Origin of the sequence: Streptomyces sp. F63 (genome assembly GCF_018070345.1) — a bacterium.
Lineage (GTDB): Bacteria > Actinomycetota > Actinomycetes > Streptomycetales > Streptomycetaceae > Streptomyces.
In genome coordinates this window covers 228,902-286,086 of record NZ_JAGPXX010000006.1, presented here as the reverse complement: position 1 = coordinate 286,086, position 57,185 = coordinate 228,902, and the positions used below count along the sequence as shown (strand labels likewise).

Here is a 57,185-nt window from a genome sequence, read left to right as displayed (position 1 = left end):
GTGCGGGCACGGGGTGCGGGGCTCAGCGCCAGGATCGGGCACAGCCGGGACGCCGGACTCAGCCGGAACGCGGATCGCGGGGTGGAGGCTCAGCCCGGACGCACGCTCAAGCGTTACGCAGGTGCGGGCGCGGTCCAGGAGACCGGACTCAGCCGGAGTGCCGTTCGCGGCGGGCCCGGAGCACGCTCTCCGGGTCGTACGGCTTGAGGTGAAGCGGCGGGCCCGCCGGGGGCCTGCGGAGGGCCTCGCGGATCCGCTCGTTGATCTCCGCCACGATGCGCCGGGCCTCGTCCTCGGAGCGGGCCCCGAGCGCCGCCTCGTGGGCGTCCTCCGCCGCCTTGCGCAGGGCGAGCGCCGGGGGCAGGGCGGAGACGCCCTCGCGGTGCATCTTCCTCTTGATCCACCAGTTCTCGTCGTAGGGGGCGTCGAGACCGGTGAGCGGCCGGCCCGCGCCCGGCAGATCCGCGAACGCGCCGCGCTCCGCGGCTTCCCGGATCTGCCGGTCCACCCAGGACTCGAAGTCGACGCCGGGCGGTTTCCGTTCGGTCATGGCAGGGCCTCCCCTGGGCTCCGCGGTTCTCCGGCCGGCTCGGCGGAACCGGCGGCCCGGGTCCGGTCACGGCCCGGTTCTCCACCGTACCGGGACGGTCCCTGGTGCCCGGGCGGGTCCCGGGCGATGGCGGGTCGTTCTTGGAGGTGTGCTTCCAGAAACGACGTCTCGACAAGAACAAGGAGCCCCATGCCCTCCCGCCCGCCCGGCATCTTCCCAAGCCGGACGACATGTTCGACCGGGACTGGGAGTGGAGTGAGCTGACGGCGTTCGCCACCGGCCGGGGCTCCGGGCCCAGGCTCGGCGTGGTGTCCGGACGGCGGCGGCAGGGCAAGAGCTTCCTCCTGCAGGCACTGGCCGAGGCCACCGGCGGTTTCTACTACGCCGCCGTCGAGGTGTCCGCGACCGAATCGCTCCCGTTGCTCGGCGAGGCGGTGGCGCGCTACACCGGCGCTCCGTTCCCGCCCCGGCCCGCGCACTGGGAGGAGGCCCTGGACCTGCTCTTCTCCCTGGCAGCCGAACGGCCGCTCCCCGTGATCACCGACGAGTTCCCGTACCCGGTGCGGGACGCGCCCGCCCTGCCCCCGCAACTGCAGGCGGCGATCGGGGTGCGGTCCGGCCGTCACCTCCCGGCCCTGCCGGCACCCGGCAGGCCTGCCGCAGACTGGCCCCATGGAACTCCAGATCACCGCGACCTCCGCCGAGCATCCCGCCGTCCTCCTCGATCTGCCGTGGGGCGTGCCGCTGGCGGAGTGGCCGGAGAAGCACCTGGTCGCGCTGCCGCGCGGCATCTCGCGCCATGTGGTGCGGTTCGCCCGCGCGGGCGACGAGGTGGTCGCCGTCAAGGAGGTCGGCGAGTGGGCGGCCGTACGGGAGTACGAGCTGCTGCGGGACCTGGACCGGCTCGCCGTTCCCGCCGTCGACGCGCTCGCGGTGGTCACCGGGCGGAGGGACGGGCGCGGCGAGCCGCTGGAGCCCGTCCTCATCACCCGGCATCTGGACGGCTCGCTGCCGTACCGCTCGATGTTCGAGACGACGATGCGGCCCGGCACCATCAACCGGCTGCTGGACGCGCTCGCCGTCCTCCTCGTCCGGCTCCATCTCAGCGGCTTCGCGTGGGGTGACTGCTCGCTCTCCAACACCCTCTTCCGGCGCGACGCGGGCGCGTACGCCGCCTATCTCGTCGACGCCGAGACGGGGCAGCTCCAGCCCCGCCTGAGCCACGGGCAGCGGGAGTACGACGTGGAGATCGCCCGGGTGAACATCTCCGGCGAGCTGATGGACCTGGAGGCGGGCGGCTCCCTGCACCCCTCGGTGGACCCGGTCGCGTTCGGCACGGCCATCGCCGAGCGGTACGGCGAGCTGTGGCACGAGCTGACCCGCCAGTCGGTGTACCCGCTCGCCAAGCGGCACTACATCGACCGCCGCATCCGCCGCCTCAACGACCTGGGCTTCGACGTGGCGGAGATGCAGATCCAGGCGACCCCCGACGGCGACGCGGTGACGTTCCTCCCGAAGGTCGTCGACGCCGGCCACCACCAGCGGCAGCTGCTCCGGCTGACGGGCATGGACGCCGAGGAGAACCAGGCGCGCAGCCTGCTCCGCGACCTGGAGACCTGGATGGTCTCGCAGCAGGACTACGCGCCCGGCGACCCCCTGGGCGCCCGCCCCGAGGTACTGGCCCACCGCTGGGTGCGGGACGTGTTCCGGCCCGCCGTACGCCTCGTGCCGCGCGAGCTGCGCGGCTCGGCCGACACCGCGCAGATCTACCACGAGCTGCTGGAACACCGCTGGCTGCTGTCCGAACGGGCCCGTCACGACGTGGGCCTGGAGGCCACCGTGGAGGACTACATCCGCACGGTGCTCCGGCCGGGCGGGGGCGGTGAGGGGGCCAAGGCGGCGGCCGGGGCGGGAACGGGGGCGGCGCCCGGGCGGGGGCCGGAAACGGCGGCGGCGCCGGGGGACGACCCGGAGGGGGCAGAGGAGGGCTGAGGAGGGCTACTGCCCCTGGGCCTGCCCGCCTCGCCCCATCGGGCCGGGCCCGGCCGCCGCCGGACCGGGCTGCCGCGATGTCCGCTGCCGCACGCTGCCCGGCGGAGTGCCGTCCGCTTCGGGCACGGACGTGCCCGGCAACACGGCGAGGGCATCGCGGTCCGCCGGACGCCGCGGACCGGCGGACGCCGTGAGGCCGCCGGACGCCGTGAGGCCGGCTGGCGCTGCGGAACGGCGGGCCGGCAGGTACAGCGGGCCGGCGTACCGGCGTACCGGCGGCGGAAGCCTCGGCCGCGAGGGGTGTACGGGCGCGTGAGGCCCACCCGGACGTGATAGTCCTCCGCTCGGTGGGTACCCGGGCCGGGCCCCGAACCGGCGAGAGGATGCGATCGCTGTGTCCCACAAGGCAGCCCACCGAGCGGCACACGACGGCGGCGACATCGGACGGCGCGTCGCCCGCCAGCGCGAACGCCTCGGTCTCAGCCGCGAGCAGCTGGCGACCCGGGCCGGGATGGCCCCCGGCTACCTGGAGTACCTGGAGGAGCACCCCGCCGACCCCAGCGGCCCGGGCCTGCTCAGGCTGGCGGGGGCGCTGGAGACGACGGTCGCGGCGCTGCGCGGCGGCTTCCCCTGCCCCCCGCCGGAGCGGGGCCGGCCCGGTGACTATCCGCAGTTGCGCGACCTCGGCCCCGAGGAGTGCCGGGACCGGCTCGCCTCGCACGGGGTGGGCCGGGTCGCCGTCTCCCGGGCGGAGGGACCGGTGATCATCCCGGTGAACTACCTGGTCCTGGACGACACGATCGCCTTCCGGGCCCGGCCCGGCACCCCGCCCGCGACCGCCCCGGGGCAGGAGGTCGCCTTCGAGGTCGACGACGTGGACGAGATGCTGAGCCAGGGCTGGAGCGTTCTCGTCACGGGCCGTGCCCGGGCCGCCACCGGCCACGAGGCGGCCCTGCTGGACGAGCGGGCGCCCACCGAGCCCTGGGCGGGCGACGGGCACGAGCGCTGGGTGCTCATCAGCCCCGAGCACGTGTCCGGACGGCGCATGCACCTGGGGTGAGCGCGGACGCGCGCGGCCCCGGTGCCCTCCCGCGTCGCCGCGCGACGGCCGGCGCCGTGGGGACGGGCCGCCGGAGACGGGCCCGGTGCCCGGGGCGGCGGCTCGCCGCGATACCTTCGCCACGGCCCGCACCGGGCGCGCGGCGCGGGCGCGGGCCGCGCGGTCCCCGTGCCCGGCCGCCGCGGCCGTGCGGCCCCGCCCGCATCCGTACGGGCCGCCGGTGACGAATCGGGGGCGTCGTGCACTCCGGGGCGGATCGGGGGCACGAGAATGGCGATGCGTTCCGAACGATCTCTCCGAGGGAGACCGATGCCGTCCACACCACGGGCCGCCCGCTGGCTCGTACCCGCTCTGCTGCTCGTCGTCTGGCTGGGGATCGGTGGGGCCCTGGGGCCGTATGCCGGGAAGCTCAGCGAGATCGCGACCAACGACCAGTCGGCCTTCCTCCCGGAGAGCGCCGAGTCGACGAAGGTGATCGACGCTCAGAAGGCGTTCCGGCAGAGCCAGACGCTGCCCGCCATCGTCGTGTGGACCGCCGACGAGGGGAAGATCACCGGCGGTCAGCGGAAGGCGGCCACCGGCGCGCTGGCCTCGCTCTCCGACAGCCCCGGGGTCACCGGACGGGTCTCCCCCGCCCTGCCCTCCGAGGACGGCCTCGCCCTGCAGGGCGTGGTCCAGCTCCGCGACGACCTGGGCGACGAGACGGGCGCCGCCCTGGACCGTATCCGCGAGGCGGCCGAGCGGGTTGACGGGACGTCGGTGCGGATCGCCGGACCCGCCGCCACCCAGAACGATCTCTCCGAGGCGTTCGCCGGTATCGACGGGCTGCTGCTCGGGGTGGCGCTCAGCGTGGTGCTGCTGATCCTGCTGCTGGTCTACCGCAGTGTGCTGCTGCCGCTCGTCATCATCCTCAGCGCGGTCTTCGCGCTCTCGCTGGCCACCGGCATCGTCTACGCGCTGGCGGAGCGCGATGTGGTGCGGGTGGACGGGCAGGTGCAGGGCATCCTCTTCATCCTCGTCATCGGCGCGGCGACCGACTACGCCCTGCTGCTCTCCGCCCGTTTCCGCGAGGAACTGCCGCTGCACGAAGAGCGGTTCGGCGCCATGCGGGCCGCGGTGCGCCGCTCCGCCGGGGCGATCACGGCCAGTGCGGCCACCGTGGCGCTGGGCCTGCTCGCCCTGCTGCTCAGCGATCTGGCGAACAATCAGGCACTGGGCCCGGTCGGCGCCATCGGCATCGTCTGCTCCGTCCTCGCCGCGCTGACGTTCCTGCCCGCCGCCCTGCTGCTGCTCGGCCGGGCCGCGTACTGGCCGGCCCGTCCCAAGCCCGTGGTGGACCCGGAGCACCCGGAGGCCAGGGGCAGCAGCATCTGGGCCCGGGTCGCCGCGTGGGTGGACCGGGCGCCGCGGCGGATCTGGGCCGTGACGCTCGCGGTGCTCGCCCTGTTCGCCGTCTTCGCGCCGCAGCTGAAGTCGCAGGGTGTGCCGCTGAGCGAGATCTTCGTCAACGACGCGCCGTCGGTCGCCGCGCAGCGCGCGCTGAGCGAGCACTTCCCCGGCGGCACGGGCAATCCGGCGGTGATCATCGCCGATGCCGACCGGGTCCGGGAGGTGACGCGGGCGGCGAACGGCACCGACGGCGTCTCCTCGGCGGCGCCCGTGACGGAGTCCGGGCGGCCCGGCGGGGGCGAGCCCCTGGTCGTGGACGGGCGCGTGCGGATCGACGCCGTGCTGGAGGACGACGCCGACAGCGTCGCCGCCCGGGAGACCGTGCAGCGGCTCCGGGACGCGGTGCACGAGGTGTCCGGCGCGGACGCCCTCGTCGGCGGCTACACCGCGCAGCAGTACGACACCCAGACCACCGCCCAGCGCGATCTGAAGGTGATCGTCCCGGTGGTGCTGGCCATCATCCTGGTGATCCTGGTGGCGCTGCTGCGCTCGCTGCTGCTGCCGGTGCTGCTGGTCCTCACCGTCGCCCTCAACTACGGGGCGACGATCGGGGTCGCCGCCCTCGTCTTCGAGTACCTCTTCGGCTTCGGCGGGGTCGATCCGTCCGTGCCGCTGTACGGGTTCGTCTTCCTGGTGGCGCTCGGCGTGGACTACAACATCTTCCTGATGACGCGGGTCCGGGAGGAGGCGCAGGTCCGGGGCACCCGTCTGGGCGTCCTCAAGGGGCTGACGGCGACCGGCGGCGTCATCACCTCCGCGGGGGTGGTGCTGGCGGCGACGTTCGCCGCGCTGGTCGTCATCCCGCTGGCGTTCCTCGTCCAGATCGCCTTCATCGTGGCCTTCGGCGTGCTGATGGACACCCTGGTGGTGCGGTCGCTGCTGGTTCCGGCGCTCACCCGGGACATCGGGCCGGTGGTGTGGTGGCCCAGCGCCCTGCGCCACGACCCGGCGGCCGCCGACCGGAGCCCCGGCGAAGCGGGCGCCCGGTCCGGCGCCGGGGGCTGAGTCCGCCCCGGCTCCCCATGGGGAAGGCCGGCCGGAACTGCTGCCGGGACGTGCCGAACGGTGACACGACACCGCAACCGTTCGGCGCGCCCCGCCGCAGCCGCCGCAACTTCCTTACGAATAAGGTCAGTTCGGGCGCCACCGGGACGTGCTGAACGGTGACACGGCACCGCAACCGTTCAGCAGCGGCCCGTCGTCGTCAGAGATGTGCCGAACATGTTCACGGGACCAACCCGCGTTTGCGGCCCGGTGAACACCCGGCGCTTCCCGTTCCTGTGACGACTTCCGTGGAGGCCCCCTGTGCGTCGCCGTATCCGCCCGTCCCTCGTCGCGCGCTGCGCGGTGGTGGCCGCCCTCGTGACCGCCGCGCCGTCCCTCCTGGCGCTCCCCGCGAGCGCCGGGGAGAGCGCGCCCGCCGCCCGCCCGGCCGGGCTCGCGCCGCAGCCGGACTTCGACGGCGACGGCCATGCCGACGTCGCCTCCTCGGCTCCCGGCGCCACCATCGGCGGCCGGGCGGAGGCCGGGTACGTCGTCGTGGTGTACAGCTCCTCCGGCGGTGCGGAGACCGAGCGGCGGCACGTCATCAGCCAGGCCACGGCCGGGGTCCCCGGCTCACCGGCGGCCGGCGGCCGGTTCGGCCACCGCACGGTCGCCCGCGACCTCGACGGCGACGGCTACACCGACCTCGCCGTGGAGGCCCCGGGAACCTCCTCCGTCACCGTCCTGTGGGGCTCCCGGTTCGGCCTGGACGGGGGCACCGTGCTGCCTGTCTCCGCCGGAACGAGCGGCGACAGCCTGACCGGCGGGGACTTCAACGGTGACGGGCACCCCGACCTGGTGGGCGTCAGCTCGGTCTCCGAGGAGTGGGGCGATCTGCGGATCCTCTACGGCCCGTTCACGCGCGGCGCCGTCCCGGCCGGCACCGCCGACGTGCCCACCGGCCGCGTGTTCGAGCCCCGGGACCTGGTGGCGGGCGACATCACCGGGGACGGCCGGGACGACCTCGTCAGCCTGCACGACTTCGAGGAGATGTCCGAGGCGGCCATCTTCTGGCGGGGCACCGCCACCGGCCTGGCCCGCGGCAGCCGGTCCCCCGGCCACGGCGCCTCCGCGGCGATCGGCGACGTGGACGGCGACGGCTACGGCGACCTGGTGATGCGGACGGTGCCCGGCAACGTCGTCGAGGACCTGCCGTACGACGAGGGGTCGCTCAAGGTCGTGTACGGCACGGCGGACGGGCCGGGCACCCGGAGTACGGTCATCGACCAGGACACGGCGGGCGTGCCGGGCGCCGGTGAGGCGGGCGACCAGTTCGGCGCCGCCCTCGCCGCCGGGGACGTCACCGGCGACGGCCGCGCGGACATCGCCGTCGGCGTGCCGTACGAGGATCTGCCGGCGGGTGCCGACGCCGGTGCCGTCGTCCTGCTCAAGGGCGGCGCTGGCGGGCTCTCCGGCAGCGGAGCCCGCGCCTTCCACCAGGACAAGGCGGGCGTGCCGGGGATCGCCGAGGCCGGGGACCGCTTCGGTTCGGCCCTCGCCCTGCAGGACACCGACGGCGACGGCCGGGACGACCTGGCCGCCGGCGCTCCCCTGGAGGACGGTTCGCTGCGGGACTCGGGCGCGGTGTGGGTCCTGCGCGGCGCCGCCGGCTCGCTGACCACGACCGGGATCGTCTCGTTCGGGCCGTCGGCCTTCGGCGCCCCGGAGGCCGGGGCCCGGCTGGGCCAGGCGCTTCCGCACTGAGGCCGGCCAGCGGTCCCGCCGGACGCGCCGGGTGGCAGCGGCCCCCCATCCCCCTGGAGCCGCTTCGGCGCCCTGAGGCTCAGGGGGCGGCCGTTCGCGGGGGCTCCGGGCGCTTGCCCGGCCTCCCGGCTCGGGGCAGCGGGCCGGCGAGTCGTCCGGGCCGGCCGGCGCGGGTGGCCTCAGTGGTGCCGCGGGCCCTGGCGGGGGCCGGTGCCGGGCATTCTGCGCGGGTGTTCGAGTTCCTCCTCGACCGGGGGCTTGTCGGCGTCGCGCAGATGCCGGGACAGATGCCGCTTGGCGCCCTTGCGCGCCTGCTCCCCCTGCTGGCCGGGGCTGTGGCCCAGGTCGGAGTCGGGGTCCACCCGGACGGAGTGGGCCACCTGTTCGCGGTTCTCGTACCGCTCGGCCGGAATGCCGCGCAGCGCGGCCACGGCCGCCTGGGAGGCGCCGCCCACCTTCGCGGCCCGGATGAGTTCGTCCTTGCCGGCCGGGAAGTCGACGTCCTTGATCGCGTGCAGAACCTGGGGGACGCTCGTGTGCGCCATGGCTCTCTCCTTGCCGCTTCTGGGAATGCGTGCGCCGGGCTTCCGCTGCGGCACGGCGCGCAGAGGGACGGCCGGCCGGGAGGGCGGCCGCTGCCCTGCACTGCCGGGTTCCCGGGCGAAAAGGATGAAACCCCGCATACCGTCACGGCTGCCCGGTGCGCGGGGCGCGGGACCGGGCCGTGGCCCCGGGCGGCCCGGCTCACGGCAGCTCACGGCAGCTCACGGCAGCTCACGGCAGCTCACGGCAGCTCACGGCAGCTCACGGCAAGTGTCAGCAGGCCACGGCCTTGGGGACGTCGGAGCCCTGGTCGGCGAGGTCGCACAGCGTCCGGAACGAGATCTTCCAGTCGCCGTCCTGCCGGACGGACTCGCCCGGCCTCTCCGGCCGGATCGTCGCGTCGCCGCGCCGCAGGGTGTAGCCGACGTCGGCGGCCCGCGCGGAGGTGAAGTCGACGGAGCCGACGCGCACCCGCAAATCGCCCGCCCGCTCGTCCTCCGCGAACCCCTGGATCATCAGCTCGTACTGCACGCCGTCCTCGACGAGGGCGGCCTTCTTCTCCACCGGCAGATCCGGGTCGAAGAAGCCGCGCCAGGCCCTGCGGATCTCGTCCTCCGCCCGGTCCGGGTCGTCCGGGGTGGTCGCCGTGGGGCTCGGTGAGGCGGAGGAGGGCGTCCGCTCGGGCGGTGTGGTGTCCGCCGTTCCGGTGGCGGTCGACGGCGTGGTCGTCTTCTCGTCACCGCCGTCGCCCCCGGAACCGCACCCGGCCGCGAACAGGAGGGCCGCGGCCGTCAGGAGCGCGGCCGGTCCCCGTGCCGCAGGAGTCATGGTCGTCACCTTCCGGTTCCGCTTCTGGAGGGGCCTACCCGTCGCCGGGCGGCTCATCCCCGTTCCGGCCACGGGCAGTTGGGCGCGGAACCGGGCCGGCCGGGCACGACGGAAGAGGCACGCTACCCGCCGCCGCGGGGCCCGGCCCGGAACCGCGCCGATCAGCACACTTTTCTCACCGATCCTGCCTTCCCCGCAGACCGCCCCTCCCCGCGGCCGTTCCCGCCCCCGGCGCCTGCCGCGCCCGTCCGGGCCGCGGCCCGTGCGGAGGCACCCGCCCGCACCGGCCCCCCGGTGACACCGCTCCGCCAACCGAGGCAGAACCGGCCGGGCCACTCCCGGCCGCCGGGGGAAGGGGGTACCAAGGGAACGGCAGGCACAGCAGCGCCTCCCGTGACTCCCTGGAGGAATGGCCATGGCTCCCCTTCCCGGCCCCCGGCCGGACCCCGGCGCGGGCCGAGCGGCGGCCCGCCCGCCCCGCCCGGCGGCCCGCGCGCCCCGGAGCTGAGCGGTGCCCGGGACACCCGCCGGCACCGCCGCCCCGGACGGTGACGGCACGCGCGACGCCCCGGAAGCCGCCGGTCCCGCCCTGGAGGCACTGCCGCCCGAAGAGGTCTACGACGCCCTGGGTTCCTCGCCGCGCGGCCTCTCCCCGGCCGCCGCCGAGGACCGCCGGGCCCGGTACGGAGCCAACGAACTGCCGCGCGCGGCCCGGGCCAGTGTGTGGCGGCAGGCCCTGGCACAGCTCACCGACCTCTTCGCCGTCGTCCTGATCATCGCGTCGGCGATCACCTTCCTGGCCTACTGGCTGAGCGAGCCCCGGGACCTGGGCCGGCTCCAGCTGGCCGTCGCGATCCTGTGCGTGGTGGCGCTCAACGCCGTCATCGGTTTCACCCAGGAGTACTCGGCGGAGCGCACGGCGGAGTCGCTGCAGGCCATGGTCCCGCGCACCTGCGGGGTCCTGCGGGACGGCAGACGGCAGGAGCTGCCGGCGCAGGACCTGGTCCCGGGCGACGTGGTGGTGCTGGAGGCCGGTGACGCGGTGCCCGCCGACTGCCGGCTCGTCGAGGCGCACGAGCTGTCGGTGAACAACGCCTCGCTGACCGGGGAGAGCGACCCGGTGCGCCGCGACGGCGACCCGATGGCGGTCCCCGGTCCGCTGACGGACGCGCGCAACTGCGTCTTCATGGGCACCGACGCGGTGGCGGGCGCGGGGAAGGCCGTCGTGTTCGCCACCGGGGCGGCGACCGAGTTCGGCCGCATCTACCGGCTGACCGCCTCCGCCACCCGGCAGAAGACCCCGCTGCAACTCCAGGTGGCGGCCATGGCACGGCGGGTCGCGGGCACCGCGCTGGCCGTCGGCGCCGTGCTGTTCGCCGTGCGGCTCCCGGGCGGCGACGACACGGTCGAGGCGTTCGTCTTCGCCCTCGGGGTGATGGTGGCCCTCGTCCCGGAGGGGCTGCCGGCGACGCTCTCGGTGTCGCTGGCCATCGGCGTGCGGCGGATGGCCCGCCGCAACGCCCTGGTGAAGCGGCTGCTGGCGGTGGAGGCGCTGGGTTCGACCACGGTGGTGCTCACCGACAAGACCGGAACGCTGACGCAGGCGGAGATGACCGTCACCCGGGTGTGGGCCGGCGGGACGCTGCACGCGGTGACCGGCGTCGGCTACGCCCCGGACGGGGAGGTGGCGGACCCGGTACCGGCGGTGCGGGAGCTGCTGCGCGTCGCCGCCCTGTGCTGCGACGCCAAACTCCTGCCGCCGGGTGGCGGAGGTGACGGAGGTGACGGGGACGGCCGCGGGCGGGGCGGGCGCGACGGGAACTGGCGGGTGCTCGGCGACACGACCGAGGGGGCGCTGCTCGTGGCGGCGGCCAAGGCGGGGATCGATCCGCCCGCCGAGGAGGCCGCCTGCCCCCGGCTCGCGGAGCACCCCTTCGACCCGGGCCGCAAACTCATGAGCACGGTGCACCGCGCACCGGGCGGCGGCTTCCTGGTCCACGTCAAAGGCGCCCCGCAGGAGTTGCTGGCCCGCTGCACGCACATCGACCGGGCGGGCGGGGCCCGGCCGCTGACCGAGGAGGCCCGGGCCGGAGTCGTCGCCGCCAACGACGAACTGGCCGCCCAGGGGCTGCGGGTCCTCGCCGTCGCCGTCCGGCGGGCGGAGGGGCCCGGCGAGGACCGTGACACCGCCGAGTCCGGGCTGACCCTGCTCGGCCTCACCGGCATGCTCGACCCGCCCCGGACCGAGGTCAGCGAGGCCGTGGACGCCTGCCGGCGGGCGGGCATCCGCATCGTCATGGCGACCGGCGACCACCCGCTCACCGCCGAGGCCGTGGCCCGCAGGGTGGGGATCGTCCGCGGGCGCGAGCCGGTCGTCGTCACCGGCAGACGCCTGGACACCCTCGACGACGCGGCCCTGGACGAGCTGATGGCCGGCGCGCCGGAACTGCTGCTGTGCCGGGTCAGCCCCGAGCACAAGACGCGGGCCGTGACCGCCCTGCGGCGGCGTGGCGAGGTCGTGGCCGTCACCGGCGACGGCGCCAACGACGCCCCGGCGCTCAAGCACGCCGACATCGGGGTGGCGATGGGCGCCTCCGGCACCGACGTGGCCCGGGAGGCCGCCGTCATGGTGCTGCTGGACGACTCCTTCGCCTCCATCGCCGCCGCCGTGCGGCTGGGCCGCTCCGTCTACCTGAACATCCGCAGGTTCCTGGTCTACGTCTTCAGCAGCAACATCGGCGAACTGGGCCCCATCGTCGCCGCCACGTTCACCGGCTTCCCGCTCGTGCCGATCAGCGCGGTGCAGATCCTCGCCATCGACCTCGGCTCGGATGTCCTGCCGGCCCTGGCGCTCGGCGCGGAACCGCCGGAGTCCGACGTCATGGACCGGCCGCCGCGCGCCCGCCGGGAACGCCTGTTCTCGCTGGAGGTGATGCGCCGGATCCTCTTCCTCGGCGGCATCCAGGCGCTCGGCGTGACCGCCGTCTTCTTCTGGCACATCCACGCCTCCGGCATCCCGTTCGCCGAGTTCACCGAGGACCACCCGGTGTACCGGGAGGCGGTGACGATGGTGCAGGCGGGCATCGTGCTCAGCCAGTTCTTCGTGGGCCTGGCCGTCCGCACCGACCGGCAGAGCCTGCTGCGGGCGGGCCTGTTCTCCAATCCGTGGCTGCTGGGCGCCGGGGCCGCCGGCATCGCCCTGATGGCCTGCATCAGCTATGTGCCCCTGCTGCAGGGGGTGTTCAACACCGCACCGCTCGCGCCGGCCGACTGGGCGGTGCTGGCGGGTCTCGGGGCGCTTCCGCTGGCCGCCGACGAGCTCCGCAAGGCGCGGCTGCGCCGCCGCCGGCCGGCCACCGCCCGGACTCCCGGAGGAGATGAGGAACCATGAGAGTGATCATCGCGGGCTGCGGCCGGGCGGGCTCCGCGCTCGCCGCCCAGCTCGCCGCCGAGGGCCACGACGTACGGATCATCGATCCGCTCCCGGGCGCCCGGCGGCTGCTGCCGGCCGGCTTCTCCGGGGCCTTCCACACCGGCAGCGGCTTCAGCCGCGCGGCGCTGGAGGCCGCCGGGATCGAGCACGCCGATGCGTTCGTCGCCCTGACCTCGGGTGACAACCGGAACCTCGTCGCCGCGCGCACGGCCAAGGAGACCTACCGGGTTCCCATGGTCGTCGCCCGCATCCACGACCCGCGCCGCAAGGAGCTGTACCGGGGCTTCGGCATCCCCACCGTGGCCGGGATCCGCTGGACGGTCCAGCAGATCCACCGCACCCTGCTGCACCGCCATCTCGACCCCGAACTGACCTTCGGCAACGGGGAGACCCTGCTCGTCCGCTCCGAGCTGCCCGGCTACCTCCTCGGGCGGCGGCTGGCGGAGTTCGACGTGGACGGGGAGATCCGGGTGGTGGAGGTGACCCGGGGCGGCCACTCCCTCGTCCCCGCCCGCAACACCACGGCGGAACCGTCCGACCTCGTCACCTTCGCCGTCGCCGCGACCGCCCTCGGCACGCTGCGCGGCTTCCTCGGAAAGGAGCTGGGCACGTGAGAGCGATCATCGCGGGCGCGGGCCGGCTGGGCAGCCGGATCGCGCGCGTCCTCGCCGCCGAGCACGAGGTCACCCTCGTCGATCTCGACGAACGCCGGCCGGCCGGCCCGGCGGGCGGGGCGGGCGGGGCGGGCCCCCGCATCGTCCTCGGCGACGCCTGCGAGCCCGCCGTCCTGGAACACGCCGGGGTGCACACCGCCGACGTCCTCATCGCGGCCACCGACCGGGACGAGGACAACCTCGTCATCAGCCATCTGGCCAAGACCCGGTTCGCCGTCCCGCGGGTGGCCGCCCGGGTCAACGACCCCGAGAACACCTGGCTGTTCGACGAGCACTGGGGCGTGGACATCGCCGTGCCCGCCGACATGCCGCTGGTCGCCCTCGTCGAGGAGGTCGCGGGCGCCGTGGACACCGTGTCCCTGCTCCGGCTGGGGCAGACGGGGGTGGGGGTCGTGGAGATCCTCGTCTCCGCCGGTTCCCGCGCGGACGGCCGCCGGATCGACGACCTGCGCCTCCCCACCGGCACGCTCGTCGCCGCCGTCATCCGCGAGGGCGAACCCGTGTTCCCCGCCCGCGACCTGCCGCTGCGGCCGGGGGACGTCCTCTTCCTCGTCTCCCACACCGCCACCGAGCAGGAGATCCGCTCGGCCGTCCAGTGACGCGTCCCGGGCTCCCGGGGCGCGTCCCGCCGGGGCGGCCCCGCTGGCGGACGGTGCGGCGCGGTGCTGTTCTGGTACCGGGCCCCGGGCCCCGGGCCCCGGGGACGGGCGGACGGAGAGAGGAGCGGGACGATGCGCCATCGCACGGTCGGGGAACTGATGACCCGGGACGTCGTCTCCGCCCGGCCGGACACCCCGTTCAAGGAGCTCGCCCGGCTGCTCTCCGCACACGAGGTCGCCGCCGTGCCGGTCGTCGACGCCACGGGCCGCCCCATCGGCGTCGTCTCCGAGGAGGACCTCCTGCGGAAGGCCACCGACCGGCTGGAGGGCGTGGACGGGGACGGCGACGGGGACGTCTCCCCCATGCCGCACCTGGAGGCCTGGGAGCGCGCCAAGGCCGAGGGGGCCCGGGCCGAGGAAATCATGTCGGCGCCCGCCGTGTGCGTCCGACCGGAGTGGACGGTCGTGGAGGCGGCCCGGCTGATGGAGATCCACGGCGTCAAGCGGCTGCCCGTCGTGGACGCCGCCGACCGGCTGCTGGGCATCGTCAGCCGCCGTGATCTGCTGCGGGTCTTCCTCCGCACGGACGAGGCGATCCGCGAGGAGATCCGCCAGGAGATCCTGGCGGGAACCCTGGGGGACGCCGCCCGGGATGTCACGGTCGAGGTGGCGGACGGGCAGGTCCGGCTGGGCGGCTCGATGGCGTCCCGGCGGCTGGTGCCGGTCCTCGTCCGGCTCTGCCGGGGCGTGGACGGCGTCGTGGAGGTGCGCGAGCACCTCGCCCACGACGGGGCGGGACCGGTCCGCGAGGGGCCCGGCATCTGACGCCCCCGGGCGACCCGAGGGACCCGGCCACCGGTCCGCCCGGGCACCGGTCGCCGCTCCGCACCGGGCCCGCCGCCGTCTCTCGCGCGGGGTACGGCCCCGGGCGGCGCCGACCGCTCCGGAGCCCGGCGCACGGCCGGCCGCGTGCCCTCCTCCGGCGGCGATGCCGCCGGGGCACGGCTCCCTCCCGACGGAGCCGGCCCGGCCGCACCGGCCCTCCGTTTCAGCCGTCCGCCTGCGCCCGGTCCTCCGTGGGTCCGGAGGACCCGGACGACCGGGACGAACGGGATGACTCGGAGGAGCCGGGGGCACCGGAGGAGTTGGCGGAGCCGGAGGAGTTGGCGGAGCCGGAGTACGGGGGAACGGCCGGGGTCTCCGCCGGTCCGTCCGCCCGTTCCGCGGGCTCCGCGCGGTCCGCGCGGTCCGCGCGGTCCGACAGCCGCGCCTGCAGGCGCATCGCGGCGTAGCCGACCGCCGAGAGGGCGCAGCCGATCGCCAGATCGCCCGCGCTCAGCGCTTCCGTCCCGAGCAGCTTCTGCAGCGGCGGCAGGTAGACGCCGGCGATCTGCAGCGCCAGCGCGGCGGCGATCCCGGCCAGCAGGAACGGATTGGTGAGGGTGCCCGGCCGGGCCCGGGAGGCCAGGCCCACCCCGAGCTGGGTGGCGCCCAGGACCAGGAACACCATGGTCTGCCAGGGCCGCCCGGTCTCGTGGGCCCAGACCCCCACCCCCAGCGAGGCGGCGGTGATCACCAGGCCCATGGCGAGGATGCGCGGCCACAGTCCCGCGCCGAGCACGCTCTCCTCCGGCGGCCTCGGCGGCTGCCGCATCGTGTCGGGGGCCACCGGCTCGGCGCCGAGGGCCACCCCCGGCAGGCCGTGGGTCAGCAGGTTGATCCAGAGGATCTGGGCGGGCAGCAGCGGCAGCGGCATGCCGAGGAACGGGCCGAGCAGCATCACCAGGATCTCCGCCGTGCCGCCCGCCAGCCCGTAGAGCAGGAACCGCCGCACATTGGCGTAGACCCGGCGGCCCTCCTCGACGGCGGCGACCACCGTGCCCAGGTCGTCGTCCGCCAGCACCAGGTCGGCGGCCTGCCGGGCCACCTCGGTGCCGCGGCGGCCCATGGCGACGCCGATGTCGGCACGGTGCAGCGCCGGGCCGTCGTTGACGCCGTCGCCCGTCATGGCCACGACGTGGCCGGCGCCGCGCCAGGCCTGCACGATGTCGAGTTTCTGCTCGGGGCTGGTGCGGGCGAAGACCCGCGGCCTGGTCAGATCGCCGGCGGAGCCGTCGCGGAGGCGGTCGCCGGTGGTGACCTCGTCCGCCCCGTCCGCCGCCTCCACCACGCCGAGGCGCCGCGCCACCACTCCGGCGGTCAGCGGGTGGTCTCCGGTGATGAGGACGGGGACGATCCCGGCCCGGCGGCAGGCCGCCACCGTCACGGCCGCGGCCTCCCGCGGCGGGTCGAGGATGCCGATCAGTCCCAGCAGGCCCAGCCCGGACTCCCGGTCGTCCTCGCTCTCCGGCGGTTCCGCGCGGTCGGCGACGGCGACGGCCAGCACCCGGTAGCCCTCCCCGGCCAGTTCCCGGGCGGCCTCCGCGGCCTCGGCGAGCGCCGTGGCGCCGTCGGCCAGCACCTCGGGGACGAGCACCACCTCGGGCGCGCCCTTGCAGATGACGCGCAGTCCGCCGCCGGGGCGGCGGTGGACGGTGGTCATCCGCGCCCGGTCGCTGGTGAACGGGATCTCCTCCGTCCGCGGCCACTGCCGGACCAGCGCCTCCCGGTCGAGGCCCAGCCGGGCCCCGGCGGTGAGCAGGGCGGCCTCCGTCGGGTCGCCCAGGGCGTGCCAGTCGGCCTCGTCCCCCTGGGCGCTCGACCGGGCCTCGCCGCCCCGGCCGTCCCCGGCGTCCGGGGCCTGCAGGGCGGCGTCGTTGCAGAGCACGGCGGCGGTGAGCAGCTCCGTGACGTCCGGTGCCGTGTCCGGCCGCAGTTCGGTGTCCTCGCGCTCCACCCGGCCCGCGGGGGCGTAGCCGGTGCCGGAGACCGCCGCGGTGCCGTGCCGGGTCCAGAGCCGCTGGGCGGACATCCGGCCCTCGGTCAGGGTGCCGGTCTTGTCGGTGGCGATGACGGTGACCGAGCCCAGGGTCTCCACGGCCGGCAGCCGCCGCACGATCGCGTTGCGCTCCGCCATGCGCCGGGCGCCCAGCGCCAGCCCGAGGGTGACCACGGCCGGCAGCGACTCGGGGACGGCGGCGACCACCAGGCTGATCGCCGTGACCGCCATCAGCTCCGCGTCCTGCCCGCGCAGCAGCCCGATCGCCAGCACCACGAGGCAGAGCACCACGGCGACGGCGGCCAGCACCCGGCCGAACGCGGCGAGCCGGCGCTGCAGCGGTGTCGCCGCGGGCTTCGTCGTCATCAGGGCGGCGATCCGGCCGGTGGCGCTGTCCGCGCCCGTGGCGGTGACGACGAAGCGGGCCCGGCCCCGTACGACGACGGTGCCCGCCGACACGGCGGGCCGCGGTTCCCCGTCCGCGGGCAGCGGCTTGCCCACCGGCTCCGCCTCGCCCGTCAGCGAGGACTCGTCGACGAGCAGCGCGGCCTCCTCCAGCAGTTCCCCGTCCGCCGGGACGATGTCGCCCTCCCCGAGCAGCACCAGGTCCCCGGGCACCACCTCGGAGGACGGCACATGGCGTTCCTCCCCGCCCCGCACCACCCGGGCGCCGGGCGCGCTCAGCGCGCGCAGCGCCATGACGGCCCGCTCGGCGCGGACCTCCTGGGCCACGCCGACGGCCGAGTTGACCACGACGACGAAGGAGATGATCGAGGTGTCGAGGTAGTCGCCGGTCGCGACGGTCAGCGCGATGGCCACCAGCAGGACCAGGATCAGCGGGTCCCGCAGCTGGGTGCCGATCCGGTGCCACAGCGGCGTGGGGCGGGCCGCGCTGACGATGTTCGGGCCGTACCGCTCCAGCCGCGCGGCGGCCTCCGCCGCGGACAGGCCGGACGCGGACGGTGTCGCGACCGGAGCCTCCTCATCCCTCACCATGCTCGCAGCCTTCCCCCAAGGCCCGGGCCCTGCAACAGGGCCTCCGGGGTACGGGCGGGGCCCGTGGGCCCTTGCGCGGCGCGGCCCGGCGGGGCCACCGTGGGGCCGCCCGCGCGGGTTGCCGGCCGTGGAGCGGGGGCGCATCGTGGGGAGAGGCGCCGCGCGGTGCACGGGTGGGCGCGCGGCCGGACGCGCGGGTGGCACGGGGCACCCCGGCCCGCGCGGGTGGCACGGGGCCCCACGGGTCCCGCGGACCCGAACCGATCCCCCCGCGGACCACCGAGCGGCCGGTCCGCGGGGACCCGCGACGGCCGGTGCGGCGGGCACGGAGGGCGGACGGCCGCCGCGGAAGGGCTACCGGACCGCGCCGGGGCGGTCCGCACCGTGAGGCACCGGGGCCGTCCGCACCGTGAGGCGCCGGGGCCGTCCGCACCGTGAGGCACCGGAGCAGGCGCCCGCGCCGGCCCGCAGCGCCGCACGCGCCCCGCACGAGGCCGCGGCGGTCGGCGGGCACGCGCCGACCGCGCGCGGACCCGGGCGCGTGCCGTCCGTCCCGCCCGGGAACCCGCGAACGGACGCCGTCCCGTCCGGGCGCTGCGGGGCGCGGCGGCCGTCCGCCACCCGTCGGGGCCGGTGGGCCCCGCCAAGTGGCCCGCCGGGCCCTGCCGTGCGGGCGTTCGCGGTGGTGTGCTGGAAGGAGACCGGGATACCGCCCGGCACGAGGGCACGGTGCCCGGCCCGCGCCGCGTCGCCTCCGGTCCGCCGGGGCGCACGGCCGTCCGGCCCGGCGGGGTCCCCGCGGCTTCCGTACCCGGCCCGGGGCAGAGAGCGAGTGGAGAGGTGACCGGTGATGACGAGGAACGGTCCTGTGGTGGTGGGCGTGGACGGATCACCGTCCGGTCTGGAGGCCGTCGAGGTCGCGGCCCGGGAGGCGAAGTACCGCAACCGCCCGCTGCGGGTGGTGCACGCCTTCGTCTGGCCCTCGACGCACATGCCCCTCGGGGCGGTCGAGGGCGACCTGCGGTACGAGGCGCAGCGGATCGTGACCGAGGCGGAGGAGCGGGCCCGGACGGCCGTCCCGGGGACGGAGGTCTCCGGTGAGGTCGTCACCGGGGAAGCGCTCACCGTCCTGGAGGAGCGGTCCGGGCGGGCCGCCCTGATGGTGGTCGGCAGCCGGGGCCTGGGCGGCTTCGCCCGCCTGCTGATCGGCTCGGTCGCGGGGCAGCTGGCGGCGCACAGCCGTTGCCCGGTGCTGGTGGTCCGCGGCAGGACGGACGGCACCGGGCCGGTGCTCGTCGGGGTCGACGGCTCCCCGGCGGGCGAGACGGCGATCGGCTTCGCCTTCGAGGAGGCGGCGGCCCAGGAGGCGGGGCTGGTCGCCCTGCACGCCTGGTCGGAGTGGAGTGTCGCGGTGCCGCCGCCCGAGGACCCGTCGGCCCCCTACGCGTACGAGCCCGGGATGCTCAAGGCCGACGAGGAGCGGCTGCTGGCCGAGTCGCTGGCCGGCTGGCGCGACCGGTACCCGGACGTGCCGGTCGAGCACCGGCTGATCCGGGGCCGCGCCCGGGAGTCCCTGGTGGAGGCGAGCGAGGAGGCCCGGCTGCTCGTCGTCGGCGCGCGGGGCCGCGGCGGCTTCGCCGGTCTGCGGCTCGGCTCGGTCAGCCAGGCCGCCACCCAGCACGCCCACTGCCCCGTGGCGGTCGTCCCGCACGAGTGACGGTCCGGGGGGCGGCACCGCCGGTCCCGCGGCAACCCTCCCGGTGCGGGACCGCACGGGCCCCGGCCCGTGCGGCCGGGACACCGGGACACCGGGACACCGGGACACCGGGCCGAAAGTGATCAACGGCAGGTCTCACGGCCCTCCGGGCCGGGGCCGATGGGCCCTGGGTCGGGTGCAGCTCCGGCAGAAGACTGAGGCCGTCAGGACGGAACGACGAGGGAGTGGTCCGAATGACCGCCAGGGAAACCGGGATCCGCGGCGCCGAGGCCGTGCGGGTGCGAGCCGAGGGCAAGGTCGGGGAGGGTGCGCTGGAGTACCTCCGGGCGAAGATCGGCGCGGTGCTGGACCGGCAGGGGCTGCCTCCCGTGACCGGCGGTGTGCGGATCGCCCGGGCGAACGCCCACCACGCCGAGCACCCCTGGACCGCCGCGGCCGAACTGCGGATCGGCCCGGACCTCGTGGTCGCCCACGCCCGGGAGGCCACCAGCCAGGAGGCCACCGACCGGCTGCAGGACCGGCTGCGCCGCCAGGTGGAGCGGACCCTGGGCAGCCGGCAGACCGCGCGCCGTTCGGCCGCTCCGCCGCCGTGGCGCGGCGGAGCGGAGGAGGACGGCCGGCGCCCTGCGGCCGAACCCGCCGGGGACCGGCCGGCCTGACCCCCGGCGGCCCGCCCGGTGCCCGGCGGCGCGTCCGCCGCGAGCCCGCCCCGGCACCGGGCGGTCCCGGCTCCCTCGGCCGCGTCCGCCGGGCCGGAACCACCGGCGGCGGAGGCCTCCGCCCGGTGCCCGCACCGCCGTACGGCGGCGGGGACCGGACCACCACGGCCGGACCACCACGGCCGGGCGGCCGTCCCGGACGGGCGGACCGCGGCGTACCGGGCCAACCTGGTGACGGGGGCCCCGAGCTGTGACGGAAGGAAGCGTGGCCGTGTCGGAGAACGGTAAGGCCCACAGGACTCCGGAACCGGGCGACATCGGGCGCCGCATCAGCCTCCAGCGCGAGCGGCTGGGACTCAGCCGCGAGGAGGCCGCGGCCCGGGCCGGGATGGCGCCGGGCTATCTGGCGTATCTGGAGGAGCACTCCGCCGATCCCAGCGCGCCCGGCATCGCCCGGCTGGCCGGTGCCCTCGGCACGTCCGTCGACGTACTGCGCGGGGTCGGTGCGGACCGGCCGCCCGGCCGGGGCAGGGGCGCGGCCCATCCGCGGCTGGTGCCTCTCGGCGCCGAGGAGTGCTGGACCCTGCTCTCCTCACGGGGCGTGGGGCGGGTCGGCCTGCTGCTGGCCGGCGATCCCGTCATCGTCCCGGTCAACTATGTGGTCGACCACGGCCGGCTCGGGTACCGGACCGCGCCGGGGACCGTGCCCGCGCGGGCGGCGGGCCACCGCGTCGCCTTCGAGGTGGACGCGGTCGACGACGCCATGAGCCGCGGCTGGAGCGTGCTCCTCGTCGGACAGGCCCGGCATGTCACGGACCCGGACCTGGTCGGCCGCTTGGTGGACCTCGCCCATGCGGAACCCTGGGCGGGCGGCGTCCGCGATTTCTGGGTCCTCCTCGAACCCGAACGCCTGTCCGGCCGCCGCATCGAAACGGAGTGAACGGACCGGCGCGGGCACCCCGGCCCCGATGCCGGCCGCACCCCCGCACCGCCCGGCGGCTCCCCTCCCGCAGGCGCGGACGGGCGACCGGAGGGCGGGCCCCGGGCCGGGACCTCGCATGACATGGGCATACTCGTGATCCAATGATCCCGTCGAGCCCGCCGGCCCGTTCCGCGCCGCGTGCGGCACCGACGGCAGCCGACGCACAACCGGGAGCACGGGCCCCATGGACCACGAGAACCAGCACACCCCCGAACTCCCGCCGGAGCCGGAGGACATCCAGCGGATCACCGACCAGCTACGGCAGCTCGCCGAGGCCCAGAACCGCCTCCGCGGCCTGCTGGACGCTGTCCTCCACGTCAGCCGCGAGCTGGACCTCCCCGTCGTCCTGCGGAGGATCGTCACGACCGCCATGGAGCTGGTCGGCGCGCGCTACGGCGCCCTGGGCGTCCTGGACGAGAAGGGCGCGGGCCTGTCGGAGTTCATCACCCTCGGCCTCGACGAGCAGGAGTACCGCGCCTTGGAGGGAGTCGAACTCCCCCACGGCCGCGGGCTGCTGGGGCATCTCATCCACAATCCGGAGCCCCTGCGGGTGGAGGACATCCCGGCCCACCCGGAGTCCGTCGGCTTCCCCGCCGGGCATCCGCCGATGCGCACCCTGCTCGGGGTGGCCATCAGCGTCCGCGGCCAGGTCTACGGCAACCTCTACCTCTGCGACCGGCGCGACGGCCTGCCCTTCGACGACCACGACGAGGCGGTGGTCGTCGCCCTGGCCGGGGCCGCCGGCGTCGCCATCGAGAACGCCCGCCTCTTCGAGCACACCCGCGGAACCGCCGAGCGCTTCCAGCGGCTGCTCCTCCCCCGGCTGCCCGATCTGACCCCGTTCGTCGGTGCCGCGGTCTACCGCACCTCCACCGAGCAGGCACTGGACCCGGGGCAGGTCGGCGGCGACTGGTACGACGCGCTGCTGCTGCCGGACGGCTCCTGCGCGATGGTCATCGGTGACGTCGTCGGCCACGACCTCATCGCCGCGGCCGCCATGGCGCAGACGCGCAACATGCTCCGCGCCCTGCTGTACGACCGCTGGACCCCGCCGAGCCGGGTCCTCACCCAGCTCGACCACACCCTGCACGCCATCACGGAGAATCCCGTGACCACCGCCTGCCTGGCCCGTGTCGAACCGGCGCCCGGCGGGGCCGGGCCCTGGACCCTGCACTGGTCCGCGGCGGGCCATCCCCCGCCGCTGATCCTCGGCCCGGACGGCACGACCCGTCTGCTGCGCGGCGAGCCGGGCCTGCCGCTCGGGGTGGACGCCCGGCTCCCGCGGCCGGACCACACGTACCACCTGCCGCCCGGCGCCACGGTGGTCCTCTTCACCGACGGGCTGGTCGAGCACCGCGACCACCCCATCGACCGGGGCCTCGATGCCCTCGCCGCCCTGGCGGCCGCCCACGCCACCGCGCCGCTGGAGGACCTCTGCCGGATCCTGGCCGACGAACACCCCGGCGACGGCCACGACGACATGGCCGTCCTGGCGGTCCGCACCCCCTGACGGCACCGGGGGACCGGGCTCGCGCGGCCCGCGGGGCGGACCGCCCCGACGGAGCGTTTCCGCTGCTCCCCGGCCGGATCCGGGCGGGACGATCTACCGTGGAGGGAGAGACCCGTTCGTCCGCGGCCGGTCACGGGGACCGCCGGGGGAAACCGGGCCCGCACACCACCCGAGGAGGTGCGGTATGCCAGCACGACCGCTCGACACCACACTCGTGACGGACCTGGTCCGGGAGGCCACGGCTGCCCCGTCCATGCACAACGCGCAGCCCTGGCGGTTCCGTCACCGCCCCGGCAGCGACACCGTGGAGCTGCGCCGCGACGCGGAGCGCGCCATGCCGCACGCCGACCCGGAGGGCCGGGCGCTGCACATCGGCTGCGGCGCGGCACTGCTCAACCTCCGGGTGGCCGCGGCCGGTGAGGGGCTGCGGCCCGGGGTCCGGCTGCTGCCGGACCCGGCGGACCCCGGACTGCTGGCCACCGTGCACCTGACCGGGACGGCCGGCGCCGGCCCGGACCCGGCGGGGCCGGCGGACCCGGCGGAACTGGCGGGGCTGCGGCCCGCCATCCCGCTCCGGCACACCAGCCGCTTCCCGTTCACCGGCCGGCGCGTCCCCGAGGAGCTGAGGGCCGCACTGGCCGAGGCCGCCCGCGCCGAGGGGGCCGACCTCACCTTCCCCGGCCTCTGGCATCTGCGGTCGGTGCTCGCCCTCGTCCGGGACGCCGAGGGCCGCTCCGGGTCGGACCCCGGCATCCGCGCGGACATCGAGCGCTGGATCCGCACCGGCGCCGACGTGCCGGTGACGACCGGCGACGGCGTGCCGGAGTACGCCTTCGGCCCGCGCCCGTACGGCGGGGCGGCCCCGGTCCGCGATTTCGCGGGCCGTGACGCCCCGCCGGACCGGGAGACGGCCCTCTTCGAGACCTCTCCGCAGCTGGCCCTGCTCGGCACGGCGGAGGACCGTCCGGCCGACTGGCTGCGGGCGGGCCAGGCGATGGAGCGGGTCCTGCTGCTGGCCACCCGGGAGGGCCTGGCCTCGTCCCTGACCTCGCAGGCCCTGGAGTGGCCCGACCTGCGCTGGATCGTGCGGGACCCGGAGACCTCCATGGGCGTGGTGCAGATGGTGATCCGCCTGGGCTACGGACCGGCGGGACCGCGGACCCCGCGCCGCCCGGTGGAGGAGGTCCTCGACCTGGCCTGACCCGGCCTGCCCCGGCCCGACCCGACCCGGCCCGGCCCCACCCGGCCCGACCCGGCCTGACCTGGCCCGGCCTGACCTGGCCCGACCCGGCCCGACCAGGCCTGACCTGACCTGGCCTGACCCGGCCCGGCCCGAGACGGCCGGGGCGGCCCTGCGGCCGGGCGCGGGCAGCCTGCCCGGCCACCGGCCGCTACCCGGCGGGCAGCTCCCGGAGCGCCCGCGGCCCGGAGCCGGGTGTCCACCGCGGGCTTGCGGACTGCGCGCCACCGTCCGCGCCCGCCCCGGGCCGGCCACACGGGGCGGGCAGGCCGCCCGTGTCAGGCCGCCCGTGTCAGGCCGCCCGGTCGCCGTCCGGCTCCGCCGCCGCGCCGCCCGTCCCCGCCTGGCCCCGGCCGTCGGGCTCGCCGTCGTGGGGCACGACGGCGACCGGGCAGGCGGCGTGGTGCAGGACTCCGTGGGTGACGTGCCCGATCCGCGAACCGCGCCCGGGGGGATGGAGCTGGTGACCGGTGACCAGCAGGTCGGCCCCGCCGGCGGCCTCGATCAGCACCCGGCCCGCGGCGCCGGACAGCACCCGCTCGGTGACGGCGACGTCCGCGTACTTGGCCCGCCACGGTGCGAGGACCGCGGCGAGGGAGTGTTCCTCCTGGTCCTGGAACTCCGCGGTCAACTCGTCGTCCAGCGGGGCGGAGGCGTAGCCGTAGACCCGCTGCGGGTTCCAGGCGTGGACGACGGCGAGTTCCGCGCCCCGGGCCGCCGCCGCGCGGAAGGCGAAGTCGATGGGCGCGTCCCCGTAGTGCCGCAGGTCGAGCCCGAGGACGACCGTGCCGGACTCCTCGGCCCGCCCGTCGTAGTCGGCGCGGACCAGCGCCACCGGCCGCGCCGTGCGCGCGATGACGGACAGGCTCACCGAGCCCAGCAGGTGCCCGGACATCCCCGAGAGCCCCCGGGAGCCGAGGACCAGCAGGTCCGCCTCCTCCGCGAGCAGCACCTTGACGGGCGCGTCCGCGACCCTCTCCACCTCGATCCGCAGACCGGGCCAGCGCTCGGCGAGCGTCTGGTGGACCAGGCTCAGCCGGTTCTCCACCCAGCGGTGGCGGGACTCGGCGTGCACGGGGTAGTCGGCGTCGCCGGCCACCGGATGCCAGGCGTGGACCAGGCGCAGCGGTCGGCCGGTGCGCCGGGCCTCCCGGGCGGCCCAGTCCGCCGCGGCCCTGCTCTGCGGTGAGCCGTCGATTCCCACGACGACCATGTCACTCGGCATCACGCCCTCCTCCGGTGCCACGTCCCTTCCCGGGCCGGGGCGGCTCCGGTCCGGTGCGGTGCGGGCCGCCCCGCTCCTCCCGGCACCAGCACATCACCGGCTCCGGTCCGCGGACAGGGCCTGCCGGGCTCGGTCCCGGGCCGACCGTCCCCGTTCCCGCCGGGCCCGCCCGGCACGGGCCGCTCACGCCTGCGGCACCACGGCCACCGGGCAGGGGGAGTGGTGCAGCACGGCGTGGTTCACCAGGCCGAGCTGCAGGCCGAAGTGACCGCGGCGGGCGTGGGCGCCGACCACGAGCAGGCTCGCCTCGCGGGCCGCGTTCAGCAGGGCCTGCCGTGCCGAGCCCGCGACCGCCCGCCGCCGGACGACGACGTCCGGGTACCGCTCACCGGCCTGGGCCACCGCCTCGTCGATGACCTTCCCGGCCCGCGCCCGGCACTGCTCGTCGGCGTCCCCGCGGTCCCCGGTGTCCGGGGCCCCGGGGACCGCGGAGCGGCCGCCGCCGGGGGCGCGCCAGGCGTGCACGGCGATGAGTTCGCAGCCCCGGCGCTGGGCCTCGCGGAAGGCGTACTCGGCCGCGCTCCGCCCCTCCGCGGTGTCCTCGATGCCGGGGACCGGGCTGGGGCCCTCTCCGGCGTCCTCGTCCTGGATGCCGAGGACGACGGGTTCCTTGCCGCCGTCCGGCTCGCCGCGGACGACGACGACCGGGCAGTCGGCGCGCCCCGCGACCGCCAGGCCGACGGAGCCCAGCAGCATGCCCGTCACGCCGCCGCGCCCGCGGCTGCCGACCACCAGGGTGAAGGCGTTGCGGCCCGCGGAGAGCAGGGCGTCGGCGGCGCTCTCCGGGACGATCTCGCCGGTCACGTCCACGGAGGGGACCCGTTTCCGCGCGTGTTCGACGGCCAGGTCCCGGATGCGCTCGGCGTTCTCCTCCAGCTCCGGCACGGGGGTGCCGAGGGCCGGACCGGTGGCGCACAGCACGCGCAGCGGGGTCTCGTGGCGCACGGCCGCGTCGGCGGCCCAGTCCACGGCCCGCAGGCTGGCATCCGAGCCGTCCACGCCGGCCACGACGGGGAGCACCATGGGCTGACCACCTCTCCTCTCCGGGCGCGGACCGGCCGGTCAAAGCCTGTCACACCCCCGCCAACACCGCATGCGGGCCATGTCGCCGTGCGGTGCGGCCGCGGTGCCGCCGGTCTCAGGCGGGTTCGGCCTTCCGGAGACGCTGCGCGATCCCGTCCGTCCAGGCGTCGATCTGCTCCCAGTGGCGGTAGTCGCCGTAGCGGCCGCCCATCGCCATGAAGACGGCGTGGCCGGCGGGCGGGAGGTCTCCCCGCCGCACGGCGCCCGAGAACTGGCGGGTCTCCACCGGGTGGATCTCGCCGCGCAGTGCGGGCATGTCCTTGGGCTCGTGCCGCATCGCCCGGTTCCGCAGGGCCCGGCCGAGGGCCTCCGCCATGCCCACGCTGAACAGCCACACCGGGCGTTTCGACAGTTCCGTGCGGTGGCGGCGGACGTATCCGGCCGCCGCGGGCAACCACTGCTGGTTGTGCACCGCGCTGCCGACGACCACCGCGTCGTAGCGGCCGGGGTCCGGGTCGACCGCCCCGTCCACCGGGCGGGCCTCGGCGCGGTGTCCGGACCGGGTCAGCCGCCGGGCGACGCGCTCGGCGATCTCGCGGGTGGAGCCGTGCTCGCTGGCGTACGCCACGAGGACCGCGGCGCCGCCTTCCGTGTCGCTCCGGGGCATGACGGTGTCCTCCTCGGACTCGTACGGCTTCCGGACCGCGCCGGGTACCCCTGACGCGCGGGCGCAGTCCCCGGCCGCCGCCGGCTCCCCGGCCTGGTGAACCGGAAGGGCCGGCGGGCCGGAGGGGAGGCGGGGCGGCGGGCCGGAGGCCCTCTCCCGGGCCCCGGGCCGGTCCCGGCACCGCCGCTCGCGGGGGCCGGCTTCTCGCGGCCCGCGGCCCGCGGCCCGCGGCCCGCGGCCCGTCCGGTCAGCTTTCCTCGGTGATGCTCGGGACGACGACCACCGAGCAGTGCGCGTGGTGCAGCAGTGCCCGGGTGACGTGGCCGAGTTGGAGGCCGTGCCGGCCCCGGCGGCGGTGGGAGGCGATCACGGCGACGTCGGCGGTGCGGGTGGCGTTCAGCAGGGCGTGCACGGGGCCGGAGCGGACCGTGCGGGTCTCGATGCCGACCCGCGGGTGCTTCTCCCGCAGGCCCGCGACGGCGAAGGCGGGCACGGCCTCCTCGGCGGCCGCCTGCCGGTTGATGTCGTCCTGCACCGAGGTGGCGGGCACCGGGACCAGCGCGTCGGGGGCCGAGTAGCGGTAGGTCCAGGCGTGCACGATGCGCAGCCGGGCGTGGCGGCGCTCGGCCTCCTCGAAGGCGTACGCCGAGGCGTCGGCGTCCGCGTCGCTCTCGATGCCGAGCAGCACCTCGCCGTGCTCGGCCGGGGGCGCGTCCTCCCGCCGGACGACGAGCAGCGGGCTCTCGGTGTACGCGGCGAGCCGCAGGCTGACGGAGCCGAGCAGCAGTCCGGCGAAGCCGCCGAAGCCGCGGCTGCCGACGACGGTGAGGGCCGCGTCCCGGCCCCGTTCGGCGAGGGCGTGGGCCGGGTCGCCGGTGAGCGGTACGGCGGTGACCTCCAGCCCGGGTTGGCGGGTCCGGGCCCGGGAGACGGCGGTCTGCAGGACCGGTCCGGCGACGTCGGGATCGGGCACCGCGTAGCCGATCTCCAGGGCGGCGCCGCGCAGCGCCGCCTCTTCCGCGGCCCGGTCCAGCGCCCGTACGGCGAGGAGCGAGCCGTCCACACCGACGACCACGCGACGGGTTGTCATGACGAGTCCTTCCCTGACTTCCTTGTCCCGCTGGGGACGTGTTCCTGCTTGCCTGGTTCTGCTTGGCTCTGCTCAGTCACTCTTGGTTCTGCGTGTTTTCCGATTGGTCCTGCCCGGTTCCGGTCGTCTCCTCCGGTTTCCTGATTCAGAGCGCCCGCAGCCCGTGCTCCCGGAACTGCTCCCGCACCCGGTCGGTGAGCTCCCGGTCCGGCACCGGGTTGTCGCGGAGCGGGAACGGGATGCCGAGGGCCTCGTACTTGCCGGCGCCCATCGTGTGGAACGGCAGGACGTCGACCCGGTCGACGTTGCCGAGCCCGGAGAGGAACGCCCCGAGCCCGTCCACGGAATCCTTGTCGTCGGTCCAGCCGGGGACGAGGACGTAGCGGACCCACACCGGGACGCCGAGCCGGTCCAGCCGGGTGGCGAAGTTGAGCGTGGGAGCCAGCCGGCCGCCCGTCAGGCTGCGGTAGGTGCCGACGTCGAAGGCCTTGATGTCGAGCAGCACCAGATCCGTGTCCGCGAGCAGCTCGTCGGAGGCGCGGGCGCCGAGCAGCCCCGAGGTGTCCAGGGCGGTGTGGAGCCCGCGCTCCTTGCTGCGGCGCAGGATCTCGCCGGTGAAGGCCGGCTGGAGCAGCGGCTCGCCCCCGGTGACGGTCACCCCGCCGCGGGCGGCGGTGACGAACGCCCGGTGCCGGTCGATCTGTTCCATGACCTCGTCGGCGGTGACCAGCCGCCCGTCGCGCATGCGCCAGGTGTCCGGGTTGGCGCAGTAGAGGCAGCGCAGCGGGCAGCCGTTCACGAAGAGGACGAACCGGGTCCCGGGCCCGTCCACGCCGGTGGACAGGTCCCAGGAGTGCATCCGGCCCATGCTGCTCACGGTGCTCACATCGCCCCGTGGAAGGTGCGGCTGATGACGTCGAGCTGCTGCTCACGGGTCAGCCGGACGAAGTTGACGGCGTATCCGGAGACGCGGATGGTCAGCTCGGGGTACTGCTCCGGGTGTTCCATCGCGTCTTCGAGGGTGGCCCGGTCGAGGACGTTGACGTTCATGTGGAAGCCGCCGGACGCGGTGTAGGCGTCGAGGAGGCCCGCCAGGTTCCCCGCCCGTTCGGCCGGGTCGTGGCCCAGGCCCTCCGGGGTGACCGTGGAGGTCAGGGAGATGCCGTCCCGCGCCGCCTCGTACGGGATCTTGGCGACGGAGAGGGCGGAGGCGGCCATGCCGTGCTTGTCGCGGCCGTTCATCGGGTTGGCGCCGGGGGCGAAGGGCTGTCCGGCGCGGCGGCCGTCCGGGGTGTTGCCGGTGTGCTTGCCGTACACCACGTTGGAGGTGATGGTGAGCACCGACTGGGTGTGCTCGGCGTCCCGGTAGGTGGGGTGCCGGCGCACCTTCTCCATGAAGGAGCGGACGAGGTCCGCGGCGATGGTGTCGGCGCGGTCGTCGTTGTTGCCGTAGGCGGGGTAGTCGCCCTCGACCTCGTAGTCGACGGCCAGCCCGCCGTCGTCCCGGATCACCTTCACCCGGGCGTGCTTCACCGCGGACAGGCTGTCGGCGGCGACGGACAGGCCGGCGATGCCGCAGGCCATGGTGCGGTGCACGGGGTGGTCGTGGAGCGCCATCTCCAGGCGCTCGTAGGCGTACTTGTCGTGCATGTAGTGGATGACGTTGAGCGCGTCCACGTAGGTGGCGGCCAGCCAGTCCAGCGTCCGGTCGTACGCCTTGTACAGCTCGTCGTGGTCCAGGTACTCGCCCGTCAGCGGCTCGGAGGCGGGGGCGATCTGCTCGCCCGTCATCTCGTCGCGGCCTCCGTTGACGGCGTAGAGCAGGGCCTTGGCGAGGTTGACGCGGGCGCCGAAGAACTGCATCTGCTCGCCGACCGTCATCGCGGAGACGCAGCAGGCGATGGCGGTGTCGTCGCCGGTGGTGGGGCGCAGCAGCTCGTCCGACTCGTACTGCAGGGAGCTGGTGTCGATGGACACCTGCGCGCAGAACGTCTTGAAGCCCTCCGGCAGGCGCGGGGACCACAGCACGGTGAGGTTGGGCTCGGGGGCCGGGCCGAGGTTGTAGAGGGTCTGCAGGTAGCGGAAGGAGGTGCGGGTGACGAGCGGGCGCCCGTCCCGGCCGATGCCGCCGATGGCCTCGGTGACCCAGGTGGGGTCGCCGGAGAACAGCGCGTCGTACTCGGGGGTGCGCAGGAAGCGCACGATCCGCAGCTTGATGACGAAGTCGTCGATGAGCTCCTGGGCGCGGGTCTCGTCGATGCGGCCCTCGGCGAGGTCGCGTTCGAGGTAGACGTCCAGGAAGGTGGAGGTGCGGCCGAGGGACATCGCGGCGCCGTTCTGCTCCTTCACCGCGGCCAGGTAGCCCAGGTACAGCCACTGCACGGCCTCGTGGGCGGTGGCGGCGGGGCGGGTGACGTCGCAGCCGTAGCCGGCGGCCATCTGCTCCAGTTCGCCCAACGCCCGGATCTGCTCGGCGAGTTCCTCCCGGTCCCGGATGACGTCCGGGGTGGAGGGCTTGTGGTCGAGCAGGGAGCGCTCGGCCTTCTTCTCCTTGATCAGGATCGCGGTGCCGTAGAGCGCGACGCGCCGGTAGTCGCCGATGATCCGGCCGCGGCCGTAGGAGTCGGGCAGGCCGGTGATGATGCCCGCCCTGCGGGCCCGGCGCATCTCCGGGGTGTAGGCGTCGAACACGCCCGCGTTGTGGGTCTTGCGGTAGGTGCCGAAGACCTTGGTGACGAACGGGTCGGGTTCGTAGCCGTAGGCGCGCAGCCCGTTCTCGACCATCCGCAGCCCGCCGTTCGGCATAATGGCGCGCTTCAGCGGGGCGTCCGTCTGCAGGCCGACGATCAGTTCGCGGTCCCGGTCGATGTACCCCGGCGCGTGCGAGGTGATCGTGGACGGGACCGCGGTGTCGACATCGAGGACGCCCTTGCGGCGCTCCTCCGGGAACAGGCCGCTGACCTTCTCCCAGACGGCACGGGTGCGCCCGGTCGGGCCGGCCAGGAAGGCCGCGTCCCCCTCGTAGGGGGTGTAGTTGGCCTGGATGAAGCCCCGGACGTCCACCCGGCGGCGCCAGTGCTCACCCGTGAACCCGCGCCACGCCACACCGGGCGCCTCCGTGCCGGTCGGTGCCACCACCGTCATCACTGCCTCCGCATGTCTTCGCAGCGTCCGCCCGGGGGGTGTCCCTGCGGGCGCCTTGCATCGGTGTCCATCCTCCGGCCCGGTCCCCGCCCCGGACAGGGCCGACGGGAGTCCCCGGGGACGCCGTACGGCCCCTGCCCGGAAGGGCTTCGGGGACCGAGCGGCCCGGGCCCGGTGAGGCCGTTCGGCCCTGCTCGCGGAAGCGGGTTCCGCACGGCCCGGCAGGCGGCCGCGCACCGGGGCCGAACGGCCCTGCCGCCGTGCCCCCACCAGCCCCTGCGGGCGTCCCGGCCCCGCCGGATGCTGGAGAGAAGCCGAGGCCGCCCCAGGGGAGTGGACACCATGACGACGGAGACCGCGCACCGCGCCGGGATGACGCACGCGCTGCTGGCGGACGGCAGGACGGTGGAGATCCGGCAGGCGCGCCCGGACGACCTCCACCAGGTGCTGTGGCTGTACGAGGAGATGTCGCCGGAGAACCGGAGGCTGCGGTTCTTCGCGGCGAGCCGGCTGTCCGGGCGGCGGGCCGCCGAGCGGTTCTGCGGCCCGCCGCGCGCCGGCTTCCTGCCGCTGATCGCCTTCTGCGAGGACCAGCTCGTGGGCGTCGCCGAGTACGAGACCGACCCGGCCGACCCCACCACCGCCGAGATCGCCCTGGCCGTCGCCGACGACTTCCACCACCGCGGCGTCGGCACCCTGCTGCTGGAGCACCTGGTGCACGCGGCCCGCGCGAACGGCGTCGCCACGTTCACCGCCGACGCGCTCGCCGAGAACCACGCGATGCTCAAGGTCTTCGCCGACCTCGGCCTGAGCACGGCCCGCCGCTTCGAGAACACCGAGGTGCACTGCACCGTCGGCCTGGAACCGGACGAGCGCTACCTGGCCGCCTGCGACGAGCGCGGCCGGACCGCCGACGCCGCCAGCCTGCGGCCGCTGCTGCGGCCCCGCTCCATCGCCGTGGTCGGGGCGGGCGCCAAACCCGGCTCCGTCGGCCGCGCCGTGCTGCGCAACATCCGCCGGGCCGGCTTCACCGGCGCCCTGCACGCCGTCAACCCGCACACGCACAGCGTCGAGCACACCCCCTCCTACCCGTCGGTGACGGCGATCCCCGAACCGCCCGAGCTGGCGGTGCTCGCCGTCCCGGCGCGCGCCGTGCCCCAAGTGGCCGAGGAATGCGGCAAGTCCGGGGTGCGCGCCCTGGTGGTGCTGACCTCCGGGCTGGGCGCCGCCGAGGCGGAGGCGCTGCTGGTGACGGTCCGCCGGTACGGGATGCGGCTGGTCGGCCCGAACTGCCTGGGCGTCGCCAACACCGAGGAACCCGTCCGGCTGGACGCCACCTTCGCCGCGCACCGGCCGCTGCCCGGCACCGCCGGGGTCGCCGTGCAGTCCGGCGGCGTGGGCATCGCCCTGCTGGGCGGCCTGTCCCGGCTCGGCATCGGCGTCTCCAGCTTCGTCTCGCTCGGCGACAAGTACGACGTGAGCGGCAACGACCTGCTGCAGTGGTGGGAGGAGGACGGCCGCACCGACCTGGCCCTGCTGCACCTGGAGTCCTTCGGCAACCCGCGCGCCTTCTCCCGCACCGCCCGCCGCGTCACCCGCACGATGCCGCTGCTGACCGTCGACGCGGGCCGCTCGGACGCCGGCCGGCGCGCCGCCGCCTCGCACACCGCCGCGGCCGCCACGCCGACCATGACCCGGCAGGCCCTCTTCACCCAGGCGGGGATCATCGCCACCCGCACCGTCGGCGAACTCCTCGACACCGCCGCCCTGCTGCACGCCCAGCCGCTGCCGGCCGGGTCGCGGGTGGCCGTGGTGTCGAACGCGGGCGGGGCGGGCGTCCTCGCCGCCGACGCCTGCGTCGAGGCGGGTCTGAGCGTGCCGGAGCTTCCCGCCGACCTCGTCGCGGACCTGCTGGAGTGGCTGCCGCCGGGCGCGAGCGCCGGCAACCCCGTGGACGCCACGGCGGCCGTCGGCGACCAGTCGCTGAGCGCCGTCCTCGACCGGCTGGCCGCGCACGGCGCCGTGGACGCGGTGCTGCTCGCCCTCGTCCCCACCGCGCTGGCCGCGGCCACGGGCGACGACCCGCTGCGGGCCCTCACCCACGCCACGCCCGAGCGGCGGCCCCGCACGGTCGCGGCGGTCCTGCTGGACCAGGCCGAGTCCGTACGGCTGCTGCACACCCGGGGCGGCGGCGCCGTCCCCGCGTACGCGGACCCGCAGTCCGCCGCCCGCGCCCTGGCGCACGCCGCGGAACGGGCCCGGTTCCTGGCCCGGCCGCCGGGCACCTTCCCGGAGCCGCACGGCACCGACGCCGAGGCCGCCCGCGCGCTGGTGGACGCCTTCCTCGCCGAACACCCCGACGGCGGCTGGCTCGACCCGCGCCGCTCCGCCGAACTGCTGGACCACTACCGCATCCCGCAGCTCCCCTGGGCCTGGGCCGAGGACGAGCGGAGCGCCGTCGAGGCCGCCGCCCGGCTCGCCCCCGGGCCGGAGGACCGGGTCGTGCTCAAGGCGTACTGGCCCGGCCTGGTGCACAAGACCGAGGAGGGCGCGGTGCTCCTCGACCTGGCCGGCGAGGAGAAGGTGCGGCAGGCGTACCGCTCGCTGGCCGCACGGTTCGGTGAGGTCATGACGGGGGTGCTGGTCCAGCCGATGGCGGAGCGCGGCACCGAGCTGTTCACCGGAGTCGTCCAGGACCAGGTCTTCGGGCCGCTGGTGCTCTTCGGCCTCGGCGGCACCGCCACCGAGCTGCTGGCCGACCACGCGGCGCGGCTCGCCCCGCTGTCCGACCGCGACGTGCACGACCTGATCACCGCGCCGCGCTCCGCGCCGCTGCTCTTCGGCTACCGCGGCGGCGGCCCGGTCGACCTGGAAGCGCTCGAACAACTGCTGCTGCGCGTCTCGCGGATGGCCTGCGACCTGCCGCAGCTCGCCGAGGCCGACCTCAACCCGGTCGTCGCCCGGCCCGACGGCGTCACCGCGCTCGACGTCCGCATCCGCCTGCTGCCCCGGCAGGCGCGCGACCCCTATCTGCGCCGGCTGCGCTGAGCCGCGCCGCACGCCCGAGGAGGAGAGAACCATGAAGCACCGCGAGGTCGGCACCGTGATGACGAGTGATGTGGTCCGCGCGGTCGCCGCCACCCCCTTCAAGGACATCGCGACGTGGCTGGACGAGCACGGGATCAGCGGGATGCCGGTGGTGGACGACGACGAGAAGGTCATCGGGGTGGTCTCCGTCGCCGACCTGATGGGCGGTCACCTCAGCGGGGAGGGCGGTCACCTCGGCGGGGAGGGAGCCGTCCGGGAGACGGGAGTCGGGGCGGGGCCGGAAACGGGGGCGGACGCAGGACCGGAGGCGGGACTCCGGCCGCACCGGCCGCACCGGCCGGATCCGGTCGGCGGAGCCGCCCGCCGGTCCGCCGCTGCCGCCACCACAGCCGCCGCCACCGCCACCGCCACCGCCACCGGAGACGGCCGTGCGCCGACGGCGCGGGAGCTGATGACCTCGCCCGCCGTCACCGTCCGCGCCCTGGACTCCATCGCGCACGCCGCCCGCACCATGGCGCGCCACCAGGTGGAGCGGCTGCCGGTGGTGGACGAGGAGGACCGGCTCGTCGGCATCGTCACCCGCCGGGACCTGCTCCAGATCTTCCTGCGGCCGGACGCCGACATCCGCCGGGAGATCATCGACGAGGTGCTGGTCGACGCCCTGTGGCTGACGCCGCACGCCGTCGGCGTCACGGTCGTGGGCGGCGTGGTGGTTCTGGAGGGCTGTCTGGAGCGGCGCAGCGAGGTGCCGATCGCCGAGCACATGGCCGGGCAGGTGGACGGTGTGGTGAGCGTGGTCAGCCATCTGACGTACCGCTACGACGACGCGAGGATCCGCCCGGTGGAACCGGCCCTGCACGGCATCGCCGACGGCTGGCTCCGCCGGTTCTGAGGGCCCGGTCCCGCCGCCCGGGCCGCGCACCGGGCCGTCCGGCCGCCGCTCCCCCGGCGGTACGGAACACCGCACACAGCGGAACGGAACATCAGGCAACGGAAGGCCGGTGAACAGACCATGCCCACGGCTCAGCGCGTACTCGTCACCTACGGAAGCAAGCACGGTTCCACCGCCGACATCGCCCAGTGGATCGGGGACGCCCTGCGCGCCCGGGAGATCGACGTCGTCGTCCTCCCGGCCTCCGGTGTCCGGGACCTCGAACCGTACGACGCCGTCGTGATCGGCGGCGGCCTCTACTCCGGCCGCTGGCAGAAGGACGCGGTCCGCTTCGCCCGCCGGAACCGCGAGGAGCTCGACCGGCGGCCCGTCTGGCTCTTCAGCAGCGGCCCGCTCGACCCCTCCGCCTCCGAGAGGCGGATCCCGCCGCCGAAATCCGTCGCCCGTATCGCCGAACACGTCCACGCCCGCGAGCACATGACCTTCGGCGGCCGGCTCGCGGAGGACTCCGACGGCTTCCTCACCCGCCGCCTCGTCGCGGAGGGCAGGGGCGGAGACTTCCGCGACCGCGAACAGGTGCGGGCCTGGGGCGAGCACATCGCGGCGGAGATGAACCAGGCCGGGCCGCCCGGCTGACGCCCGAGCCGCCACGCCCGGACCCGGGCCGGCACGGCCGGGCGGCCGGGCGCGGGGCGGAGCCGTGCGCGCCGGCAGCGTTCGGTGTCATGCCGTCTCCGGGCGGGGCAGGCCGAACCGGGCGCGGTCCTGTGCGGGGACGAGGCCGAGGTAGGCGTCGGCGTGCTCGGCGATGTACTTCCGGACATAGGGACAGAACGGCAGGACGGCGAGCCCGCGGCGGCGGGCGTCGTCGAGTTGTCCGGCGACCAGCCGCCCGGCCAGGCCGCGTCCCCGGAACTCCGGGAGCGTCTCGGTGTGGGTGAAGGCAATTCCCCGGTCGCCGCTGAGCCGGTAGTCGGAGAAGCCCGCCAGCCGTTCCCCCTCGTGGATCTCATAGCGGTTCCCGGCGGGGTTGTCGCGGACGGCCGTGCTCATGGGGTGTTCCTCCGATGCCGCCGGACGGTCCACATCCGGGAGCCGCTCACCGCTCCCCTCCGGCCCGCTGCCGGTGCGGGGCGGCGACCGGAATCCGCGGGAGCACGGACCGCACGCGGCGGAACCGGTCGTCCTGCCGCTGCCAGGATGCGTGGGCGGCATCGATCTCCGCCCTGGTGCGGCCCACGAAGTTCCACCACATCAGAATCGGCTCCTCGAACGGCGTGCCGCCCAGGAGCATCGCCCGGGCCGGCTCGCGCACCTCCAGCCGGAGTTCGTCGCGGCCCTCGCCGAGGCAGCCCAGCCGGCCCGGGTGCAGCGCCTGGGTCACCGTCGTCCCCGTAACCCGCCCCAAGGTGCTGCACGCCGCTGAGGCCACATGCCTTACCCGCCGGGGGCGGGGCCCAGCCGGGCGGAACGAACGAACACCGGGACGAACACCAGGGCACCACCGGGGCGGATACCCGGTGGTGCCCTGGCCCGCGCCCGGCCGCGCCGGGTGTGCCGGGTGTGCCACAGCCCGGCCCTCCCGGCCGGGTCTCAGTCCACGTCGATCACGACGTGCGGCGGCTGCCGGATCGAGTTGTGGACGGTGCAGTTGCCGACCACAGCCGCCAGTGCCCTGCGGCGCTGCTCCGGCAGCTCCCCGGGGACGATGAGGCGCATCCGCACCTCCGCGACGCGGGCCGGGCGGTTCCCGGCCATGGCGAACTCCGTCTCCACCCGCAGGCCCTCCCGCGGCAGGTCGTGCCGGGCCAGATAGCGGCCGGCGTAGTAGCCGACGCAGGTGGCCAGCGAGGCGGTGAACAACTCGACGGGGGTGGGGCCGAGGTCGTCGCCCCCGGCGTCCAGGGGCTGGTCCACGGTGAACTCGTGGCCGCGCACCGCGACCGAGTAGGACTCCCCGTCCAGGAAGTTCACGGTCATCTTCTGCATCACGTACCTCCTCGATACCCCTCCAGCCAACCGGAAGCGGACAAGGCCGCACAGGGCCGAACGTCCGCAGCGCGAGGGGCCGCCCGGTCCCGGCACGCGGGACCGCCCGCGGCCCGGGCGGCACGCGGCCGGGGCGTACCGCGGCAGGCGCACCGGCACGGACCCGCCGGCACGGGCCCGCGGCACGGACGCACCGGCCCAGGCGCACCGGGAGAGCTCGGGGCCGGGTTCCGCGGCGAGGCGGATCCGGCGAGATCCCGGCCGGGGCCGGCCGCCCGGCCGGGCCTTCTCCCCCGCCCCGCACGGCCCGGGACCGGGTCCGGCCGCCCGGACCGGTACGTTGGCCTCCGAACCGGCCGTGCCCCCGCTCCCCGGAGTCGCCGGCGACACCGGGGAGCGGGGCGAGGCGGCCGGAGCGCACAGCCCGTACTCCGGTGGAAAGGCCCTGGACCGACGTGAACGAGCACCACGACCTGCTGACTGTCGCCGAGGAAGCCGTCGAGGCGGGAGTCGCATGGCTAGGGCGGGCCGGAGACGAGTGGTCCGAGAAGAGATTCAAGGAGTCCGGCGAGGAGGTCACGGACGCCGACGTCGAGGTCGAACGACGGGTGACCCGCGTCCTGCGCGAGCGGACCCCGGACATCCCCGTCATCGGCGAGGAGTCCGCCGAGGCGGGCCCGCTCCCGGACCGCTGCTGGCTGCTGGACCCCATCGACGGCACGATGAACTACACCCGGGGCGCGCCGCTGCACGCCGTCTCCCTCGCCTACGCGGAGGCCGGGACCCCGTCCGTGGGCGTGCTGCACGCCCCGGCCCTGCACCGCCGCTGGACCGTCGGGCCGGAGAGCGGCCCGTCCACGGAGCCGTCCGGGGTGCGCGAGGTCGCCCGGGCCATCGTCTCCGTCACGGGCACCGGCTCGCCCCGGTCCCGCTCCGGCACCTTCCTCTCCGGCCTACTGGGCGGGGTGGCGTACCGGGTGCGGATGCACGGCTGCATGAGCCTGGACCTGGCGGCGGTGGCCGAGGGCTGGCTCGACGCCTGCGTCTGCTTCGGCCCGGCCCCCTGGGACGTGGCCGCGGGCGTCGCGCTGCTCCGCCGGAACGGCGTGGCCGTCCTGGGCGCGGAGGGCCGCGACTTCGTCTTCGGCTCCCCGATCCTGGCGGCCGGGCACCCGGACCTGGCGAAGGAGCTGGTCGGACTCTGGGAGTCCCTCCCGGCGAACAACGGCGCGGGAACGGAGCGGTCCTGAGGCGGCTCGCGGGGCACGTCCGTTGAGAGCCTTCGGCTCGTGCCCCGGGGCCCCTTCCGCCGTACGCGGGGGCGGCCTCGGGGACCGGCCGGGCCGGGCGGGGCCGGGCGGGGCAGGACGCGGGGCAGGACGGGGAGGAGCGGAGCGGCCGGGGGCGGCCCGCACCGGCCGCCCGGCCGCCCGGCCGGCCGTCACCGCGGCTTGCGCAGTCCCGCGATGAGGAGTCCGACCATGCGGCGCGCGTCGTAGCGGGGATCGTCGGCGCCCACACAGAGATTGCCGACGCCACGCATGAGTTCAAGGGCCCGCACGTCGGACCGGATCTCCCCGGAGGCGGCCGCGGCGTCGAGCAGTTCGGTGCACACGGGCACGAGGCGGTCCAGGAAGTAGGCGTGCAGCGCCTCGAAGCCGGTGTTGTCGGACCGCAGCACGGCCGCGAGACCGTGCTTGGTGACGAGGAAGTCGACGAAGAGGTCGATCCAGCGCCCCAGTGCGGCATAGGGGGTCGGGCTGTTCACCAGGAGGGCCGGCCCGGCCTCGGCGCAGGCCTCCACCTGGTGCCGGAAGACGGCGATGATGAGGTCCGCCCGTTTCGGGAAGTGCCGGTAGATCGTGCCCACCCCGACGCCTGCCTCCGCCGCGATGTCGCGTACCGGCGCCTGCACGCCCGAGCTGACGAAGACCGCGGCGGCCGCGTCGAGCAACGCCTCCCGGTTGCGCCGGGCGTCCGCCCGCCGGGGCCGGTCCGCAGGCCCCGCGCACTCGCCACTTCCGTTCATCGCGCCGCTCCTCTCCCCTCACGCTTGCCAAAGCGGAACCGAGTTCCGTATCGTCTCTTCCGGAACGGGGTTCCGCTTTGTGCATCATGCCAGAGCCGGGGCCCGGCCACCAAGCCATGCCATGCGCTGCGCCGCCCGCACCGCCCGCACCGCGCAGCCGCGCCACTCCCGCGCTCCATCCGCGCCTCATGCGCGATGACGCGATCACTCACTGAGGAGACAGCCCATGCAGTACCGCACCCTGGGCCGCACCGGCGTCCAGGTCAGCACCCTCGCACTCGGCGCCATGAACTTCGGCGCGATCGGGCGCACCACCCAGGACGAGGCCACCGCCATCGTCGACGCCGCCCTGGAGGCGGGGATCAACCTCATCGACACCGCCGACATGTACGGCCGGGGCGAGTCGGAGGAGATGGTCGGCAAGGCCATCGCCGGCCGCCGCGACGACATCGTGCTGGCCACCAAGGCCGCCATGCCGATGAGCGAGGAGCGCAACCACCGGGGCAGCTCGCGCCGCTGGCTGGTCACCGCGCTGGACGACAGCCTGCGCCGCCTCGGCGTCGACCACGTCGACCTCTACCAGATCCACCGGTGGGACCCGGACACCAGCGACGAGGAGACCCTGTCGGCGCTGACCGACCTCCAACGCGCCGGAAAAATCCGCTACTTCGGTTCCTCGACCTTCCCCGCCCACCGCATCGTCGAGGCCCAGTGGGCCGCCCACGAGCACCGCCTGAGCCGGTACGTCACCGAACAGCCGAGCTACTCGATCCTGCAGCGCGGCATCGAGACCCACGTCCTGCCCGTGACGGAGCGGTACGGGCTCGGGGTGCTGGTGTGGAGCCCGCTGGCGTCCGGCTGGCTGTCGGGCGCGGTCCGCGCGGGCCGGGAGATCACGACCAGCCGCGCGGCGTTCATGCCGGAACGCTTCGACACGAGCCTCCCCGTCAACCGGGCCCGCCTCGACGCCGTCGAACAGCTCGCGAAGGTCGCCGACGGGGCCGGCCTGACGATGATCCAGCTCGCCCTCGGCTTCGTGACCGCACACCCGGCCGTGACCAGCGCGCTCATCGGCCCACGCACCCTGGACCATCTGCACGCGCAGACCACCGCGGCCGGCACCGTGCTCTCCGCCGACGTCCTCGACGCGATCGACGCCATCGTCGCTCCCGGCACGGACCTCGCCCCGCACGAGAAGTTCGACACCCCGCCCTCCCTGCTGGACGCCTCGCTGCGGCGCCGCTGACCGTCTGCGGGAACCGGCCGCCCCTCCCCCCGTCCCGGTCCCCGGCGCACCACACGGGTGCCGGCGAGCAGGTGATACCCCGCCGGCTCACCGGCACCCGCCGGGGCTGCCCAGGAGACCGGGGCCGGGGGACGGCCCGGGTGCGGCCCAGGTGCCGGGGTGGCCCGGACGGCCGGGGCACCCGGAGCGGCCGGGGCGGAGGAGGCGGAGGAGGCGGACAAGGCCGTCCGGGCGGCGGTTCGTCACGCCGGACGCCGCGCTCTCGGCCAACCCGGCCCGTGGCGCGTCACCCCGTCCTCTCCTTCCGCCCCGTCCCTTCCCTCCCCATCCCAACTGCCCTTCGCCAGGCGCCCGTCCGGCGCTGCGGCCGTCGAAAGGACCCCAGCCCCATGCCACACCCACCACCGCACACGCCACCACACACTCCCCGGCCCAGCTTCGGGATCATGACCGCTCCCATGCAGGTCGGCTACCACGACGTCCTGCGGGTCTGGCGCGAGGCGGACACGATCCCGCGGATCGAGCACGCCTGGCTGTTCGACCACCTCATGCCGATCGGCGGCGACCCGGACGGACCGGCCTACGAGGGCTGGACGCTGCTCGCGGCCCTGGCCGCCCGGACGGAACGCCTGCGGCTCGGCGTCATGGTGACCAGCAACCGGTTCCGGCCCCCCGCGATGCTGGCCAAGATCGCCACGACCGTCGACATCGTCTCCGGCGGACGTCTCGACTTCGGCATCGGCGTCGGCTCCCGCCCCGACCACCCCCTGGCCCGGCGGGAGTACACGGCCCACGGCCTGCCCTTCCACGACACGGCGCACGCCGTCGGAAGTCTCGCCGAAGCCTGCACGGTGATCCGCCGGCTCTGGACCGAGGAGAAACCGTTCGACTTCCACGGCACCCACCACCAGCTCACCGGAGCGTTCGGCAACCCCAAGCCCGTCCAGCGCCCGCACCCGCCGATCCTCATCGGCGGCCGCTCCTCCGCGACCCTGCGCATCGCCGCCGAGCACGCCGACCTGTGGAACATCCCCGGCGGCGGCATCGACGACGCCGTCAACCGCAGCGCCCTGCTGGACCGCTACTGCGCCGAGCTCGGCCGCGATCCCGCGTCCATCACCCGCTCGATCCATCTGGCCGTCGACTACGACCGGCCGGAGACCACGCGGGACGCGATCGCGGAGGCGACCGACGCCGGTTTCCGGCACATCGTCCTCGGACTGCCGGCCCCCTTCCCCGCCGGTGTCGCACGGTGGACCGCCGACGAACTCATCGGCGCGTCGGCCCGGTAGCCACCCGCCTGCTGCTCCGCACCGACGGCCGCGCCGAAGACGCCTGTTTCCCCGCGTTGGCCGTGGCGGGATGGCGTCCCCGGCCGGCGTCGTGTAGGGGGAGCCCGGGCCGCGAGTGTCGGCTGCCGTGGGGTAGACCGGTCCCATGACGCGTGATGATCTGCCTGGCGGAGAACGGGAACCGGTGGCCCTGGCGCCCTACCGGCTCGTCCGGCCGGCCCTTTGGGCCGAAGCCACGCCCCAGGAAGAGGCGAAACTCACCGCATGCCTTCGCAAGGCACTCGCGCCTCACGGCACGGTGATTGTGCATGCTCGGGGGCCGTTCCACCGCACCCCGGAGATGCTGCACTTTGACGTCGACCTCACGCCACACGGATCCGCGCCCGACTGCCTACCTGCGAAAATGCCGTGGCACCCCGGAACGGCCCTCCCCTGGGGTCCGGCAGCATGAACGACGTTCCGCGCCACTCCGTCCGCCCCATCCGTGCCGAAGAGTGGCCCGAGGTGAAGGAGTTGCGGCTCCTGGCGCTGAAGGACCCGGCTGCTCCGATCGCCTTCCTCGACACGTACGAGCAGGCGGCCGCGAAGCCGGACTCCTTCTGGCAGGAACGGGCCAGGGGATCGGCGGCCGGCGGAACGCGGGTGCGCCAGTTCGTGGCCGAGGACGGCCGGGACGGAGCCTGGACCGGCACGGTGACGGTGCTGATCGAGGACGCGGGGGGCGTCGACCCGTTCGGCACGGCCGTCGAGCGGCGCCAGGCGCACATTGTCGGCGTCTTCGTGCGCCCCGAACACCGCGGCAGCGGTGTGATCGACGCGCTCTTCGAGGCGGCCGTCGGATGGGCGTGGTCGGTCGAGGACGTGACAAGGGCGCGGCTGTACGTCCACCAGGACAACGCGCGGGCCGAACGCTTCTACCGCCGGTACGGATTCGCCCCCTCCGGGGTGACCGCGCCCGTGAAGGGCGACCCCGCCAAGGTGGAGCGCGAACTGGTTCTCGACAGGCCCGGGGCTGTGTCCGACGTCTCCTGAGCGCGCCGGAGGGGCGGGCGGCCGCGCCGAGCGTGCCGCGAGGGCGTTGGCCGGCCCGTGGAGAGCCACGCCGGACGCCGGGTTCGCGGCACTGCGCCGCCGATCATCCGCGAGAAGGATGTGAGGCCGCGCCCGGGCCCATGAGGATTGCTCCGACACCCGTTCGACACTGGGGAAGGAACAACCTTGCGCATCACCCGACTCGCCGGAATCATCCTCGGCGCCACGCTGCTGACAGCCACCGCGGCGCCGGCGGCCTAAAAAAAGCCGAAACCGCCTCGCCGGCGGCCGAGCCCCTGGACCGCGGCGCTCTGCGCACCACGCTGGGCGCCGTTCACGAAGCGGGCATGTACGGCAGCTACTCCTCCGTCCGCGAGGGGGCGGAGCGGTGGACCGGCGCGTCCGGGATCGCCGACGTGCACACCGGGCGCCCTGTCAGGCCCGGCATGCGCCACCGAGTGGGCAGCATCAGCAAGACGTTCACCGCCGTAGCGGTGCTCCAGCAGGTGGAACGCGGCCGGATCCGGCTCGACGCGTCCATCGGCGAGTACCTCCCGGACCTGGTCCCCGGGGAGCGGGGCCGCGACGTGACCGTGCGGATGCTCCTCAACCACACCAGCGGCATCGGCGACTACGTCCTGGGCGCCTTCCCGTCCCTCGCCGTCAACTCCGCCGAAAGCCTCGACGAAGGACGCTTCCGTTCCATCCGGCCGGAAGAGCTGGTGCGGCTCGGTCTGGAGGCACCCGCCACGGGACGGCCCGGCAAGCAGCCGGGATCGTACTCCAACACCAACTACGTGATCGCCGGCCTGCTCCTGGAGAAGGTCACCGGCCAGGACGCGGGGACGTACATCACCCGCCATGTCATCGACCGGGCCGGGCTGCGCGCCACCTCCTACCCCCGCACCCCGTACATCAAGGGCCCGCACTCCCGGATGTACGAGTCGTTCCACGGCCTGATCGACCCGCCTCGCGACTACAGCGTCTACGACATGTCCTGGGCGTCCACCGCGGGCGCGGTCATCTCGACGACCGACGACCTGAACCGCTTCTACCGCGCCCTGCTGACGGGCGGGTTGCTCGGACCCGCCGCCCTGGACGAGATGCTGCGCACGGTCCCCGTCGCGGCCGGCCCCGCCCGCATCGACTACGGCCTCGGCATCTATGTGCTCGACCTGCCCGGTTGCGGCCGCTTCTGGGGCCACGACGGGGCGGTCTTCGGCGCCGGCACGATCGCCCTGTCCAGCCGCGACGGCGAGCGCCAGTTCGCCCTGGGCCTGAACCTCATGAAGTACCAGCGCCTCAACGAGGACGGGACCGCCCTGGAGCCGAGCCCGATCGACGAGGCCATCAACGGGCACCTCGCCGAGGCACTCTGCCGGACCCCGGAGTCCCGTGAAGCGGCCGCCGACGCCCGGCAGTTGCTTCCCCGGGGACTGCCCGGCACGGACCTCTCCTCCGGCGAGTGGGCCATCCGCGGCTGAGACCGGGCCCGTCCACGCCGGACGCGCCGGCGGAGCCCTTCGCGGGACCTCACGCCGGGCCTGGAGTGGAGTACGGCGGAAGCGGTGTGATCGACGCGCTCTTCGAGACGGCCGCCGCGTGGGCATGCCGGGTCGCGATGGGTGACGGCCGCGGCGAGCGCGCCGCGGAAGCGTATCCTCCGGTTGTCCGCCGGTCGTCCCATTGCCCCGCTGGCTGTGGCCCGGCTGCGGTTCGCGGTGACTCGTGCAGCAGAGTGGGTCCCATGCCCGCCTACAAGAAGATGCCGTTCCACCTGGAGACCGGCGGAGGGGGTGTCCGGGGACGGGCCGGTGCATTGTCGGTGCCGGGTGACACCATCCGGGCATGAGCGACGAGTCTTTCACTTGGCGGGCCTTCCTGGGACGTTGGCAGGAGGAGTGGGTTCCGCGCGGCGACGGGGACGAGGACGAGGACGGTGAGCGGACCGCCGCGGGCCCGGGCCGGCCCGGGGCGGACGAGGCGGTGATCGCCGCGGCCGAGAAACGGCTGGGGCGGCGGCTGCCTCCCTCGTACCGGGAGTTCCTGGCCGTGAGCGACGGGTGGCACGTGGACGAGACGGCCGGGGTCTATCAGCTCGGCGGCGCCGCCGACATCGACTGGTTCCGGGATCCGTACGACATGACTCCGCTGTACGAGGAGAATCTGGGCGACGACCCGCGCGAGGAGGACGTCCTGCTGGCCGGCATGTGGCGACGGGCCCTCCGGCTGGAGACGGACTCCGACATGTCGCACGCCCTGCTCGACCCGGGCGACACCGGCCGGGACGGCGAGTGGGCGCTCTACCTCTACAAGGGCTGGGGCGGTGAACTCCCCGACCGTTACCCGTCGTTCCGTGCCTACATGGAGGCCATGTACCGCGGTTTCCACAGCGATCGGGCCGAGAGTCCCGACTTCGTGAACGCGACCACGCGCGCCCAGGACGCCCGCGTGGAGGACGCCCGCCTGCGGGCCCTGCGCGGACGGTACGAGGAGGCACTGCCTCTCCTCGAAGAGGCGCGGTCCTTCGGACGGCCGCGGAGCGCCGTCCTGCTGAACCAGATCCGGCAGCTGCTGGACCCGCACAGCCCCCGGGGCTACGGCGGCCTGGTCGCCGACCCGCGCTACCTGCCCGAGATCCTGCCCGTGGAGGCCATGACTCCGTCACGCGGCGCATGGCGGCCGGGCGGGGACGACCACTGGCTCGGGATGATGGCCGCCCGCGGGGCCGCCCGGCGGACCGCCGAGGCCGTACTGGGCGCACTGCGGGACGGCACCCACCGCTACGCGCCTTCCGGTCCGTGGGGACGGGCCGTCGCCGAGGCCCAAGAGTCGGCCGTCCGGGGCGCGACCGACACCGCGTGGCGGATGCTGCGGGAGGCGCTGCCCCTGTGGGAGACGCCCGGACCCTCGCTGATCGCCCCGGTCGGCCTGCTCGCCGATCCGGTCCTCGGTCCGCTGATCACCCCGGAGCGCGGACGGGAGATCCTCGCGACACCGCGGTCGGGGGAGACGGGGCCCGCTCCCGGTCCGGTGACCGCTCTCGACCCGCCCGGGCTTGCGTGGCTGACAGAGCCCGCCGCGAACCGGCAGCCGCGCGACGGATACCGCTGCGTCTGGGCCGAGGGAGTCGACCCCGCTCGCCTGCCCGCCCTGATCGGCGAGGAAGGCGCCGAACTGAGCCCGCCCGTGGACCCGCGCGAGGCGTCCCGGCGGGCACCGCGGCCCCACGAGCGGGAGGGCGTGGAACTCTGGGAGGACCGGCCCGTGGTCGCCGCCGGCCGCACCGCCGAGGGGTGGGCGTTCGCCTTCGACGGCCACTCGCTCGCCCACCTGGGGGAGCTGTTCCTGTCGCCCGCCCCGGCCGCCTCCGCGTCCGGCCGCGCGGTGGTGGTGTGGCGCGACCCGGGGAGCACGTCCCCGGGCGGCCGCCCGGCCGCGTTCCACCTGTCGGTGGCCGAACAGGGCGCGGAACTCTACGCGTTCACCGTACGGGGCACGGAGATCCAGCGCTCCGGCGCGATACCCGGCGCCCTGGACCCGGCCCGGCTCTTCCGTCCGGAGGACACCGGACTCGACCGTGAACGGCGGTTGCTGGAAGCCCTGCACAGCGAGATCGGGCTCTCGCTCCCCCGCTTCGCGCTGACCCGGGGCAGGCTCCGCACCTTCACCACCCGCTCGTGGACCCGGGCGCCCCACGCGGACGAGGGGTTCGCCTACGCCTACTTCGGCTCCCGGCGGCAGCGGCCCTGACCGGGCAGGTCCGCCGAGGACGTTGCGGTGCTCGTAGTCCGTGGCGCCGTCCGGGTCGTCGTAGCAGGTGTCCTCGCCCACGACGATGTGCGGTGAGGTGACCAGCGGGTTGAGGAACACCACGCGGTCGTGGGCGGGCACCGGGTGAACGGTGGTCGGGATCCCTCACGGATGATGTGTTCCACGATCCTGAACGCTTCGCCGATCGGCACGGTGTCCTCGTTGGGGTACACGTCGTACTGCCCGTTGGCGAGGACGAAGCCCTTACTCGATCCGTGGGCTCCCGGGTCCACAGCGTGCTCGCCGGGATCGTCCTCCCCATCGAGGAGCACCGCCATCGCCCGATCGGCGTTCGTCACGAGGCCCAGAGACCGGCCGGACGAACTGGTCAGCCACGTTTCGAGCTGCCCCGTGCCGATCCTGGCCCGAAGAGTTTCCAGCACCACCTCGGACGACACCGGGGTGGTGCTGCCGTCATCGATCACCCAGGCATCGATCACGGGCATGACCATCTCGCGGACGGATCCAAGAGGCAGTGCCTAGTCGCGCTCGGGCCAGACGGGGCCCTGATCGGTCCAGACGACACCCTTGTTGCGGCAGAGGCAGAAGGGGTGGCCGATGGGGTCGGTGTAGACGCGGAAGCCGTAGCCGTCGGGCCCGACGCAGTCCCGCTGCAGGGCCGCTCCGAGGGCCAGGACGCGGCGCTGTTCGGCCTCGATGTCGTCGACCTCGAAGTCGAGGTGGAACTGCTTGGGGTGCTCGCCGTCGGGCCACTGCGGGGCGCGGTAGTCCGCCACCCGGATGAAGGCCAGTTCGATCTCGCCGAGCCGGATACCGGCCCAGTTCTCGTTACTGTCCTCCTTGACCGGGAGACCCGTCACCTCGGAGTAGAAGGCTGCCAGCTTCATCGTGTCCGGGCAGTCGATGATGAAGTCGGTTAGTCGTAGCATCCCGCGATCTTGCCACGAGATCGAATGAGCCGGACAGTGAAAAAAATGGGCCCCGGTCCTGGCCGATCGGGGGGGTTGAGCCGGTGGGGCCCGGCCCCGCGCTCGGGGACCGTCCGGACGAACTCGCCGAGTCAGCTGAGGCCCGGCAAACCGGCGGCGCTGCCACAAGGGCGGGCGGCGGGGTTCGGGGCCACGGCCGGGAGGGGCGCGGGCGGCAGCGGCGTGCCCCAGGTGGCGTGCAGGGAGGCGATTACGGCCTCGGCCAGCCGCTCACCGGCCTTCGCCGTACGGGACTTGAGGCGTTCGGGTTCGCGCATGCCGAAGGCGCGGATGTGCGGGTCGAACGGCACGCCGAGCACGGCGGAAACCATCGGCCGGAGCATCCTGGACGCGGCCCGTACCGCCGCCGGGGCCCGCCCCTCCCCCGTGCCGACGAAGACGACGATCGCGCGCTGGAGCGGCAGCCCCGCGGCGGAGAACGCCATCACCGCCGTCTGCAGCACCCGGACGCCCGGCCCGGTGGCCGCTGCGCACAGCACCGGCACCGCGCAGGGCAGCGCGCACCAGCCGGCCGACAGCCCGGGGTGGCCCGCGCGGCGGGCGGCGACGGTGTCGTGCCCGGCGGGGTGGACGGTGTCGGTGACGACGGCCTGCCATCCCCCGGCGGCGGCGAGCTGGTACCAGGCGGCCGGTTCCGCCGGCAGGGGCAGCAGCGGGCCGCTCCATTCCTGGTGGTCCGTCAGGACGTGCCAGCCCCGGCCGGGCGGAGATGCGCAGCGGGAGGCGGCGGCGAGCAACTGCCCGCGCGTGAACGGCTGGTCGGGCGGTACGGCGGCCAGGCCCGTGCCCGCCTCCACGGCCCAGGACGGCCAGGGCGAGGTGAGCCGCGGCGCGGTGTCCAGGACGGCGGTGGAGCCCCGGGCGGCCAGGGCGCCGGCGAGCAGCGCGGCGGTCGTCGACCGGCCGCTGCCGCCGACCGCGCCCATCACCGGTACGACGATCCGGGCGTCACGGGGCAGCGGGGCGGGAGCGTGGGGTCTTCTTGGCACGGTGTCCCCCGAAAGTGCGGGTGCGGAGCGGCTTGGCCTTCGCCGCGGGAGCCGACGGCGCGCGACAGTCTAGTGTCGCTGCGTAGCGGTACACATGCGTTGCGTGACTCACGAGCCGGAGAGCCGCCGCCCGGCCGCGGACGCGTGACGGAGGCGACCGGTGACCACGGCGGCGCGTCAGCACCGTGCGGAGGGGGCGGATGGACGTCAAGCGCGGGGCGGCGCTCTGCCCGGCCTCGGCCGCCGTGCCCCGCACTCCCACGCTCGCCCTGGTGTTCCTGCTCGCGGCCTTCGGCGACGAGGAGGAGCCGGCTCTCGTCGCGGCCGGCGCCCCGAAGATCCGGCTGGGCGGGGGGCCGGCCGCGTACGCGGGGCTGCTCCAGGAGGCCGCCGCGCGCTGCCCCGAGGGTCCGCCGGCCGCGGTACCGGCGGCGCAGCCGCTGCAGGAGTCCGGTTTCCGGGCCGGCCCGTACGGCCGCGCGGCCGTCATCCGCCCCCCGGACGGCATGCACAGTCAGTACGCGCACCGGTCACGGCTGGACGTGCGCCCGGGGCAGACCGTCGACGGGGGGCGGCGGATCGTCCGGACGGGTTCCACGGGCAACTCCTCCGGACCGCACCTGCGCTTCGAGATCCGCACCGCCCCGGAGTACGGCTCCGATGTCGAACCGATCCCCTACCCGCACAGCCATGGACTGGAGGTCTGATGCCGGACACCCTTCACACCGAGCGGGACGCGGAGGCGGCCTCGCCGGAACCGCACGACCCCGCGTTCCTCCCCTGGGGCACCGTCACCCCGCACTTCTGGGATACCGGCGGCGCCCGGCCGGGGGCACCGGAGCCGGAGCCCGGTGGCGCCCCCGCGTCCGCCGGAACCGCCGTCCCCGCGGCCGGGCCCGCAGCCACCGCCGTCCCCGAATCCGTACGGAACCAACTCGCCGCCATCACGGCCGCCGCGGAACGCGGAGACCTGGCCGCGGCCGAGGAGCGCGCCGAGGCGCTGGACGACGAGATCACCCGCGCACACGGGGAGGTCCACCCCCACACCATCCACATCCGCGAGGTCCGCGCCCACCTGGCCCACCTCGCCGGCGACCCGGGCGCCGCCACCCGCTGGTATCTCCACGTCACCGGCCTGTACCTGGTGACGGCGGGCGCCGCCGACCCGCAGACCCGTCTCTCCGCCAAGCGCGCCTACGCCCTGTGGCGCTCCATCAAGGAGGCAGCGGTCCAGGAGGAGACCCGCGAGCCGGTCGCCGCGATGCTGGCCGACGTCCTGGGCCCGAGCAGCACCCCACCGCCCCGAACTCGGGGTCCGGCATGACCAGCGGTCTCGCTGTCGCCCATGAAGGACGGTCCCTGCCAGGAAGCCGGGACGGGTACAGGCCCCAGCTTGCAGGAGAACCGCGTCACCCAGGCGAAGTTCGCCTGCGTCAACTGCGCCCCTGGCGCTCCGGATCCACAGCCGCGAAGAGCAAGTCGCCTTCTCGGACCGCCCTCAACCACGACACAGGTGCGACCCGGCCTCCCGCATCCCTTGCCCCTGGCAAGGGTCTCGTCGTTGCGGTGGAAGTTCTTTCTTTCCGGTGCCGGAAAATCTCCGGGCGATAAGCCCCCAGAAGTGTGCGGTGCGGACCTCCGCCGACGGCCCTCGCGGTCTCCGGGAGGACCGGGCCTGCCTCGTCCGAAGGTGTGCGGCTGTCGTCGGCTGCCGCAGAGGGTGGGGCAGGTCGACCAGGAGGAGGTCGTCACGGCGGTCCGCCAAGTCGGCCAGGTCGCGGTGGAAGCCGTGCAGTGCGTACAGGGCCGGCGTGGTGGCAGTGGTGTCGTACTCCCGGGACGCCGGCGGGCAGGAGCCCGGGCCCCCTCGCCGGACGGGCGCGGGGCGCGTGCCGTGGAGGGCCTGCGTGCGGCGTCCCCCCGCGGGGGCGGAAGGCAGCTCACCGGGCGGAAGACGCGAGTACGGGGCGTGAGAAAGTGAACCCCACGGGCCCGTTTCCGTGCGCCCGGACAGGACGCCGGAGGCGGGTCGTGCCGGCCGGAAGGGAAGACGGGAAGGTGTGCGCCACATACGTGCGGAGCACGGACGGCAAGGGCTCCGGACCCCGGACCCGCAAGGGCGGGGCGCCGGGACCATCGGGGTCTTCGCCGGCCATCGCAGCCACCTCCTCCAGGGCCGCGGGACCGTCTTCATCACCTCCGGTGCCGTGCCGCGCGACCGGCGCCGCCACCACCGGCGGGGGCGGAAACCCGGGGCCGGCCGGGCCACCCGGGCGCCGCAGGACCTGCCGTCCGCCGATGTCGCGCACGCCGGCGCGGACGGGCTCGCGGCCCCGCACCGGCACTGGTGTACCGGTACCCGTACGGGGCAGGGGACCGGGCGGTCCGGTGGCCGTGCGGTCCGGTGGCCGTGCGGGGCGGGAGGACCGGCGACGGGTGCCCGCCGCGGGGCGGTTCCGCTCACCCCGCACGGCCCCGCAGCCAGGCGACGGCCCCCGCCACATCCCGCACGGCCGGCACGCCCTCCGGAAGCTCCGGGCGCCGTACGACGACCACCGGCAGACCGGCCTGCCGGGCCGCCGTCAGCTTGGCGGCGGTGGCCCCGGACCCGCTGTCCTTGGTCACCAGCACGTCGACGGCGTACCGGCGCAGCAGTTCCGTCTCCCCCTCCACCGTGAACGGCCCCCGGGCCAGCAGGACTTCGGTGCGGGGCGGGAACGGCGGCTGCGGGGGGTCCACGGACCGCACCAGGAACCACAGCCCGGTGAGGTCCGCGAAGGCGGCGAGCCCCGTGCGCCCGGTCGTCAGGAACACCCGTTCCCCGAGGGCCGGGAGCAGCCCGGCGGCCTCCGCCAGAGAGGCGACCGGGTGCCAGTCGTCGCCCGGTCGGGCCGTCCAGCCGGGCCGGCGCAGGGCGAGCAGGGGGACACGGGTCGCGGCGGTGGCCAGGGCCGCGTTGCGGCTGATGGTGTCCGCGAAGGGATGTGTGGCGTCGATGAGGGCGTCCACCCGGTGTTCGCGCAGCCACCGGGCCAGGCCCTCCGGGCCCCCGAAACCGCCGACGCGGACCTCGCCGGCGGGCAGCCGCGGCCGGGCCACCCGCCCGGCCAGCGAGCTGGTGACCCGCAGCCCCGGATCGGCGGCCAGCTCCGCGGCGAGCCGCCGCGCCTCCCCGGTGCCGCCGAGGATCAGCACATGGCCTCGCATCCGTCCCCTCCCGGCTTCCGCGCTCCGTACGCCCGGCGCCGCGTACGGCGCCGGGACATCATCTCCCGGCGCCCTCCCGCCGGTTCCGGCCGGGTACGGCCGCCGGCCCCCGACTCCGCCCACCGACCCACAGCACGGAGCACCGCATGACCGCCCCTGAACCGCCCCGCGTCACCGGAGCCGCCGGCCCCGAGGCCGAGGCCGAGGCCGGTGCCGACGGCACCGCGGATCCCGCGGCCGCCGGAACCGGACCCGCGGAGCCCCGGGGCGCCCATGGGCCCGGAGCCGCCCAGGGCCGCGCGGAGGGCCCCGGGAGCGGCGCGGCCGTCCCGGGCGCCGGGGACTCCGGCGGCACCGCCGCGCACGCCTCCGGCGGCCGCGCGGCGCAGCTCGCACGGACCGGTCTGCGCCCCGGCTGGACCACCGGCGCCTGTGCGACCGCGGCCGCCACCGCCGCGTACACCGCGCTGCTCACCGGCCGCTTCCCGGACCCGGTGACCATCACCCTGCCCCGGGGGCAGACCCCGGCGTTCGCCCTCGCCACCGAGGAGTTGCGGCCGGCGGAGGGCCGGGCGGTCGCCGGTGTCGTCAAGGACGCCGGCGACGATCCGGACGTCACGCACGGGGCGCTGGTCCGTGCGGCGGTGCGCCTTCTGCCGCCGGGCAGCGGGGTCGTCTTCCGGGCCGGGCCGGGCGTCGGTACGGTCACCCGGCCCGGGCTGCCGCTGGCCGTCGGGGAACCGGCCGTCAATCCCGTCCCCCGGCGGATGATGCGCGAGCACATCGCCGGGGTCGCGGCGCGGCACGGCGGTTCGGGGGACGTGGAGGTCGAACTGTCCGTCGACCGGGGGGAGGAGATCGCCCGCTCCACCTGGAACCCGCGGCTCGGCATTCTGGGCGGCCTGTCGATCCTGGGGACGACCGGCGTCGTGGTGCCCTACTCGTGCTCCGCGTGGATCGACAGCATCCGGCGCGGCGTCGACGTCGCGCGGGCGGCCGGGCGCACCCATGTGGCGGGCTGTACCGGCTCGACCTCCGAGCGGACCGCGGTGGCGGAGCACGGCCTGCCCGAGGACGCGCTGCTGGACATGGGCGACTTCGCGGGGGCCGTGCTCAAGTACCTGCGGCGCCACCCGGTACCCCGCCTGACCGTCGCGGGGGGTTTCGCCAAGCTGTCGAAGCTGGCCGCCGGCCACCTGGACCTGCACTCGGGCCGCTCACAGGTCGACAAGGGCTTCCTCGCGGACCTCGCCCGCCGGGGCGGCGCGGACGAGGAACTGGCCGCGGCCGTGGCCGGGGCCAACACCGGGCTGGACGCGCTCCAGCGCTGCGCGGCGCGCGGTGTGCCGCTGGGCGATCTGGTGGCGGAGGCGGCCCGCGGGACGGCGCTCGGGGTGCTGCGCGGCGCACCGGTCGTCGTGGACGTGCTGTGCGTCGACCGCTCCGGGGCGGTCGTCGGCCGCGCGGCCCCGGCGGGGCCGTCCGGCGCCCGCCGCCCGGAGCGCTGACCCGCCGCGCCGCCGCGCGGACGCGCGTGCCGGGCGCGTGGACGGTGCGCGCCCGGGCCGGCCGGGCACGGCTCCGGTCCGCTGGTGCCGCATCAGGCAACGTTGGCTCGTTGAGGAGCGTCGTCCGGTGTGTGCTCCCGGCGAGCCGGCCGGGAGTCCTCGTACCGGATCGCGCGGAGGCTTTCGGCCGGTGCGGCGAGTGGGGGCGCCTCCTGCTCGAAGAGCTCGGGGGAGTGCCGGGCGTCGCGACGGGGTGAACGTGGCCTGATGCGGCATCAGCTCCCGCCCGCCGTGAGCGGGGCGCCGTCCGGGGCGCCCTCCGCGGCGGCGTCCGCGGCGGCGTCCGCGGCGGCGTCCAAGGCGGCGGTTCCGCACCGGTCGCGCTCCGGCGAGTACAGGTGGCTGTCCGGGCACGGCTCCGCGCCCCGGGCGCGGCCGACCATGATGACCGCCGTGCGCGTCACCCCCGCCGCCCTGACCTGTCCGGCGATTCCGCCCAGCGGGCCCCGGAGCACCAGTTCCTCCGGGCGGCTCGCCATCGCCACCACCGCGGCGGGGCAGTCGGCTCCGTAGTGCGGCAGCAGTTCGGCGACGACGCGGTCCGCGTACCGGGCGGCCAGGTGGAGCACGAGCAGCGCCCGGCTGCGTCCCAGGGTGGCCAGGTCCTCGCCGTCCGGCATCGGGGTGGCCTGCTGGGCGACGCGGGTGAGGATCACCGTCTGGCCGACGGCCGGCACGGTCAGCTCACGTCCGAGCGCCGCGGCGGCCGCCGCGAACGCCGGTACGCCGGGCACCACTTCGTACGGCACCCCGGCCGCGTCCAGCCGTCGCATCTGCTCCGCGACCGCGCTGAACACCGAGGGGTCGCCGGAGTGCAGCCGGGCCACGTCGTGGCCGGCGCGGTGGGCGGTCACCAACTCGTCCGTGATCCGGTCCAGGTCGAGCCGGGCCGTGTCCACGAGCCGCGCGCCGGGCGGGCACGCGGCGAGCAGGTCGCGCGGCACCAGGCTGCCCGCGTACAGGCACACGGCGCAGGCCGCGAGCAGCCGCTGTCCGCGTACCGTGATCAGATCGGCGGCGCCCGGTCCGGCGCCGATGAAGTACACCGTCATCGTTCTGCTCCTCGCTCCGGTCTCTCGGCCGCCGCGCGCCCTGCCGGCGCCTGCCCCGCGGGCGCGTCTCCCGCGGGCGCGTGTCCCGGGGCGCCCGCACCGGTGGTGTCCGGCCGTCCGTGCGCTGCCGGGATCCGGTCCGTCCGCCTCATTCCGCCGGTGCCCGTTCACCCGGTCCCGGTCCGTCCGGCTCCCGGTCGCCCGGTCCCCGCTCTCCCGGTTTGGCCACCGCCCACTGGGTGACCGGCATCGCCTGCCGCCAGCCGGTGAACGCCCCGACGGGGGCGGCGTGGGAGACCGCGATCCGCACCAGCTCACCGCCGTGCCGCCGGTGCCACTCCCCGAGCAGCGCCTCGGACTCCAGCGTCACCGTGTTGGCGACCAGCCGGCCTCCGGCGGGCAGTGCCGCCCAGCATGCCTCCAGCAGTCCCGGGGTGGTGAGCCCGCCGCCGACGAACACCGCGTCGGGCGGCCCGAGTCCGGCGCCCCGTCCGGGCTGCCGTCCGTCCGGAAGGCCGTCCGCGAGGCCGTCCGCGGGCGCTTCCGCGAGCCCTTCCAGGGCCTCCGGTGCCGTCCCGGTCACCACCCGCAGCGCGGGCACACCCAGCCGCTCCGCGTTCCGCCGGATGCGTGCGGCCCGCACCGGGTCGCGCTCCACGCTCACCGCGCGGCAGCCGCGCCCGGCGCGCATCCACTCCACGGCGACGCTGCCGGAGCCGCCTCCGACATCCCACAGCAGTTCACCCGGCGACGGGGCCAGCGCGGCGAGCGCGGCCGCCCGCACATGGCGTTTGGTGAGCTGCCCGTCGTGCTCGTAGGCCGCGTCCGGGAGGCCCGGTACGGCGGACAGCCGGTGGCCGCCCGGAGCGGGCCGGCACTCGACGGCGACGACGTTCAGCGGATCGCCGGGCGGATGCGGCCAGCCGGCCGCGGTGCCCTCGAACCGGCGTTCCCGCGCGCCGGCGCCCAGTTGTTCGAGCACGGTCATCCGGCTCGGCCCGTAGCCGCGGTCGCGCAGCAGGGCCGCCACCTCGGCCGGGGTGCCGGCGCCCGCGCTCAGGACGAGCAGCCGGCGCCGCGCGTGCAGGGCGGCCGCCAGCGCCGCGGCGGGCCGGCCCACCAGGCTGACGACCTCGGTGTCCTCCACTGCCCACCCCAGCCGGGCACAGGCGTACGCGACCGAGGAGGCGTGGGGCAGCACCCGCAGCCGCTCCGCGCCGACCGCCCGGGCCAGGGTGCGCCCGATGCCGTGGAACATCGGGTCGCCGCTGGCCAGCACGGCCACCCGGCGACCGGCGTGCTCGGCGAGCAGCCGGGGCACGGCGGGGCGCAGCGGTGACGGCCAGGGCACCCGCCGGGCCGTGCAGCCGGGCGGCAGCAGGGCGAGCTGGCGGGGGCCGCCGATGACGGTCCCGGCGCGGCGCAGCGCTTCCCGGGCGTCCGCGCCGAGCCCGTCCCAGCCGTCGGCGCCGATGCCGACCACGGTGACGGTGTCCGGCGCCCGGCCCGCGCGGGGGCGCGGTGCCTCGTCGTCGCTCATGGCGAACCTCCTCCTGGGGTGTCCTCGCCCCGGGTGCGGCCGATCGGCGACGGGCCAGTCTCCTGGCTGCCGGATCGGCGCTCGCCCCGGCCTTCCGGCCCGCGGGGGCCGTGGCTCGGTGGGGGTCCGCTCCCCGGTCACAGTGGCGGGACCGCGCCGGATTCGCACCGGCTTCCTGGTTCCCGTCGCCTCGTTGGGGAGCATCCTCCCGCATCGGTGCGTGCGGGTGTGCGACGCCCTCCGCCATCCTGTGCGAAACCCGTTCTGAGCTGCGATAATTTAAAATGCATGGCCAATACATGGGTCTATGCTCCGTCCCGTGGACCCGAGACTCCCGCCCTTCCGGCGCCCCCTGCCCTGCCCGCTCCCCGGCCGCGGGCGCTCCCGGCAGCCGGGCCGGGCCTGCCCGGCGTACCCCTCGAATCGATGTGCCCGGTGCCGGACGGGGCCGAACGAGCCCATGGCGACGGCACCGGCCGGTAGAAAGAGGGCCCCGGAGCGCCGTCCGGCGGCTCCGGGCCCGGCCGCCCGCGGCACGGCGGCGCCCGGACGGCGCGGCGGCCCCGCGGCCGGACGTCCGGTCCGCCGCCCGCCGGCGGATCTCATACCGGGGCTCCCGCCCCGCGTGCGGGGCTCCGCCGTCCGCCGTCCGTCCCTTCCCAAGGTGTGCCATGGTTCGACCCTCGATCGCTTCGTCCACATTCCGCCGCCGCTTCGTCCGCCCGGTCGCGATGCTCCTGGCCGCTGTCGCCGTCACGGACCCGTGGGCGCTGGGCGGGGTGGGCGCCGGCTGGGCCGTGGCCTGCCACGTCCTCACCGCTGCTCTGCTGGTCGCTCTGTTCGAGCGGCTGCAGAGCACGCTGCGCTCCTGCGAGCGGGAGACCCTGGCGGCCCGGGAGGAGGCGGCCCGGCACGACGCCGAATGGCGTGAGTTCTGCGCCCGTCAGGACGCGCGGGGGGAGGAAACGGTCCGGCACCTGGCCGACGTCCGGCTCCCCGCCGCCCTGGCCGGCGAGCCGGTTCCCGCCGCGCACCCCGCCGAGAACCACCCCGGGACGGCCCGGGAGTACGACCGGGTCCTGGCGGCGGCCGCCGCCGCGGTACGGACCGTCCGCGAGCGGGAGGAGTCGCTGCGCCTCGTGGTCGTCGCCCTCGCCCGGCGGGTGCAGGCGTCCTCGCACCGCATCCAGGAGGAGATGGCCGCCCTGGAGGCCCGCCACTCCGCCCACCCGGACGTCCTGGAGGCGAGCATGCGCGGTGACCACGCCGCCGCGCAGCAGGCCCGGATCGCGCAGAGTCTCGCCGTGCTGTGCGGCGAGTGGCCGGGGCAGCAGTGGCAGAAGCCGCACGCGCTGGTGGACGTGGTCCGCGCCGGGGCGTCGCGGATCGTGTCGTACCAGCGCGTCCGGGTCTCCGGCGACCAGGACATCGCGGCGGTGGCGAGCGTCGTGGAGCCCCTCGTGCACGTCGT

45 protein-coding genes, 1 pseudogene and 1 riboswitch (1 of these 47 cut by a window edge) are annotated in these 57,185 nt (G+C 75.6%); of the genes and pseudogenes, 26 read left to right on the top strand and 20 right to left on the bottom strand.

Annotated features, from left to right (window positions below):
• Window positions 1–148: 148 nt before the first annotated feature.
• Complete coding sequence (locus tag KBZ10_RS09760) at window positions 149–550, bottom strand: DUF1992 domain-containing protein (protein ID WP_210987108.1); 402 nt, start codon at window positions 548–550, stop codon at window positions 149–151.
• Between the two features lie 672 nt (window positions 551–1,222).
• Between KBZ10_RS09760 and KBZ10_RS09755 the strand changes: the two genes are divergently transcribed.
• From KBZ10_RS09755 to KBZ10_RS09740, 4 genes are all read left to right on the top strand, one after another.
• The gene (locus tag KBZ10_RS09755; RefSeq protein ID WP_210987107.1) at window positions 1,223–2,542 is read left to right on the top strand and encodes a DUF4032 domain-containing protein; all 1,320 of its coding nucleotides are present in this window, start codon (window positions 1,223–1,225) and stop codon (window positions 2,540–2,542) included.
• 394 nt (window positions 2,543–2,936) lie between these two features.
• Window positions 2,937–3,602 carry a pyridoxamine 5'-phosphate oxidase family protein gene (locus tag KBZ10_RS30255; RefSeq protein ID WP_307847313.1) on the top strand — a complete coding sequence of 222 codons (666 nt, stop codon included), beginning with the start codon at window positions 2,937–2,939 and terminating at the stop codon, window positions 3,600–3,602.
• Window positions 3,603–3,911: 309 nt separating this feature from the next.
• Window positions 3,912–6,056, top strand: coding sequence for an MMPL family transporter (locus tag KBZ10_RS09745; RefSeq protein WP_210987106.1), 2,145 nt, complete (start codon window positions 3,912–3,914; stop codon window positions 6,054–6,056).
• 300 nt (window positions 6,057–6,356) lie between these two features.
• Entirely contained in the window at window positions 6,357–7,799 is a 1,443-nt protein-coding gene (locus KBZ10_RS09740; RefSeq protein ID WP_307847312.1) for an FG-GAP-like repeat-containing protein, read from the top strand.
• A 179-nt stretch (window positions 7,800–7,978) separates the two neighbouring features.
• Here KBZ10_RS09740 and KBZ10_RS09735 read toward each other — a convergent pair whose 3' ends face one another.
• Complete coding sequence (locus KBZ10_RS09735; RefSeq protein ID WP_210987105.1) at window positions 7,979–8,344, bottom strand: DUF2795 domain-containing protein; 366 nt, start codon at window positions 8,342–8,344, stop codon at window positions 7,979–7,981.
• Window positions 8,345–8,615: 271 nt separating this feature from the next.
• Window positions 8,616–9,170 (bottom strand): hypothetical protein, encoded by a 555-nt coding sequence (locus tag KBZ10_RS09730; RefSeq protein WP_210987104.1) that lies wholly within the window; start codon window positions 9,168–9,170, stop codon window positions 8,616–8,618.
• 511 nt (window positions 9,171–9,681) lie between these two features.
• Here KBZ10_RS09730 and KBZ10_RS09725 point away from each other — a divergent pair.
• From KBZ10_RS09725 to KBZ10_RS09710, 4 genes are all read left to right on the top strand, one after another.
• A complete protein-coding gene (locus KBZ10_RS09725; RefSeq protein WP_307847311.1) occupies window positions 9,682–12,561 on the top strand; it encodes a cation-transporting P-type ATPase in 2,880 nt (959 codons plus the stop codon).
• Window positions 12,558–13,217 carry a TrkA family potassium uptake protein gene (locus KBZ10_RS09720; protein ID WP_210987103.1) on the top strand — a complete coding sequence of 220 codons (660 nt, stop codon included), beginning with the start codon at window positions 12,558–12,560 and terminating at the stop codon, window positions 13,215–13,217. The genes KBZ10_RS09725 and KBZ10_RS09720 overlap by 4 nt, the downstream gene beginning before the upstream one ends.
• A complete protein-coding gene (locus tag KBZ10_RS30250) occupies window positions 13,214–13,876 on the top strand; it encodes a TrkA family potassium uptake protein (protein WP_210987102.1) in 663 nt (220 codons plus the stop codon). The genes KBZ10_RS09720 and KBZ10_RS30250 overlap by 4 nt, the downstream gene beginning before the upstream one ends.
• A 132-nt stretch (window positions 13,877–14,008) precedes the next feature.
• Complete coding sequence (locus tag KBZ10_RS09710) at window positions 14,009–14,701, top strand: CBS domain-containing protein (protein ID WP_210987101.1); 693 nt, start codon at window positions 14,009–14,011, stop codon at window positions 14,699–14,701.
• 223 nt (window positions 14,702–14,924) lie between these two features.
• On the opposite strand, the gene KBZ10_RS09705 is transcribed toward KBZ10_RS09710, so the two are convergent.
• The gene (locus KBZ10_RS09705) at window positions 14,925–17,750 is read right to left on the bottom strand and encodes a cation-translocating P-type ATPase (RefSeq protein ID WP_247702073.1); all 2,826 of its coding nucleotides are present in this window, start codon (window positions 17,748–17,750) and stop codon (window positions 14,925–14,927) included.
• A gap of 850 nt (window positions 17,751–18,600) precedes the next feature.
• Here KBZ10_RS09705 and KBZ10_RS09700 point away from each other — a divergent pair.
• The 5 genes from KBZ10_RS09700 (at window position 18,601) to KBZ10_RS09680 (ending at window position 23,819) form a co-directional block, all read left to right on the top strand.
• On the top strand, window positions 18,601–19,467 hold the full coding sequence (locus KBZ10_RS09700) for a universal stress protein (protein ID WP_210987100.1): 867 nt from the start codon (window positions 18,601–18,603) through the stop codon (window positions 19,465–19,467).
• Between the two features lie 233 nt (window positions 19,468–19,700).
• Window positions 19,701–20,126, top strand: coding sequence for a hypothetical protein (locus KBZ10_RS09695; protein ID WP_210987099.1), 426 nt, complete (start codon window positions 19,701–19,703; stop codon window positions 20,124–20,126).
• Window positions 20,127–20,397: 271 nt separating this feature from the next.
• On the top strand, window positions 20,398–21,066 hold the full coding sequence (locus KBZ10_RS09690) for a pyridoxamine 5'-phosphate oxidase family protein (protein WP_307847310.1): 669 nt from the start codon (window positions 20,398–20,400) through the stop codon (window positions 21,064–21,066).
• Window positions 21,067–21,292: 226 nt separating this feature from the next.
• Entirely contained in the window at window positions 21,293–22,618 is a 1,326-nt protein-coding gene (locus KBZ10_RS09685) for a PP2C family protein-serine/threonine phosphatase (protein ID WP_210987098.1), read from the top strand.
• Between the two features lie 184 nt (window positions 22,619–22,802).
• Window positions 22,803–23,819, top strand: a complete 1,017-nt coding sequence (locus tag KBZ10_RS09680) for a nitroreductase family protein (RefSeq protein ID WP_210987097.1) — start codon at window positions 22,803–22,805, stop codon at window positions 23,817–23,819.
• A gap of 331 nt (window positions 23,820–24,150) precedes the next feature.
• On the opposite strand, the gene KBZ10_RS09675 is transcribed toward KBZ10_RS09680, so the two are convergent.
• The 6 genes from KBZ10_RS09675 to pflB form a co-directional block, all read right to left on the bottom strand.
• Window positions 24,151–25,083: a universal stress protein gene (locus tag KBZ10_RS09675; protein ID WP_210987096.1), complete on the bottom strand. Its 933-nt coding sequence runs from the start codon at window positions 25,081–25,083 to the stop codon at window positions 24,151–24,153.
• A 183-nt stretch (window positions 25,084–25,266) separates the two neighbouring features.
• Window positions 25,267–26,166: a universal stress protein gene (locus KBZ10_RS09670; RefSeq protein ID WP_210987095.1), complete on the bottom strand. Its 900-nt coding sequence runs from the start codon at window positions 26,164–26,166 to the stop codon at window positions 25,267–25,269.
• Between the two features lie 115 nt (window positions 26,167–26,281).
• Window positions 26,282–26,833 carry a flavodoxin domain-containing protein gene (locus KBZ10_RS09665; protein ID WP_210987094.1) on the bottom strand — a complete coding sequence of 184 codons (552 nt, stop codon included), beginning with the start codon at window positions 26,831–26,833 and terminating at the stop codon, window positions 26,282–26,284.
• A gap of 247 nt (window positions 26,834–27,080) precedes the next feature.
• Window positions 27,081–27,923, bottom strand: coding sequence for a universal stress protein (locus KBZ10_RS09660; RefSeq protein ID WP_210987093.1), 843 nt, complete (start codon window positions 27,921–27,923; stop codon window positions 27,081–27,083).
• A 145-nt stretch (window positions 27,924–28,068) separates the two neighbouring features.
• Window positions 28,069–28,791 carry a pyruvate formate-lyase-activating protein gene (gene pflA, locus KBZ10_RS09655; protein ID WP_210987144.1) on the bottom strand — a complete coding sequence of 241 codons (723 nt, stop codon included), beginning with the start codon at window positions 28,789–28,791 and terminating at the stop codon, window positions 28,069–28,071.
• A 14-nt stretch (window positions 28,792–28,805) separates the two neighbouring features.
• Window positions 28,806–31,067 carry a formate C-acetyltransferase gene (pflB, locus tag KBZ10_RS09650; RefSeq protein ID WP_210987092.1) on the bottom strand — a complete coding sequence of 754 codons (2,262 nt, stop codon included), beginning with the start codon at window positions 31,065–31,067 and terminating at the stop codon, window positions 28,806–28,808.
• 342 nt (window positions 31,068–31,409) lie between these two features.
• Between pflB and KBZ10_RS09645 the strand changes: the two genes are divergently transcribed.
• The 3 genes from KBZ10_RS09645 (at window position 31,410) to KBZ10_RS09635 (ending at window position 35,643) form a co-directional block, all read left to right on the top strand.
• Complete coding sequence (locus KBZ10_RS09645) at window positions 31,410–34,115, top strand: bifunctional GNAT family N-acetyltransferase/acetate--CoA ligase family protein (protein WP_210987091.1); 2,706 nt, start codon at window positions 31,410–31,412, stop codon at window positions 34,113–34,115.
• A 31-nt stretch (window positions 34,116–34,146) separates the two neighbouring features.
• Entirely contained in the window at window positions 34,147–35,007 is an 861-nt protein-coding gene (locus KBZ10_RS09640) for a CBS domain-containing protein (RefSeq protein WP_210987090.1), read from the top strand.
• Between the two features lie 120 nt (window positions 35,008–35,127).
• Entirely contained in the window at window positions 35,128–35,643 is a 516-nt protein-coding gene (locus KBZ10_RS09635) for a flavodoxin domain-containing protein (protein ID WP_210987089.1), read from the top strand.
• A gap of 87 nt (window positions 35,644–35,730) precedes the next feature.
• On the opposite strand, the gene KBZ10_RS09630 is transcribed toward KBZ10_RS09635, so the two are convergent.
• From KBZ10_RS09630 to KBZ10_RS09620, 3 genes are all read right to left on the bottom strand, one after another.
• Window positions 35,731–36,060, bottom strand: coding sequence for a GNAT family N-acetyltransferase (locus tag KBZ10_RS09630; protein ID WP_210987088.1), 330 nt, complete (start codon window positions 36,058–36,060; stop codon window positions 35,731–35,733).
• A gap of 46 nt (window positions 36,061–36,106) precedes the next feature.
• On the bottom strand, window positions 36,107–36,391 hold the full coding sequence (locus tag KBZ10_RS29270; RefSeq protein ID WP_374223328.1) for a pirin-like C-terminal cupin domain-containing protein: 285 nt from the start codon (window positions 36,389–36,391) through the stop codon (window positions 36,107–36,109).
• A gap of 209 nt (window positions 36,392–36,600) precedes the next feature.
• The gene (locus KBZ10_RS09620; protein ID WP_210987087.1) at window positions 36,601–36,996 is read right to left on the bottom strand and encodes an OsmC family protein; all 396 of its coding nucleotides are present in this window, start codon (window positions 36,994–36,996) and stop codon (window positions 36,601–36,603) included.
• Window positions 36,997–37,451: 455 nt separating this feature from the next.
• On the opposite strand from KBZ10_RS09620, the gene KBZ10_RS09615 reads away from it, so the two are divergent.
• Complete coding sequence (locus KBZ10_RS09615) at window positions 37,452–38,246, top strand: inositol monophosphatase family protein (RefSeq protein WP_210987086.1); 795 nt, start codon at window positions 37,452–37,454, stop codon at window positions 38,244–38,246.
• Between the two features lie 191 nt (window positions 38,247–38,437).
• On the opposite strand, the gene KBZ10_RS09610 is transcribed toward KBZ10_RS09615, so the two are convergent.
• On the bottom strand, window positions 38,438–39,025 hold the full coding sequence (locus tag KBZ10_RS09610) for a TetR/AcrR family transcriptional regulator (RefSeq protein WP_210987085.1): 588 nt from the start codon (window positions 39,023–39,025) through the stop codon (window positions 38,438–38,440).
• 226 nt (window positions 39,026–39,251) lie between these two features.
• On the opposite strand from KBZ10_RS09610, the gene KBZ10_RS09605 reads away from it, so the two are divergent.
• The 5 genes and pseudogenes from KBZ10_RS09605 (at window position 39,252) to KBZ10_RS09585 (ending at window position 46,348) form a co-directional block, all read left to right on the top strand.
• Window positions 39,252–40,271: an aldo/keto reductase gene (locus tag KBZ10_RS09605; protein ID WP_210987084.1), complete on the top strand. Its 1,020-nt coding sequence runs from the start codon at window positions 39,252–39,254 to the stop codon at window positions 40,269–40,271.
• Between the two features lie 446 nt (window positions 40,272–40,717).
• Entirely contained in the window at window positions 40,718–41,563 is an 846-nt protein-coding gene (locus tag KBZ10_RS09600) for an LLM class flavin-dependent oxidoreductase (protein WP_247702072.1), read from the top strand.
• Between the two features lie 447 nt (window positions 41,564–42,010).
• Window positions 42,011–42,595, top strand: coding sequence for a GNAT family N-acetyltransferase (locus KBZ10_RS09595; protein WP_210987083.1), 585 nt, complete (start codon window positions 42,011–42,013; stop codon window positions 42,593–42,595).
• Window positions 42,596–42,781: 186 nt separating this feature from the next.
• Window positions 42,782–44,079: pseudogene (locus tag KBZ10_RS09590) on the top strand (serine hydrolase domain-containing protein).
• A gap of 364 nt (window positions 44,080–44,443) precedes the next feature.
• Window positions 44,444–46,348, top strand: coding sequence for an SMI1/KNR4 family protein (locus tag KBZ10_RS09585; protein WP_210987081.1), 1,905 nt, complete (start codon window positions 44,444–44,446; stop codon window positions 46,346–46,348).
• Here KBZ10_RS09585 and KBZ10_RS30505 read toward each other — a convergent pair.
• The 3 genes from KBZ10_RS30505 to KBZ10_RS09570 form a co-directional block, all read right to left on the bottom strand.
• Entirely contained in the window at window positions 46,318–46,848 is a 531-nt protein-coding gene (locus KBZ10_RS30505) for a hypothetical protein (RefSeq protein ID WP_374223327.1), read from the bottom strand. The genes KBZ10_RS09585 and KBZ10_RS30505 overlap by 31 nt on opposite strands.
• A 39-nt stretch (window positions 46,849–46,887) precedes the next feature.
• Window positions 46,888–47,298, bottom strand: a complete 411-nt coding sequence (locus tag KBZ10_RS09575) for a VOC family protein (protein ID WP_210987080.1) — start codon at window positions 47,296–47,298, stop codon at window positions 46,888–46,890.
• A gap of 131 nt (window positions 47,299–47,429) precedes the next feature.
• Window positions 47,430–48,347, bottom strand: a complete 918-nt coding sequence (locus KBZ10_RS09570; RefSeq protein WP_210987079.1) for a hypothetical protein — start codon at window positions 48,345–48,347, stop codon at window positions 47,430–47,432.
• A gap of 200 nt (window positions 48,348–48,547) precedes the next feature.
• Between KBZ10_RS09570 and KBZ10_RS09565 the strand changes: the two genes are divergently transcribed.
• Window positions 48,548–49,054, top strand: a complete 507-nt coding sequence (locus KBZ10_RS09565) for a M23 family metallopeptidase (protein WP_210987078.1) — start codon at window positions 48,548–48,550, stop codon at window positions 49,052–49,054.
• Window positions 49,054–49,671 (top strand): hypothetical protein, encoded by a 618-nt coding sequence (locus tag KBZ10_RS09560; RefSeq protein ID WP_210987077.1) that lies wholly within the window; start codon window positions 49,054–49,056, stop codon window positions 49,669–49,671. Before KBZ10_RS09565 ends, KBZ10_RS09560 begins: the two co-directional genes overlap by 1 nt.
• 1,136 nt (window positions 49,672–50,807) lie before the next feature.
• Here the strand turns inward: KBZ10_RS09560 and KBZ10_RS09555 are convergent.
• A complete protein-coding gene (locus KBZ10_RS09555; RefSeq protein WP_210987076.1) occupies window positions 50,808–51,554 on the bottom strand; it encodes a cobalt-precorrin-6A reductase in 747 nt (248 codons plus the stop codon).
• A gap of 146 nt (window positions 51,555–51,700) precedes the next feature.
• Between KBZ10_RS09555 and KBZ10_RS09550 the strand changes: the two genes are divergently transcribed.
• Entirely contained in the window at window positions 51,701–53,062 is a 1,362-nt protein-coding gene (locus KBZ10_RS09550; protein ID WP_247702070.1) for a cobalt-precorrin-5B (C(1))-methyltransferase, read from the top strand.
• Between the two features lie 275 nt (window positions 53,063–53,337).
• Here the strand turns inward: KBZ10_RS09550 and cobM are convergent, their stop codons facing one another.
• On the bottom strand, window positions 53,338–54,174 hold the full coding sequence (gene cobM, locus KBZ10_RS09545; RefSeq protein WP_210987075.1) for a precorrin-4 C(11)-methyltransferase: 837 nt from the start codon (window positions 54,172–54,174) through the stop codon (window positions 53,338–53,340).
• 148 nt (window positions 54,175–54,322) lie between these two features.
• Window positions 54,323–55,714 carry a precorrin-6y C5,15-methyltransferase (decarboxylating) subunit CbiE gene (gene cbiE / locus KBZ10_RS09540; RefSeq protein ID WP_210987074.1) on the bottom strand — a complete coding sequence of 464 codons (1,392 nt, stop codon included), beginning with the start codon at window positions 55,712–55,714 and terminating at the stop codon, window positions 54,323–54,325.
• A 55-nt stretch (window positions 55,715–55,769) separates the two neighbouring features.
• A riboswitch (cobalamin riboswitch) is annotated at window positions 55,770–55,895 on the bottom strand.
• Window positions 55,896–56,385: 490 nt separating this feature from the next.
• Here cbiE and KBZ10_RS09535 point away from each other — a divergent pair.
• A protein-coding gene (locus tag KBZ10_RS09535; protein ID WP_210987073.1) for an ATP-binding protein crosses the window boundary here: on the top strand, window positions 56,386–57,185 show its 5' portion. The gene runs 865 nt beyond the window's last position; the window shows 800 of its 1,665 coding nt (coding positions 1–800); its start codon is at window positions 56,386–56,388; its stop codon lies off the right edge, out of view.

Coding starts and splice junctions, on each gene's coding strand:
- KBZ10_RS09760 (WP_210987108.1), bottom strand. CDS start 550: ATGACCGAACGGAAACCGCCCGGCGTCGACTTCGAGTCCTGGGTGGAC.
- KBZ10_RS09755 (WP_210987107.1), top strand. CDS start 1,223: ATGGAACTCCAGATCACCGCGACCTCCGCCGAGCATCCCGCCGTCCTC.
- KBZ10_RS09745 (WP_210987106.1), top strand. CDS start 3,912: ATGCCGTCCACACCACGGGCCGCCCGCTGGCTCGTACCCGCTCTGCTG.
- KBZ10_RS09735 (WP_210987105.1), bottom strand. CDS start 8,344: ATGGCGCACACGAGCGTCCCCCAGGTTCTGCACGCGATCAAGGACGTC.
- KBZ10_RS09730 (WP_210987104.1), bottom strand. CDS start 9,170: ATGACTCCTGCGGCACGGGGACCGGCCGCGCTCCTGACGGCCGCGGCC.
- KBZ10_RS09720 (WP_210987103.1), top strand. CDS start 12,558: ATGAGAGTGATCATCGCGGGCTGCGGCCGGGCGGGCTCCGCGCTCGCC.
- KBZ10_RS09710 (WP_210987101.1), top strand. CDS start 14,009: ATGCGCCATCGCACGGTCGGGGAACTGATGACCCGGGACGTCGTCTCC.
- KBZ10_RS09705 (WP_247702073.1), bottom strand. CDS start 17,750: ATGGTGAGGGATGAGGAGGCTCCGGTCGCGACACCGTCCGCGTCCGGC.
- KBZ10_RS09700 (WP_210987100.1), top strand. CDS start 18,601: ATGACGAGGAACGGTCCTGTGGTGGTGGGCGTGGACGGATCACCGTCC.
- KBZ10_RS09695 (WP_210987099.1), top strand. CDS start 19,701: ATGACCGCCAGGGAAACCGGGATCCGCGGCGCCGAGGCCGTGCGGGTG.
- KBZ10_RS09685 (WP_210987098.1), top strand. CDS start 21,293: ATGGACCACGAGAACCAGCACACCCCCGAACTCCCGCCGGAGCCGGAG.
- KBZ10_RS09680 (WP_210987097.1), top strand. CDS start 22,803: ATGCCAGCACGACCGCTCGACACCACACTCGTGACGGACCTGGTCCGG.
- KBZ10_RS09675 (WP_210987096.1), bottom strand. CDS start 25,083: ATGCCGAGTGACATGGTCGTCGTGGGAATCGACGGCTCACCGCAGAGC.
- KBZ10_RS09670 (WP_210987095.1), bottom strand. CDS start 26,166: ATGGTGCTCCCCGTCGTGGCCGGCGTGGACGGCTCGGATGCCAGCCTG.
- KBZ10_RS09665 (WP_210987094.1), bottom strand. CDS start 26,833: ATGCCCCGGAGCGACACGGAAGGCGGCGCCGCGGTCCTCGTGGCGTAC.
- KBZ10_RS09660 (WP_210987093.1), bottom strand. CDS start 27,923: ATGACAACCCGTCGCGTGGTCGTCGGTGTGGACGGCTCGCTCCTCGCC.
- pflA (WP_210987144.1), bottom strand. CDS start 28,791: ATGGGCCGGATGCACTCCTGGGACCTGTCCACCGGCGTGGACGGGCCC.
- pflB (WP_210987092.1), bottom strand. CDS start 31,067: ATGACGGTGGTGGCACCGACCGGCACGGAGGCGCCCGGTGTGGCGTGG.
- KBZ10_RS09645 (WP_210987091.1), top strand. CDS start 31,410: ATGACGACGGAGACCGCGCACCGCGCCGGGATGACGCACGCGCTGCTG.
- KBZ10_RS09640 (WP_210987090.1), top strand. CDS start 34,147: ATGAAGCACCGCGAGGTCGGCACCGTGATGACGAGTGATGTGGTCCGC.
- KBZ10_RS09635 (WP_210987089.1), top strand. CDS start 35,128: ATGCCCACGGCTCAGCGCGTACTCGTCACCTACGGAAGCAAGCACGGT.
- KBZ10_RS09630 (WP_210987088.1), bottom strand. CDS start 36,060: ATGAGCACGGCCGTCCGCGACAACCCCGCCGGGAACCGCTATGAGATC.
- KBZ10_RS09620 (WP_210987087.1), bottom strand. CDS start 36,996: ATGCAGAAGATGACCGTGAACTTCCTGGACGGGGAGTCCTACTCGGTC.
- KBZ10_RS09610 (WP_210987085.1), bottom strand. CDS start 39,025: ATGAACGGAAGTGGCGAGTGCGCGGGGCCTGCGGACCGGCCCCGGCGG.
- KBZ10_RS09605 (WP_210987084.1), top strand. CDS start 39,252: ATGCAGTACCGCACCCTGGGCCGCACCGGCGTCCAGGTCAGCACCCTC.
- KBZ10_RS09600 (WP_247702072.1), top strand. CDS start 40,718: ATGACCGCTCCCATGCAGGTCGGCTACCACGACGTCCTGCGGGTCTGG.
- KBZ10_RS09595 (WP_210987083.1), top strand. CDS start 42,011: ATGAACGACGTTCCGCGCCACTCCGTCCGCCCCATCCGTGCCGAAGAG.
- KBZ10_RS09585 (WP_210987081.1), top strand. CDS start 44,444: ATGAGCGACGAGTCTTTCACTTGGCGGGCCTTCCTGGGACGTTGGCAG.
- KBZ10_RS09575 (WP_210987080.1), bottom strand. CDS start 47,298: ATGCTACGACTAACCGACTTCATCATCGACTGCCCGGACACGATGAAG.
- KBZ10_RS09565 (WP_210987078.1), top strand. CDS start 48,548: ATGGACGTCAAGCGCGGGGCGGCGCTCTGCCCGGCCTCGGCCGCCGTG.
- KBZ10_RS09560 (WP_210987077.1), top strand. CDS start 49,054: ATGCCGGACACCCTTCACACCGAGCGGGACGCGGAGGCGGCCTCGCCG.
- KBZ10_RS09555 (WP_210987076.1), bottom strand. CDS start 51,554: ATGCGAGGCCATGTGCTGATCCTCGGCGGCACCGGGGAGGCGCGGCGG.
- KBZ10_RS09550 (WP_247702070.1), top strand. CDS start 51,701: ATGACCGCCCCTGAACCGCCCCGCGTCACCGGAGCCGCCGGCCCCGAG.
- cobM (WP_210987075.1), bottom strand. CDS start 54,174: ATGACGGTGTACTTCATCGGCGCCGGACCGGGCGCCGCCGATCTGATC.
- cbiE (WP_210987074.1), bottom strand. CDS start 55,714: ATGAGCGACGACGAGGCACCGCGCCCCCGCGCGGGCCGGGCGCCGGAC.